General features: G+C 43.0%; 54 protein-coding genes (2 of these 54 running past the window's edge). 28 read left to right on the top strand and 26 right to left on the bottom strand.

Annotation, left to right across the window (positions count from 1 at the left end; translation table 11 throughout):
- A protein-coding gene (gene cysK, locus KIH87_RS07455; protein ID WP_232360899.1) for a cysteine synthase A crosses the window boundary here: on the bottom strand, positions 1-335 show its 5' end (the start). 631 nt of this gene lie to the left of the window's left edge; the window shows 335 of its 966 coding nt (coding positions 1-335); the start codon lies at positions 333-335; the stop codon falls past the left edge of the window.
- Positions 336-785: 450 nt separating this feature from the next.
- Between cysK and KIH87_RS07460 the strand changes: the two genes are divergently transcribed.
- From KIH87_RS07460 to KIH87_RS07480, 5 genes are all read left to right on the top strand, one after another.
- Positions 786-1,622, top strand: coding sequence for an AAA family ATPase (locus KIH87_RS07460; protein ID WP_232360900.1), 837 nt, complete (start codon positions 786-788; stop codon positions 1,620-1,622).
- Complete coding sequence (locus KIH87_RS07465; RefSeq protein WP_232360901.1) at positions 1,622-2,794, top strand: vWA domain-containing protein; 1,173 nt, start codon at positions 1,622-1,624, stop codon at positions 2,792-2,794. Before KIH87_RS07460 ends, KIH87_RS07465 begins: the two co-directional genes overlap by 1 nt.
- Positions 2,795-2,875: 81 nt before the next feature.
- Entirely contained in the window at positions 2,876-3,922 is a 1,047-nt protein-coding gene (locus KIH87_RS07470; RefSeq protein ID WP_232360902.1) for an RDD family protein, read from the top strand.
- Positions 3,923-4,014: 92 nt separating this feature from the next.
- Positions 4,015-5,133, top strand: coding sequence for an AAA family ATPase (locus tag KIH87_RS07475; RefSeq protein WP_232360903.1), 1,119 nt, complete (start codon positions 4,015-4,017; stop codon positions 5,131-5,133).
- Entirely contained in the window at positions 5,127-5,723 is a 597-nt protein-coding gene (locus tag KIH87_RS07480; protein ID WP_232360904.1) for a DUF4276 family protein, read from the top strand. The genes KIH87_RS07475 and KIH87_RS07480 overlap by 7 nt, the downstream gene beginning before the upstream one ends.
- Before the next feature lie 90 nt (positions 5,724-5,813).
- Here KIH87_RS07480 and ychF read toward each other — a convergent pair whose 3' ends face one another.
- The 7 genes from ychF to lolB form a co-directional block, all read right to left on the bottom strand.
- Positions 5,814-6,905 carry a redox-regulated ATPase YchF gene (gene ychF / locus KIH87_RS07485; RefSeq protein WP_232360905.1) on the bottom strand — a complete coding sequence of 364 codons (1,092 nt, stop codon included), beginning with the start codon at positions 6,903-6,905 and terminating at the stop codon, positions 5,814-5,816.
- A gap of 31 nt (positions 6,906-6,936) precedes the next feature.
- Positions 6,937-7,521, bottom strand: coding sequence for an aminoacyl-tRNA hydrolase (pth, locus tag KIH87_RS07490; RefSeq protein ID WP_232360906.1), 585 nt, complete (start codon positions 7,519-7,521; stop codon positions 6,937-6,939).
- A gap of 5 nt (positions 7,522-7,526) precedes the next feature.
- Positions 7,527-8,147, bottom strand: a complete 621-nt coding sequence (locus KIH87_RS07495; RefSeq protein ID WP_232360907.1) for a 50S ribosomal protein L25/general stress protein Ctc — start codon at positions 8,145-8,147, stop codon at positions 7,527-7,529.
- 224 nt (positions 8,148-8,371) lie between these two features.
- A complete protein-coding gene (locus KIH87_RS07500) occupies positions 8,372-8,833 on the bottom strand; it encodes a hypothetical protein (RefSeq protein ID WP_232360908.1) in 462 nt (153 codons plus the stop codon).
- Positions 8,823-9,770 carry a ribose-phosphate pyrophosphokinase gene (locus KIH87_RS07505; protein WP_232360909.1) on the bottom strand — a complete coding sequence of 316 codons (948 nt, stop codon included), beginning with the start codon at positions 9,768-9,770 and terminating at the stop codon, positions 8,823-8,825. Before KIH87_RS07505 ends, KIH87_RS07500 begins: the two co-directional genes overlap by 11 nt.
- Positions 9,771-10,025: 255 nt before the next feature.
- On the bottom strand, positions 10,026-10,883 hold the full coding sequence (gene ispE / locus KIH87_RS07510) for a 4-(cytidine 5'-diphospho)-2-C-methyl-D-erythritol kinase (protein ID WP_232360910.1): 858 nt from the start codon (positions 10,881-10,883) through the stop codon (positions 10,026-10,028).
- The gene (gene lolB, locus KIH87_RS07515) at positions 10,868-11,548 is read right to left on the bottom strand and encodes a lipoprotein insertase outer membrane protein LolB (protein WP_232360911.1); all 681 of its coding nucleotides are present in this window, start codon (positions 11,546-11,548) and stop codon (positions 10,868-10,870) included. The genes ispE and lolB overlap by 16 nt, the downstream gene beginning before the upstream one ends.
- A 246-nt stretch (positions 11,549-11,794) precedes the next feature.
- On the opposite strand from lolB, the gene hemA reads away from it, so the two are divergent.
- The 7 genes from hemA (at position 11,795) to kdsA (ending at position 19,382) form a co-directional block, all read left to right on the top strand.
- Positions 11,795-13,051 carry a glutamyl-tRNA reductase gene (hemA, locus tag KIH87_RS07520; protein WP_232360912.1) on the top strand — a complete coding sequence of 419 codons (1,257 nt, stop codon included), beginning with the start codon at positions 11,795-11,797 and terminating at the stop codon, positions 13,049-13,051.
- A 14-nt stretch (positions 13,052-13,065) separates the two neighbouring features.
- Positions 13,066-14,154 (top strand): peptide chain release factor 1, encoded by a 1,089-nt coding sequence (prfA, locus tag KIH87_RS07525; protein WP_232360913.1) that lies wholly within the window; start codon positions 13,066-13,068, stop codon positions 14,152-14,154.
- A 68-nt stretch (positions 14,155-14,222) separates the two neighbouring features.
- A complete protein-coding gene (gene prmC, locus KIH87_RS07530) occupies positions 14,223-15,098 on the top strand; it encodes a peptide chain release factor N(5)-glutamine methyltransferase (RefSeq protein ID WP_232360914.1) in 876 nt (291 codons plus the stop codon).
- Between the two features lie 66 nt (positions 15,099-15,164).
- Positions 15,165-16,709: a DUF3369 domain-containing protein gene (locus KIH87_RS07535; protein WP_232360915.1), complete on the top strand. Its 1,545-nt coding sequence runs from the start codon at positions 15,165-15,167 to the stop codon at positions 16,707-16,709.
- 112 nt (positions 16,710-16,821) lie between these two features.
- Positions 16,822-17,199: a SirB2 family protein gene (locus KIH87_RS07540; protein WP_232360916.1), complete on the top strand. Its 378-nt coding sequence runs from the start codon at positions 16,822-16,824 to the stop codon at positions 17,197-17,199.
- Between the two features lie 361 nt (positions 17,200-17,560).
- On the top strand, positions 17,561-18,373 hold the full coding sequence (locus KIH87_RS07545; RefSeq protein WP_232360917.1) for a SirB1 family protein: 813 nt from the start codon (positions 17,561-17,563) through the stop codon (positions 18,371-18,373).
- A gap of 160 nt (positions 18,374-18,533) precedes the next feature.
- On the top strand, positions 18,534-19,382 hold the full coding sequence (gene kdsA / locus KIH87_RS07550) for a 3-deoxy-8-phosphooctulonate synthase (protein WP_232360918.1): 849 nt from the start codon (positions 18,534-18,536) through the stop codon (positions 19,380-19,382).
- 354 nt (positions 19,383-19,736) lie between these two features.
- On the opposite strand, the gene KIH87_RS07555 is transcribed toward kdsA, so the two are convergent.
- Positions 19,737-20,018, bottom strand: coding sequence for a hypothetical protein (locus tag KIH87_RS07555; RefSeq protein WP_232360919.1), 282 nt, complete (start codon positions 20,016-20,018; stop codon positions 19,737-19,739).
- Positions 20,019-20,222: 204 nt separating this feature from the next.
- Between KIH87_RS07555 and KIH87_RS07560 the strand changes: the two genes are divergently transcribed.
- The 4 genes from KIH87_RS07560 to rlmM all read left to right on the top strand — a co-directional run bounded on the left by KIH87_RS07560 (position 20,223) and on the right by rlmM (position 23,306).
- Entirely contained in the window at positions 20,223-21,122 is a 900-nt protein-coding gene (locus tag KIH87_RS07560) for a transcriptional regulator GcvA (protein ID WP_232360920.1), read from the top strand.
- 27 nt (positions 21,123-21,149) lie between these two features.
- Entirely contained in the window at positions 21,150-21,746 is a 597-nt protein-coding gene (locus KIH87_RS07565; protein ID WP_232360921.1) for an alpha/beta family hydrolase, read from the top strand.
- Positions 21,747-21,762: 16 nt separating this feature from the next.
- The gene (locus KIH87_RS07570) at positions 21,763-22,137 is read left to right on the top strand and encodes a DUF423 domain-containing protein (protein ID WP_232360922.1); all 375 of its coding nucleotides are present in this window, start codon (positions 21,763-21,765) and stop codon (positions 22,135-22,137) included.
- An 83-nt stretch (positions 22,138-22,220) separates the two neighbouring features.
- Entirely contained in the window at positions 22,221-23,306 is a 1,086-nt protein-coding gene (rlmM, locus tag KIH87_RS07575) for a 23S rRNA (cytidine(2498)-2'-O)-methyltransferase RlmM (RefSeq protein ID WP_232360923.1), read from the top strand.
- Positions 23,307-23,343: 37 nt separating this feature from the next.
- Here the strand turns inward: rlmM and KIH87_RS07580 are convergent, their stop codons facing one another.
- The 5 genes from KIH87_RS07580 to KIH87_RS07600 form a co-directional block, all read right to left on the bottom strand.
- On the bottom strand, positions 23,344-25,347 hold the full coding sequence (locus KIH87_RS07580) for a transglutaminase family protein (protein ID WP_232360924.1): 2,004 nt from the start codon (positions 25,345-25,347) through the stop codon (positions 23,344-23,346).
- A complete protein-coding gene (locus KIH87_RS07585) occupies positions 25,344-26,339 on the bottom strand; it encodes a DUF58 domain-containing protein (RefSeq protein WP_232360925.1) in 996 nt (331 codons plus the stop codon). The genes KIH87_RS07580 and KIH87_RS07585 overlap by 4 nt, the downstream gene beginning before the upstream one ends.
- Before the next feature lie 44 nt (positions 26,340-26,383).
- Positions 26,384-27,301, bottom strand: coding sequence for an AAA family ATPase (locus KIH87_RS07590; RefSeq protein ID WP_232360926.1), 918 nt, complete (start codon positions 27,299-27,301; stop codon positions 26,384-26,386).
- A 1,023-nt stretch (positions 27,302-28,324) separates the two neighbouring features.
- Positions 28,325-28,723 carry an H-NS family histone-like protein gene (locus KIH87_RS07595; RefSeq protein WP_232360927.1) on the bottom strand — a complete coding sequence of 133 codons (399 nt, stop codon included), beginning with the start codon at positions 28,721-28,723 and terminating at the stop codon, positions 28,325-28,327.
- A 119-nt stretch (positions 28,724-28,842) separates the two neighbouring features.
- Positions 28,843-30,477, bottom strand: a complete 1,635-nt coding sequence (locus tag KIH87_RS07600) for an electron transfer flavoprotein-ubiquinone oxidoreductase (protein WP_232360928.1) — start codon at positions 30,475-30,477, stop codon at positions 28,843-28,845.
- 413 nt (positions 30,478-30,890) lie between these two features.
- Here KIH87_RS07600 and KIH87_RS07605 point away from each other — a divergent pair, with 413 nt between their 5' ends.
- Both KIH87_RS07605 and KIH87_RS07610 read left to right on the top strand, forming a co-directional pair.
- Complete coding sequence (locus KIH87_RS07605) at positions 30,891-31,640, top strand: electron transfer flavoprotein subunit beta/FixA family protein (protein WP_232361447.1); 750 nt, start codon at positions 30,891-30,893, stop codon at positions 31,638-31,640.
- Positions 31,640-32,566, top strand: a complete 927-nt coding sequence (locus KIH87_RS07610) for an electron transfer flavoprotein subunit alpha/FixB family protein (protein WP_232360929.1) — start codon at positions 31,640-31,642, stop codon at positions 32,564-32,566. The genes KIH87_RS07605 and KIH87_RS07610 overlap by 1 nt, the downstream gene beginning before the upstream one ends.
- 118 nt (positions 32,567-32,684) lie before the next feature.
- Here KIH87_RS07610 and KIH87_RS07615 read toward each other — a convergent pair whose 3' ends face one another.
- Positions 32,685-34,040: a DEAD/DEAH box helicase gene (locus KIH87_RS07615; protein WP_232360930.1), complete on the bottom strand. Its 1,356-nt coding sequence runs from the start codon at positions 34,038-34,040 to the stop codon at positions 32,685-32,687.
- 177 nt (positions 34,041-34,217) lie between these two features.
- On the opposite strand from KIH87_RS07615, the gene KIH87_RS07620 reads away from it, so the two are divergent.
- Entirely contained in the window at positions 34,218-34,541 is a 324-nt protein-coding gene (locus KIH87_RS07620) for a TraR/DksA family transcriptional regulator (protein ID WP_232360931.1), read from the top strand.
- Positions 34,542-34,613: 72 nt separating this feature from the next.
- On the opposite strand, the gene KIH87_RS07625 is transcribed toward KIH87_RS07620, so the two are convergent.
- Both KIH87_RS07625 and KIH87_RS07630 read right to left on the bottom strand, forming a co-directional pair.
- Positions 34,614-35,270 carry a CoA transferase subunit B gene (locus KIH87_RS07625; protein ID WP_232360932.1) on the bottom strand — a complete coding sequence of 219 codons (657 nt, stop codon included), beginning with the start codon at positions 35,268-35,270 and terminating at the stop codon, positions 34,614-34,616.
- A gap of 2 nt (positions 35,271-35,272) precedes the next feature.
- Positions 35,273-35,983 carry a CoA transferase subunit A gene (locus KIH87_RS07630; protein ID WP_232360933.1) on the bottom strand — a complete coding sequence of 237 codons (711 nt, stop codon included), beginning with the start codon at positions 35,981-35,983 and terminating at the stop codon, positions 35,273-35,275.
- 107 nt (positions 35,984-36,090) lie between these two features.
- Here KIH87_RS07630 and KIH87_RS07635 point away from each other — a divergent pair, with 107 nt between their 5' ends.
- On the top strand, positions 36,091-36,984 hold the full coding sequence (locus tag KIH87_RS07635) for a LysR family transcriptional regulator (protein ID WP_232360934.1): 894 nt from the start codon (positions 36,091-36,093) through the stop codon (positions 36,982-36,984).
- 115 nt (positions 36,985-37,099) lie between these two features.
- Here the strand turns inward: KIH87_RS07635 and KIH87_RS07640 are convergent, their stop codons facing one another.
- Both KIH87_RS07640 and KIH87_RS07645 read right to left on the bottom strand, forming a co-directional pair.
- A complete protein-coding gene (locus tag KIH87_RS07640; RefSeq protein ID WP_232360935.1) occupies positions 37,100-37,861 on the bottom strand; it encodes a hypothetical protein in 762 nt (253 codons plus the stop codon).
- Positions 37,862-37,920: 59 nt separating this feature from the next.
- Positions 37,921-38,613: a sensor histidine kinase gene (locus tag KIH87_RS07645; RefSeq protein WP_232360936.1), complete on the bottom strand. Its 693-nt coding sequence runs from the start codon at positions 38,611-38,613 to the stop codon at positions 37,921-37,923.
- A gap of 236 nt (positions 38,614-38,849) precedes the next feature.
- On the opposite strand from KIH87_RS07645, the gene cysB reads away from it, so the two are divergent.
- Positions 38,850-39,824, top strand: coding sequence for an HTH-type transcriptional regulator CysB (gene cysB / locus KIH87_RS07650; protein WP_232360937.1), 975 nt, complete (start codon positions 38,850-38,852; stop codon positions 39,822-39,824).
- Between the two features lie 75 nt (positions 39,825-39,899).
- Here the strand turns inward: cysB and KIH87_RS07655 are convergent, their stop codons facing one another.
- From KIH87_RS07655 to pabB, 3 genes are all read right to left on the bottom strand, one after another.
- Entirely contained in the window at positions 39,900-41,273 is a 1,374-nt protein-coding gene (locus tag KIH87_RS07655; protein WP_232360938.1) for an L-serine ammonia-lyase, read from the bottom strand.
- A gap of 154 nt (positions 41,274-41,427) precedes the next feature.
- On the bottom strand, positions 41,428-42,003 hold the full coding sequence (locus tag KIH87_RS07660; RefSeq protein ID WP_232360939.1) for a CoA pyrophosphatase: 576 nt from the start codon (positions 42,001-42,003) through the stop codon (positions 41,428-41,430).
- 39 nt (positions 42,004-42,042) lie between these two features.
- A complete protein-coding gene (gene pabB, locus KIH87_RS07665; protein WP_232360940.1) occupies positions 42,043-43,449 on the bottom strand; it encodes an aminodeoxychorismate synthase component I in 1,407 nt (468 codons plus the stop codon).
- Positions 43,450-43,856: 407 nt separating this feature from the next.
- On the opposite strand from pabB, the gene KIH87_RS07670 reads away from it, so the two are divergent.
- From KIH87_RS07670 to KIH87_RS07685, 4 genes are all read left to right on the top strand, one after another.
- Positions 43,857-45,386, top strand: coding sequence for a fumarate hydratase (locus KIH87_RS07670; protein ID WP_232360941.1), 1,530 nt, complete (start codon positions 43,857-43,859; stop codon positions 45,384-45,386).
- Positions 45,387-45,523: 137 nt separating this feature from the next.
- Complete coding sequence (gene rmuC / locus KIH87_RS07675; RefSeq protein ID WP_232360942.1) at positions 45,524-46,996, top strand: DNA recombination protein RmuC; 1,473 nt, start codon at positions 45,524-45,526, stop codon at positions 46,994-46,996.
- 142 nt (positions 46,997-47,138) lie between these two features.
- Positions 47,139-47,696, top strand: coding sequence for a cyclic nucleotide-binding domain-containing protein (locus KIH87_RS07680; protein WP_232360943.1), 558 nt, complete (start codon positions 47,139-47,141; stop codon positions 47,694-47,696).
- Positions 47,693-48,388, top strand: coding sequence for a hypothetical protein (locus KIH87_RS07685; RefSeq protein WP_232360944.1), 696 nt, complete (start codon positions 47,693-47,695; stop codon positions 48,386-48,388). Before KIH87_RS07680 ends, KIH87_RS07685 begins: the two co-directional genes overlap by 4 nt.
- Before the next feature lie 24 nt (positions 48,389-48,412).
- On the opposite strand, the gene KIH87_RS07690 is transcribed toward KIH87_RS07685, so the two are convergent.
- From KIH87_RS07690 to KIH87_RS07705, 4 genes are all read right to left on the bottom strand, one after another.
- The gene (locus tag KIH87_RS07690; protein ID WP_232360945.1) at positions 48,413-49,336 is read right to left on the bottom strand and encodes a MaoC/PaaZ C-terminal domain-containing protein; all 924 of its coding nucleotides are present in this window, start codon (positions 49,334-49,336) and stop codon (positions 48,413-48,415) included.
- 75 nt (positions 49,337-49,411) lie between these two features.
- Positions 49,412-50,854, bottom strand: a complete 1,443-nt coding sequence (gene rimO, locus KIH87_RS07695) for a 30S ribosomal protein S12 methylthiotransferase RimO (RefSeq protein ID WP_232360946.1) — start codon at positions 50,852-50,854, stop codon at positions 49,412-49,414.
- Between the two features lie 118 nt (positions 50,855-50,972).
- The gene (locus tag KIH87_RS07700; RefSeq protein WP_232360947.1) at positions 50,973-51,716 is read right to left on the bottom strand and encodes an MBL fold metallo-hydrolase; all 744 of its coding nucleotides are present in this window, start codon (positions 51,714-51,716) and stop codon (positions 50,973-50,975) included.
- A gap of 122 nt (positions 51,717-51,838) precedes the next feature.
- Complete coding sequence (locus tag KIH87_RS07705) at positions 51,839-52,564, bottom strand: hypothetical protein (protein ID WP_232360948.1); 726 nt, start codon at positions 52,562-52,564, stop codon at positions 51,839-51,841.
- Positions 52,565-52,952: 388 nt separating this feature from the next.
- Between KIH87_RS07705 and KIH87_RS07710 the strand changes: the two genes are divergently transcribed.
- From KIH87_RS07710 to KIH87_RS07720, 3 genes are all read left to right on the top strand, one after another.
- Positions 52,953-55,301, top strand: a complete 2,349-nt coding sequence (locus KIH87_RS07710; RefSeq protein WP_232360949.1) for a response regulator — start codon at positions 52,953-52,955, stop codon at positions 55,299-55,301.
- A gap of 855 nt (positions 55,302-56,156) precedes the next feature.
- Complete coding sequence (locus tag KIH87_RS07715) at positions 56,157-57,077, top strand: ABC transporter substrate-binding protein (protein WP_232360950.1); 921 nt, start codon at positions 56,157-56,159, stop codon at positions 57,075-57,077.
- 222 nt (positions 57,078-57,299) lie between these two features.
- On the top strand, positions 57,300-57,671 hold the 5' portion of the coding sequence (locus KIH87_RS07720) for an ATP-binding protein (RefSeq protein WP_232360951.1). Its footprint extends 1,854 nt past the window's final position; the window shows 372 of its 2,226 coding nt (coding positions 1-372); its start codon is at positions 57,300-57,302; the stop codon falls past the right edge of the window.

Genomic DNA, 57,671 nt, shown 5'->3' on the forward strand with positions numbered 1-57,671 from the left:
AAAACCAGATTTGCACCAAGTGCTTTTAACAATTTACGACGCTCCAAGCTCATGCTGGCTGGCATAGTCAACGTTAGCTTATAACCTCTGGAAGCGGCTACGAAAGCTAAAGCGATACCCGTGTTACCAGAAGTTGGTTCTACCAACTCTTTACCTTCAGACAGGATGCCACGTTTTTCAGCGTCCCAGATCATGTTAGCGCCGATACGGCACTTAACGCTGAAACTAGGGTTTCTGGCTTCGATTTTTGCAAATACGTTGCCTTTGGCGACTCTGTTCAAGCGAACAAGAGGTGTATGGCCAATTGATTTTGAGTTGTCGTCGAATATATGCATCTTGGTTCCTTAATTGGAATAATAAGTGTTGTATAGAGGAAATCTCATATACAACCGCACTTAATTAACTGATCAATCTGATCTATTGCTCAAGGTCTGTTTCTCGTGTTTATGGCAACAAACTCATAATGACAGGAAACCCAGACCCATATTTACCTAAACATATAAAGCGCTATGTGCTCTCTCTGCTTTACTGCGTGGCGTGCGTTCAGTTTTTGCACGTTCGCTACAGTTGGCAACAAATAAAGCGAGTTATTAACCATATTTTGGCCTGCAAATACGCATTTATGTGTTTAGGCATCGATATGTTAGTCTAGAGTAGGGATATGGGCGCAAAACGAAAGTGCTTTTTGCTATAACTTATTTTGAATATGTTTTAGCGTTTGAGATATCTTTGTAAATCATCAACATTATAAAGCAGTTATTATCTGGAATTTAATTGGAGAGACTATGTCGTTCACTGGAACTGATAGCTATGTTGCCAGCAGAGAATTGCAACTTGCTGTTAATGCCGCCGTTACACTGGAAAGACCATTATTGATTAAAGGTGAACCAGGTACAGGTAAAACCATGTTGGCGCAGGAATTAGCGAAAGCATTGGATACCGACCTTTTACAGTGGCATATCAAATCGACGACCAAAGCTCAGCAAGGTTTGTACGAGTATGATGCAGTTTCTCGTTTGCGTGATTCTCAGCTTGGTGACGAGAAAGTTAAAGATATCAGCAATTACATTATCAAAGGCAAGTTATGGGAGGCGTTTACCGCTGAAAAACGTCCTATATTGCTTATTGATGAAATCGACAAGGCTGATATCGAATTCCCCAATGATTTATTGCAGGAATTGGATCGCATGGAGTTCTACGTGTATGAAACTCGCGAGACCATTTCTGCTAAACAACGCCCGATTGTTATTATTACTTCTAACAACGAGAAAGAACTGCCCGATGCCTTCTTGCGTCGTTGTTTCTTCCACTACATTAGCTTCCCTGACGAACAGGAAATGAAGCAAATTGTGGATTTGCATTTCCCTAATCTGAAACAGGAATTACTGAGTGAAGCCATGCAGTCTTTCTTTAATCTCAGAGACATTAACGGATTAAAGAAAAAGCCGTCTACTTCCGAATTGCTGGATTGGCTGAAGTTGCTGGTGGCGGAAGATATTCCGGTTGAAGTGTTGCGCGAAACTAATACCAAGAAAAGCATTCCACCACTTTATGGTGCGCTATTGAAGAATGAACAGGATATTCATCTGTTCGAAAAACTGGTGTTTATGGCGCGACGTTAATGCTCATTCCCTTTTTTATGAAAGTGCGGGAATACAAGGTTCCCGCCAGTATTCGTGAATTGTTGGATTTACTGGCAGCCATGAAGCATCAGGTTGTTTATGCCAGCCTGGAAGATTTCTATCACGTTTCTCGTTTGTGCCTGGTGAAAGACGAATCTAACTTCGACAAGTTTGATCGGGCATTCGCAGACTACTTTCAAGGTGTTCAGAGTATCGATTTGTTTTCTCATGACATTCCCGATGAATGGCTGCGTAAAGAGTTTGAGCGCTTGTTTACCGAGGAAGAGAAAAAGCAAATTCAGGCCCTGGGGGGGCTGGATAAGCTCATGGAAACCTTGAAGCAACGTTTGGAAGAACAGAAAGAACGTCATCAAGGTGGTAACAAATGGATTGGTACTGGCGGTACGTCGCCCTTTGGTGCTTATGGTTATAATCCGGAAGGGGTACGAATAGGACAGGATGGTAATCGTAATTTTTCTGCTGCCAAGGTGTGGGATGAACGTAAGTTCAAGAATTTGTCATCTGATGTAGAGCTCGGAACGCGAAATATTAAAGTCGCACTGCGCAAGTTACGGCAGTTTGCTCGTTCAGGTGCCGCAGAAGAGCTGGACTTGGACAAGACCATCGGCGCAACCGCCAGAAATGCCGGAATGTTGGATATTTGCATGGTGCCCGAGCGTCACAATGCTGTGAAGGTGCTGTTGTTTTTTGATATTGGCGGTTCAATGGACAGCCATGTGAAAGCGTGCGAAGAGCTCTTCTCAGCCTGTAATACCGAATTCAAGCATCTGGAATACTTCTATTTTCATAACTGTGTCTATGATTATGTATGGAAAGATAACGCTCGTCGCAAGCAGGACAAGATGCCGCTTTGGGACGTGATCCACAAATATGGCAGTGACTATAAGCTGATATTTGTTGGCGATGCCACAATGGGGCCTTACGAAATCACTTACCCCGGTGGTAGCGTTGAATACTGGAACGAAGAGCCTGGTTCTGTCTGGATGCAGCGTTTACTGGACCATTTTAAAAATGCCATCTGGCTAAACCCGCAAATTCAGCAGTATTGGAGTTATTATCCCTCAATCAGCATTCTCAGTAAGTTGATGGAAGGGCGCATGTTCCCGCTCACATTGCAGGGATTGAATGAAGGGATTAAGGAGCTTTCCTAGAGCGCTGAATTAGAGAGCTGAATTAGATTGCTGGTCAGGCTTGGTTCCGTCTTCTTTTGACATGTCGAGAGCAAAGGTTCTATGGAAGAGAAAAATAAAGCAAATAAGGAAAGTCCAAATAAGGGAAGTAACAACAAAGAAGATAAGAATATCGTTACGCCTTATGCCTTTGGGGTTGCCGAGCATTTATTGGGAACTCCTCTGGCAACACCAACCCGGCGATTGATAGCCATCATCATCGATATGTCACTGGTTGGTCTACTGACTTACTTCAATGAACATATTCTATTAGGCGTACTTGCCTGGTTTTGTTTTGTTTCCAGCAAACGTCCCCGTTTTCAAAACAAAGCAACCCGGCGCAAACTTTTGCGAGGCACAGGATATTTCCTCGCTTTTGCCTTTGTGCTTGGAACCATAGAAACCATTGTGCAAAACCTCGATGCCTTTTCGTCGGATAAACTCTCTCAAATCAAACAACAAGTGCAGCAGGAACTTGAGTCAGAAGAAAAAACTCAGCAAGCACAAACGACTGAATCAGTGGCAAAATCCGAGTCTGTGGTTGATGTAAAATCAATTGAACAGGCATTAAAAAAGCGCCTGGCAGAAAAGCAGATTAACCAGGAAGATAAGCAGACAGAGGCTGGAGCGGAGAATGCTGAGAATACGGGGAATGCTGAAAATACGGAGAGTAAGGATCTCACATTTTATCTGGACGGCGAGGGTATGAGGATCAGGCCAGTAGATACAGACGGCAACATCATTAAGACTGGTAACAGTTCTGATAATGAAAACAAAGATGCCAAGCAACCACCAAGCCTTTTAGACTGGATACAAGGCTTATTAGCCGATCTCGGTATAAGTTTTGGTTGGGCGGCGGCCTACTATAGCTTTACCACTGCTTGGTATCACGGACAAACACCGGGTAAAAGGCTGGTGGGTATTAAGGTCATCAAACTCGACGGTAGCGAGCTTACCTTATGGGAAGCCTTCGGACGTTACGGCGGCTACGGCGCAGGACTTGCCACCGGGTTACTGGGTTTTATCCAGATCTTCTGGGATGCCAACAGGCAAGCAATACAGGATAAGATTTCAGAGACTTTGGTGATAATAAGCCCAAAAGTGGAATGAGGGGACAAAATCAGATGGCGAATTCGCATATTAAATATGTTTTAATGCTTCTTATTATACTTCCCTATCTTTTGGAGTTTTGTTAAGCGCTTATGGCAGACAATAATCGGCATTTGGAACATCTTGTTGTAAAGGGATTTAAATCCATAAAGGATTTGGAACTAGATATGAAGCCAATCAACATACTTATTGGTGCAAATGGTTCCGGTAAATCAAACTTCATTTCCTTGTTTTCGTTTCTGCGCAATTTATCTGAAGGGAAGCTGCAAACCTATGTGGAAAAGCGTGGTTTTGCCAACAGTTTCTTCCATTTTGGCGCGAAAACGACACAGTTAATTACGATAGATATTGATGTTGGGTACAATGGTTATCATGTTGAGTTTGAGCATGGCGCGAGTAACGATTCATTGGTATTTACAAATGAATACTGCACGATTAAGAGCTCAAATAGACACTTTAAAATCAAAGGTAATAAAGGTGAAAGCGGCTTGCTACCGGGAAGTGAGGCCGATAGCAGTTATGTCAGAAAATATACAAGGGAATATATGGAGCAATGCCGTGTCTATCATTTTCATGACACCTCTGACAGTGCTGCGTTCAAGAATGCGGTAAGCGTCGATGCTTCGGATTATTTGTATTCTAATGCTGGAAACCTGGCTGCTTTCCTTTTAAGGCTTAAAAATTCGGATGACGATGAGTTTACAAAGAGTTATTTGGACATCGTCTCAGCGATTAGAACAGTAGCACCTTACTTTCATGATTTTTATCTTGAGCCTCGAGGTACTGAGGGGCAGGAAAAATTACTATTAAAATGGTTACATCGAGAACATGACGAACCATTTTCAGCGTTGCAACTATCTGATGGAACAGCTCGTTTTATCTGTATGGCGACACTTTTTCTACAGCCTGCATCGTTGCGTCCTCGGTCAATTATTTTGGATGAACCTGAATTAGGTTTACATCCAGCAGCCTTGGAAGTGCTTGCAGATTTAGTTAAATCTGTATCGTCTAGCAGTCAAGTGATCTGTTCAACTCAATCTGTGACATTTGCGAATCAATTCGAGGCCAAAGATTTCATTGTTGTGGATCAGGAACAAGGAGTATCCAAGTTTAAACGGGTGGATGAAGAGGCATTGAAGGACTGGCTGGAAGATTATGCGATGGGTGATATTTGGAATAAGAATCTGGTTGGAGGAAGACCTGAATGGTGAGGGTAGGGATATCTGTAGAAGGAGTAACGGAAGAACGATTTGTAACGTCAGTGTTATCACCTTATTTGGCTCAAAAAGAGGTTTTTATTACGGCCATTAATATGGGCGGAGATGTGAAGCTGGATCGTATTGCAAGCGAAGTTAGAAGACTTGCCAATAGTTTTGACTTTGTTACCACGCTTTATGATTTTTATGGATTTAAGAAAGTTTCTGCATCCGAAACCAAAGCCTCTTTAGAAGCGAAGATCCTTGAGAGAGTTCCTGATGGCGTAAAGTCAAAGTTAATCCCATATGTACAAATGTATGAATTTGAAGGATTGCTGTTTAGTTCACCTGAAGCAATGCAGAGTGTACTGCAAGAACCGGGTGTGAGGGGATGGGCTGAATCAGTATTGCAAGATTTTGATTATGATCCTGAGAAAATAAATAATTCAAGAGAGACTGCCCCCTCCAAGCGGCTCATCAGTAATACTAAATACCGTAAAACAACCCATGGGCCAGATATTGCCAAACAAACAAGCATTGACGTTATACGTCATAAGTGCGCTGGATTTAATGAATGGGTGGGTAAATTGGAAGTATTGAGCTAATACTAAAAAGAGCCTTTCGGCTCTTTTTTAAATTTGTCTTCGATAAATCTTCAGATAGCTATATGTTAAATCTAAAGCGTTAAATCTAAACTAAACGTTAAATCTAAAGTGGATAACGTCGCCGTCTTTGACTAAATAGTCTTTACCTTGCAGGTTCCATTTGCCAGCGTCTTTCGCACCTTGTTCGCCTTTACAGGCGATATAGTCGTTGTATCCGATGACTTCTGCGCGGATAAAGCCTTTTTCAAAGTCGGTGTGGATTTTACCGGCTGCCTGAGGGGCGGTTGAGCCGTCAGGGAAGGTCCAGGCGCGAACTTCTTTTACTCCAGCTGTGAAGTAGGTTTTCAGGTTAAGTAGGTCGTAACCTGCGCGAATAACGCGGTTTAAGCCTGGTTCTTCCAAGCCCATGTCAGCCATGAACTCGTCACGCTCTGCGTCATCCAGCTCGGCAATTTCGGATTCAATGGCGGCGCAAACGGCTACGACAACGGCCTTTTCTTCTTCCGCAATGGCGCGTACCTGATCCAGATAAGGGTTATTCTCAAAACCGTCTTCATTGACGTTGGCAATGTACATGGTCGGTTTTAAGGTCAGGAAGTTCATGTAAGCAATAGCGGCGGCTTCTTCTTTATCCAGCTCAACTGCTCGTAATGCTTTACCTTCGTTCAGGTAAGGAAGTAGTTTTTCCAGAACCGCTAATTCAAATTTGGCATCTTTATCGCCACCTTTGGCGCGTTTGCCAACACGGATAATGGCTTTTTCCGTGGTTTCCAAATCAGCAAGAGACAACTCAGTGTTAATAACGTCGATGTCATCTTTGGGATTCACTTTACCGGCAACGTGGACAATGTTGTCGTTTTCAAAACAACGAACAACGTGGCCAATGGCTTCGGTTTCACGGATGTTTGCCAGGAATTTATTACCCAAGCCTTCGCCTTTGGATGCGCCTGCCACCAAGCCCGCGATATCAACGAATTCCATTGTTGTTGGAATGACACGTTGAGGATTAACGATGGCAGACAATGCGTCCAGACGAGGGTCAGGAACAGGTACTACGCCCGTATTGGGTTCGATAGTACAAAATGGAAAGTTGGCTGCTTCGATACCTGCTTTGGTCAACGCATTAAATAGTGTGGATTTGCCTACGTTGGGTAGCCCCACAATTCCGCATTTGAATCCCATTTATTTGTTCCTGTTGGTTTTGGCTTGAGGTCTATTCGGCTTTAAAGCTGTGTAGACGATTCATTGCCGATTTTAAGTCTTGTTTCAATAACACTTCGGTACAACGTAACGCTTCGTCAATAGCTGCGTCGATTTTTTCTTGCTCTGCACTGGTTGCTTTGCCCAATACATGTCCGGTGACTTTGTTACGGTCTCCCGGATGACCGATGCCTATGCGTAGGCGATGAAAGTCTTTAGCATTTCCCATGCTGGCGACGATGTCGCGAATACCATTTTGAGTGGAGCTGCCGCCAGTTTTGAATTTGGCAATTCCGGGTGGTAAGTCGAGCTCGTCGAATGCGACTAATATCTGCTCAGGGGAAATACGATAGAATTTTGCGAGTGCTCCTACTGATTGACCGCTTTTGTTCATGTAAGTCGTGGGGATCAATAGGCGTACTTCTTGTCCGGCAATGATGCCGCGTCCCGTAAAGCCCTGAAATTTGCCTTCCAGTTTTAGGGGAATGTTGTGCCTGTCTGCCAGCCTTTCGACAAACCAGCTTCCGGCGTTGTGTCTGGTATGCTGATATTCGGGGCCTGGATTACCCAGGCCCACGATAAGTTGGATATCAGCCAAGCTGATTATTCCGCAGCTTCATCAGCAGCGTCGTCACTACCGCCTTTAGCGCCTTTAATGGTCACAACCGCTTGGTCGTGGTCTGCGCCTTTAGCCAGCTCAACCAAAGTAACGCCTGAAGGCAATTTCAGATCAGACATATGGATAGTTTGATCTTTTTCTACGTCAGCCAAATCAACTTCGATGAATTCTGGCAAGTCCGCAGGCAAGCAAGAAACTTCAACATCATTCAAATGGTGCTCAGCGTGACCGCCTTGCATTTTCACGCCTTTACAAGTGTCTTCGTTAATGAAGTGCAAAGGAACGTGAGTAGTAATTGCGTGAGAAGCATCTACACGTAGGAAGTCCATGTGTAATACTTTTGGCTTGTATGGGTGACGTTGCATGTCTTTTATCAAGGCTTCAACTTTTTCACCGCCAATATTCAAGGTCAAAACGTGAGAATAGAAAGCTTCAAATTCTTGAGCTTGAATAACTTTGTTGTGATCCAAAGTAAGTGATACCGCTTCTTTATCAGCGCCGTAAAGAACCGCAGGAACTTTTTCTGCATGACGTAGGCGGCGGCTCGCACCTTTCCCTATATCAGTACGGATTTCTGCGTCCAAAGTAAAAATTGCATTTGACATTATTTTCTCCAAATTTAATTGAGATAGCCTTTGCGACCAAGGCTATCGCGAGCCCTGTTTCTGATGGTTTGACGACATTTTCAATGTATTGATCAAATATCAGGCAAACATGAAATAGGGCAGTCCCTCTCAAAAAGGGCGGCGCATTCTACCACTTGAGAATAGTCCAGACAAGCTATGGAGCAGATAATTTCAGCCTTTTACAAGAACGCAAGATGGTTCTGTTACAGGCGATCGTCTTTGGGAGGTGTACGTCCGATAAGTTGAATATCGATAATTTCGATGGGCGTGCCGTGCATGGCAATAGTACGTACCATAGGCTTTAGCATGGCGCGTATTTCAACTCTTAGGCCGCTACGCTTAAATTCTTCGTCCAGATTAAGCGGATAATAGTGCTTGCCGTCATCTGAATAGAAAGCAAAAAAACCGCCTTCCAAGCCTTTATAAACAATCTCCCCAGTAGCATGAAGCTCAACAGAAGGGGGTGTTTCTGGTTTAGTGCCAGGTTTGATAGTGGACTCTTTCGTATTTGCCGTGCCTGGCTCTGATGATAGCTGAGTTTGCGAGCATCCGGTAGCGTTAAGCAAAAACAGCGCAGTTAAAAAGAGCAAGGGTGCAGTGGCACCTTTGCTCTTGATGAGTATGTTGCGGTTAAACAATGTTCCGGTTTCCGGATTAGTGTTCAAACATAGCTGAGATTGACTCTTCGTTGCTTAAGCGACGAATAGCTTCGGCCAGCATTTTTGACAAACTTAATTGCTTAACTTTGGTGACTTGTTGCATCTCTGCTGAAAGAGGGATGCTGTCAGTTACGATAATTTCATCAATGCAGGATTCCAGGATATTCTTTGGTGCATTGCCGGAGAATACCGGGTGTGTCGCGTAAGCCAATACGCTCTTCGCGCCGTTGGCTTTTAAGGCTTCCGCCGCTTTACCCAAGGTACCACCTGTATCAATCATGTCATCAACGATGATACAGTCGCGGCCATCAACGTCACCGATAATGTGCATTACCTGGGCTACATTAGCCTTTGGACGACGTTTATCGATAATGGCAAGGTCTGTGTCGTTCAACAACTTGGCAACCGCTCTTGCCCTTACTACACCACCAATATCAGGGGATACAACAACCGGATTTTTCAGTTTACGTTTGATCATGTCTTCCAGCAAAATCGGGCTACCAAAAGCGTTATCTACTGGTACGTCAAAGAAACCTTGAATCTGTTCGGCGTGCAGGTCGACTGTCATGACACGGTCAACACCCACATTGGAAAGGAAATCGGCAACAACTTTAGCGGTAATGGGAACACGAGCAGAGCGAACTCGGCGATCCTGACGGGCATACCCGAAATAGGGGATAACGGCCGTGATTCTGCCAGATGATGCTCGACGAAGTGCGTCAATCATTACAATAAGCTCCATGAGGTTATCATTGGTTGGAGCACATGTTGACTGGATGATGAAAACATCGGAACCTCGGACGTTTTCATGGATCTCAACGCTTATCTCACCATCACTAAAACGACCAACGCTGGCGTGGCCTAATTTGGTGTATAAACGATCGGCGACTTTCTGAGCTAGTTCGGGTACTGCGTTTCCGGCAAATAGCTTCATATCCGGCACTGTGTAAATCCTCGGAGTATGCTTTAGGAAACGGCTAGCGAGCTTTTTTAGGGGCGGGCGATTGTCAAAGCCTTACGGTTTGAAATCTGAGTGTCCCCGATTCGCTAACTAACTGTACCTAAATAAAGTTAACGTTCGGGGTTGTATGTTTTTGACTAAACTCATAGTAGTTGGCCAATTTTCACGCTTTAAACGTGACATACCCCAATGATTTGATTCTAAGTGAAATTATCGTTTAAATTTCCTGTCCCGTCGCTACTTTTTTAATAATTCTTGTAATTTTAAATGGACTGGCGAGATATTTACTCCGTTGGCAATAAAATATTGGCTATTGGCTGGCAGGAATTCTGCGGCTTTTCTAGCTTCTGCTTCATTGTTAAAACGGGAAAATAAACACGCCCCTGTACCTGTCATACGGGACGGCGCGTATTCTAACAATCTGTGTAATGTTTTTGCAATATCAGGATACAGAATACAAACCAAGGCTTCGCAGTCATTTTGGGTTTGGGAAAAAATATACTCTTCCTTGGTAATCTCAGGTGTGGCGCGGGGAAGGTCGGGATGATTAAAAACCAAACCCGTTGATACCTGTACACCAGGGTTAACAACCAAATAACAATTTTTTTCTAATTCAATGGGTTGTAGCTGTTCACCAACACCTTCAGCAAAAGCACTATAACCCTTAACAAAAACAGGGACATCAGCTCCCAGTTGCAAGCCTAATTCCTGTAACTCGGAATTATCTAATCCCAACTGCCAGTAATAGTTCAGAGCAATTAATGTGGTGGCTGCATCGGATGATCCACCTCCAAGCCCGCCACCTGTTGGCAGGACTTTGTGCAAGGTGATAGCGCAACCTTTTTTGCAGCCCGTGTGTTGCTGTAACAGTTTTGCCGCTTTATAGATTATGTTGTCCTGCAATGGTACTTCATTGTAGTTACTGGTGATGTCGATATTGCCATCATCTGTTGGCTGGAAAGTCAGTGTATCGCCATAATCCAGGATCTGAAAAATGCTTTGCAGGTCGTGATAACCATCATCACGACGTCTATTAATATGTAGAAAGAGATTAAGCTTGGCGGGAGCAGGCCAAGTGGTTAACTGAGGATCCATTTACTGATTCTTATCTTTATATTGTTGGGGTTGTGACTAAGTTTCAAATTATCAGGTAACCAAACCTTGTCTACCTGTTGAAAACTGTCGTAATGAATTTGCCAGCCATTTTCACGCTTTTGTTTTACCAATGAAGGCAAGCCTTGAGCCGATAGTTGATAGCTGAATTCATTATCTGGAATATAGCCTTTTACTAACTGTGGCAGCATTTTCACAGGGATATCCCAACCAGTAATTCGACGTAGTAAACGTTCAGGGTCGGTGTCCATATATGACTTGCCATCGAATTCCAACGTTGTGAAGCCATTGTCACTGGTCATTTCCAGCAAGGTAGATCCAATCAGGTTAGTGAGCACGATATGGGAACTGTCCGCCTTTTGTGACCAGTTTATATAAGCACTGAGTTTTTCATCCGGGGTTTTGATGGCTATGCGCCCTTGAAACTGCCAATGAGTAATACTGTTTAGCCATTGTTGGTGTTGAGTATTGTTTAAACTTTCAACCGGTTGTGTGGGAACCGTTGAACATGCGCTAACCAGAATTAATCCGATGACGACAATCGAGATTTTGACTTTGGCTGACAAGAGGCTTTCATTTAGTCTTCTTGAAATGCCGAGATTGTTGAGTATCAGCCCTTGCAATAACTGGCACAAAAAACGATTCATTAAATGATTCATTAAACAGAATTAGCGCATTTTTGTTCGAATTGGTGGGCAATAGTATATCAATTCTTCTTTATGCGTGAGGTAACTTTTAAAGGGCATAAGATTTTCGTACAATGCACGGCGCTCAATTCGGGCTACTTTATATTTTACCTGTTTTAATACTGTTTGAGCTTTATCAGGTAAGCCTGCGAATAGACGGATCAGGTTGGGTAGACGAATTGTTATGTGGAGATAAACCAAAATCTAATGTCGCTCGTCGTTTTCGGAATTAATCACAATACAGCACCTGTATCTTTGCGGGAAAAGGTTGCCTTTTCTCCGGATTCTCTGGTGGATGCATTACGTACTTTGCAGGATCACCCCGATGTGAGTGAGTCTGTTATTTTGTCTACTTGCAATCGCACAGAGGTATATGTGACCGCAGCGGAAATGTCGCCAGAGATGTTATGTGGCTGGTTGGCTGAATTTCACAGTCTGGATCAAGACAGTTTATGGCGGCATGGCTATGCTCATGTTGATTTGGACATGGTTAAGCATTTAATGCGAGTGGCAAGTGGACTGGATTCATTGGTGCTAGGTGAACCTCAAATTTTGGGGCAGCTAAAGCAGTCTTTTACCAGCGCCAGAAATGTTGGCACCGTCGATTCCATGTTCGAGCAGTTGTTCCAAAAGACTTTTGCAACAGCGAAAAGGGTTCGAACCGAAACAGAAATTGGCGCGAATGCGGTTTCTGTGGCCTTTACGGCGGTGCAGTTGGCTCAGCATATTTTCTCCTCTTTATCCGATAGCCATATTTTGTTGGTAGGGGCGGGCGAAACCATCGAGTTGGTTGCGACTCATCTTCATGAACACGGCGTGAAGAATATAACGGTTGCTAACCGTACCGTTGCCAACGGTAAAATATTGGCAGAGAGATTTTCAGGTCAGTTGATTACGCTGGGACAAATCCCGGCCACATTGTCCAAAATTGACATTGTTATCAGCTCTACCGCGAGCCAATTGCCTATTATAGGGAAAGGTTTGGTTGAGCGTGCATTACGTGAACGTCGTAGAAAGCCTATGTTGCTCATTGATTTGGCGGTTCCTCGAGATATCGAAGAAGAAGTTGCCGAATTGGATGATGCCTATTTATATAGTGTTGATGACTTGCAACAAATCGTGGAGCAAAATATTGCTTCACGAAAAGAAGCTGCAACGGAAGCGGAAAAATTGATAGCCGAGCAGGTTGAGCAATTTACTTTGTGGAATAACGCTCAGGGTTCGGTTGATATGCTGCGAAACTATCGTCAGCAAAGTGAGTTACAGAAAGTTAAATTATTGGAAAAAGCCCTTGCTCAATTGATCGATGGTCGCGAGCCGGAGCAGGTTGTCACCGAGTTGGCCAATAAGTTAACAAACAGCCTTATTCATGGGCCTACGGCTGCATTGAAAAAAGCAGCGGAAACTCAGGACAAAGACACATTAGCTCTGCTGCAAAATGCATTAGGGCTTAAGCACGAATAATTATCGGAACCGGAATGAAAGAATCAGTTGTTAGAAAATTGCAAGCCTTGGTAGAGCGATTTGAAGAATTACAGGCACTATTGAGTGAACCTGAGATTATTGCTGACCAAAACAAGTTCCGCGCCTTGTCGAAGGAATATTCACAACTGGAAGATGTGGTGAAAGGATTTAAAGATTACGAACAATGTCTGGATGATATTGAGACTGCCAAGGAAATGCTGGCAGAAGACGATGCAGAAATGCGTGAAATGGCCGAGATGGAAGTGAAAGAAGCCAAATCACGTATGGAAGAGCTTGAGCGAGAGCTGCAAATTTTGTTGTTGCCGAAAGATCCTAATGACGACATGAGCTGCTTTTTGGAAATTCGTGCTGGTGCCGGTGGTGACGAAGCGGCGATTTTCGCTGGCGATTTGTTCCGCATGTACAGTCGTTACGCTGAAAAGATGCGCTGGCGTATGGAAGTGGTCAGTTCCCACGACGGGGAACATGGCGGTTATAAAGAAGTGATCGCGAATGTGGTTGGTGATGGTGCTTACGGCGTATTGAAGTTTGAATCCGGTGGTCATCGAGTGCAGCGTGTTCCTGAAACCGAATCTCAAGGACGAATTCATACCTCGGCGTGTACCGTGGCGGTTTTGCCAGAAGTGCCAGAATCTCAAGCCATTGAAATTAATCCGGCTGATTTGAGGGTGGACACTTTCCGTGCCAGTGGCGCGGGTGGTCAGCACGTTAACAAAACCGATTCTGCTATTCGTTTGACTCACTTACCAACCGGTATTGTGGTGGAATGTCAGGATGAACGTTCTCAACATAAGAACCGTGCCAAGGCCATGTCAGTGTTACAGGCTCGCTTGAACAATATTGAGCAGGAAAAACGTCAGGCTGAAGAGGCTTCGGCTCGTAAACTGTTGGTAGGAAGTGGCGATCGTTCAGAGCGCATTCGTACCTACAACTACCCTCAAGGACGTGTGACTGATCATCGCATTAACCTGACCCTGTATCGCTTGGATGAATTTATTGAGGGCGACGTGGATTTGTTGCTGGAACCTATTCGTCAAGAGTATCAAGCCGATCAGTTGGCTTCTTTGTCGGAAGATGTGTAACCATTAGCATTTATTCTGGTTGCAGGTATGACTGAAAAGCCTTCGATGACAGGATATGCTCTTTGTGAATGAAACTTGTGAATGAAATGAATATTGCCCAGTGTTTAGCCTGGGCAAAACAAGTGCTATCGGAAGGTGAATCACCATCGATTGACGCAAAAGTGCTGCTATGTGATGTGCTAAAGCGTGACACTACATTTCTCATTACTTATCCCGAATATCAGCTTTCTGCTGAACAATTCCAACGCTTTCAAGCTATGGTGGCTCGGCGAGTAGAAGGCGAGCCTGTTGCCTATATTATCGGTACACAGGATTTCTGGACGCTCACCTTGAAAGTGAATGAACATACCTTGATCCCAAGGCCCGAAACCGAGTTATTGGTTGAGACGGTTTTGTCCCTGGTTACAAGTCATCCTCAGAATGAACAACAACATCCGTTAAGGATTTTGGATTTAGGTACTGGCACTGGAGCGATTGCGCTGGCTTTGGCTTCGGAATTACCAAAGGCACAAGTTGAAGCGGTTGACCGCATTCCAGAAGCGGTTGAGCTTGCCAAAGAGAACGCTTCTAATTTAGCCATCAGCAACATCAAGATCAGTCAAAGTGATTGGTTTGATAATATCACTGATGAGCCTTTTCATTTTATTGTCACCAACCCGCCCTATGTTGAAGCTGACAGCCCTTGGTTAGTGCAAGGTGATGTGCGTTTTGAACCTGCCAGTGCATTGACCTCTGGTGACGACGGTCTTGATGATATTAGGTATATAATCGAACAATCAAAGGGTAGATTACTACTCTCTGGCTGGCTGCTGATTGAGCATGGTTACACCCAGAGCGAAGCTATTCAGAAACTTTTTCAACAAGCTGGATACCTTAATATTACTGCTGTTGAAGACTATTCTGGTCATCCTAGAATTTGCTATGCCCAAAAGTGTGTTGCATAAAAACCACGAACAAGTTAGTTTTGAATTTGTATAACTTATGAGGTGAGCCACTTTAGAGGTGGGGGTATGTCTGACGATTTTCTTTTTGCTGATGATGTAGAAGAAGAAACGCTGCCAGAACGTGCTTCATGGAAGGTGCTTATCGTCGATGATGAGCCAGAAATACACGCAGTAACTAAACTGGCATTAAATGATTTTATTTTTCAAGATCGCGATATCGAATTTATCAGCGCCCATAGTGGCGAGGATGCTAAGCGGGTATTGCGTGAACATAATGATATCGCGGTTATTTTGCTGGATGTTGTTATGGAAACTGACGATGCGGGATTACGCGTCGCAAAATTTATTCGCGATGAAATAAATAACTATTTCACCCGTATTATTCTGCGTACCGGTCAGCCGGGGCAGGCGCCTGAGCTTGATGTCATTCTTAATTACGACATCAACGACTATAAATCTAAAACAGAATTAACATCACAAAAGCTGTTCACTTCGGTGATTTCGGCTTTGCGTTCTTATCGCGATATTATCAACCTGGAAAACAGTCGTAGAGGATTGGAAAGTATTCTGACGGCGTCTTCAAACCTGTTCAACCTTCGTACTTTAGATGGTTTTATGAATGGGTTGGTACAGCAATTAACATCCTTAATTGGTGGTGCTGCACAAGAGGTGTCCTATATTTCGGCTCCGTCTGCCAGCAGTGGGTTGGATGAGTTGGCTGATTATGTGTTGTATAAGGGCAAATGTGGTGATGACAAGGTTTCCGTTAATTCTGTATTGAATTCAGTTAATGACGAGCAATTGCAAGCGTGTCGCTCGGCTCTAGCCAACAAAAGTGTGGTGATTCAGGATGATTTTCTGGTGGCTTATTGCCACAGCAATCATCAACGAGGTTCTTTGTTATTGCTGACTGGATTGCCACGTCCTTTGGACGATTATGATCGTAATTTGATTGAGCTTTTTGCCAGCAATGTGCAGGTCGCTTTTGAGCAAGTGCAGCTGACCAGTGAAGTTGAAGCCAATCAAAAAGAGATATTGGAGCAAGTGAGTAAAGCTTTGGTATGTCGTTTGAGCGGTGGACGCCATATTCAGCGTGTTACTTTGTTATGTGAGTTGTTGGCTCAAAAAGCAGGTTTATCTCAAGATGACATTGATGTGTTGTCGTTAGCGGTGCGCTTACACGATATTGGTTCTTTGGTTGTTCCTGTTAACCTATTGAGTAAATCGGGGGAACTGGCTCCTGAAGAGATGGATTTGGTGCGTCAGCATGTTAGTGAAGATATTGCTGTAATTAAAGATGCGGAGCATCCTGTTATCAAAACTGCGGCGATGCTGGCTCGTGAACAGTATGAATGCTGGGACGGTTCCGGGTATCCCAAATCGTTGAAACAGGAACAGATACATATTTTTAGCCGTATTCTGGCGATTGTGGATGAGTACGATTCTTTGCGCAATGAAAAGTGTAAGCCGAAATATCGACCGTTGCCGGAAGTGGTGCAGTATTTTCAGTCTGCAAAAGGGAGTTTGTTCGATCCGCAGTTAGTGGATCTGCTCTTGTCGGACATTGAGCATTTTGAAGATATTATATCTAAAAACCCGGATTCACATTAAAAACTCCTCTTTTCTACATAAAAATTGAAGGTAACGATAAAGTTACCTTTAATTTTTCTTTCAATATCAGTACATTTGCCCACGGTAATTTCGAACTATCATCGAGGATTTTATGTACTTTTTCGTTAAACACCTGCACATGTCAGCGGTTGCTATTAGTTTATCGCTATTTATTCTGCGCTTTTACTGGTTAAACCGTGACCCGGAAAAGCTACAAAGAAAGTGGGTGAAGGTGGCTCCACACATTGTTGATACTATCCTGCTACTAAGTGCGTTAACGCTTTGCTTTATCATTCAGCAGTATCCGTTCGTTGATGCCTGGTTAACGGAAAAAGTGATTGGCTTGGTGTTTTACATTTTGATGGGGTTATATGCGCTTAAACTGGGTCGTAATATGTTGATGCGTTGGTTAGGCTTTTTGGGCGCGATTGCCTGGTTAGTCTTTATCGCTAAAGTGGCGGTTTTAAAGCATCCTATTTTATTTGGGTAACGCTTATCTGGTTCTGCCATCTACTTGCCTGGGTGGCAGATCGACTATTAATCCCCTGAATCTTCAATCTATTATCTCCTTTGTATCCTTTTCTCTATCTACGTTTTATCTCGCGGTATTGTTATTTCTGAAAAGGTTACAAATTTATGAAACTTTTTACCCTTGTGAATTGTCTGTATTAGAGTGGTTTTATTCTCGACTTGGTATTTTTTTCTCCGATTGAGCAGCTTTTGATAAAGCTTCTATTTTTTGTTCCGATAAGGTAAAGACACGGTTGCTCGTATTGTTTTTATTTACCACATTGTGGATAGGTTGAAGTCAGTATTGAGTATAGATTGTTTGGGTTTTATGGGGCGTATTGGTGCAGACAATTCATCAGGCAATAAAACAGCAGAATTCATTTATGGCAGGCTTGTATCTGGCTGAGCATTTTCAGTCTGATATTGATATTGGTCGCCATATTGTTCAAATCGAAGAATTTATTCACGGTGCGAGTGCCGCAGTTCAGAAAGCCTCATCCACTGAAGCAAAAGTGCAACAATACCTTGATTATTTCTATACCGAGTTAGCGTTTTCCGGTGATGAAAATCAGGCGTTTTCACCCAACTATAATTTTGTTGATAAGGTGGTTGATTATCGAACCGGCATTCCGATGACACTGGCTGTGCTGTTGTGTCAGGTGGGGAATGCTGCGGGATTGAGAATGCGTGAAGTGGCATTTCCCGGCCATTATTTAGTGCGCGTTGAAGTTGCACAAGGGCGTTATTGGTTTATCGATCCTGTTGATGGCAAGCATCTGGACTGGCATCAGCTTTTAGCTTTGTATCGTAGTATGACTGGGCATGATGAAGCGGAAAATGTGCCTTCGGAAGCGCTTATTCCTGTGGAATGTGAGAATACTGTCGTTCGTATGCTGCACAATATTAAAGGTGCATTTATCAACAATAAGCAGTATCAGGAAGCTTTGGAATGCACAGAATTATTGTTGGAGCTTTGCCCTGATGATCCTTATGAGCGCAGAGATCGCGGCTTTTTATTGCACCAGTTGGATTGCCCTCATTTGGCGTTGGCGGATTATCACTATTTCATTAAACATTGCCCTCAGGATCCTATTACGGATTTACTCAAAATTCAGATTAGCACTATGGGGCAGTGCGATATGATTTGGCATTAGGCAATTGCATCGTTCAATACCTAAGTGCAATGAGCTATTAAGTGAAACGATAAAGCGGCTCTCGTCAATTTCGTGATTTAAATCACAATCAGTCCTGCGTTTATTCTGCAAATCCGTTATCATCTGCCCGTTTCGTAAACTTATGTAATTACGGTGGCAGATGAATAATTTGAAAAGCATCCCGTTGGCGGGATTTGAGATTAACAATCAAGCTCCATTTGTCTTGTTTGGTGGCATGAATGTATTGGAATCTCGCGACTTGGCGTTGCAAATTGCCGAGAAATACAAGGAAGTCACAACAAAACTGAATATTCCTTACGTATTTAAAGCGTCTTTCGATAAAGCAAACCGTTCTTCCGTTCATTCTTTTCGTGGCCCAGGCCTGGAAGAAGGTTTAAAGATATTTGAAGAAATCAAAAAGCAGTTTGATGTTCCTTTGATTACTGACGTTCATGAACCGCATCAGGCTGCGCCTGTTGCTGAGGTTGTTGACGTTATTCAGTTGCCCGCATTTCTGGCGCGTCAAACCGATTTGGTTGTCGCGATGGCGGAAACTAATGCCATTATTAATGTGAAAAAGCCGCAATTTTTAGCGCCTCATGAAATGCGTCATATCATCAAGAAGTTCATGGAAGCGGGTAACGATCGTATTGTGTTGTGTGAGCGAGGAAGTTGCTTTGGTTACAACAATCTGGTTGTTGATATGCTGGGCATGGATGAGATGAAGCAGTATGCGCCTGTCATTTTTGATGCGACTCATGCATTACAAAGACCGGGTGGTCGTTCTGATTCAGCGGATGGGCGTCGTGCTCAGGCGACTGAGTTAGCTCGCTCTGGCATGGCGTTAGGATTAGCCGGACTGTTTATTGAAGCGCACCCGGATCCTGACAATGCTAAATGTGATGGACCTTGTGCGTTACCGTTACAACAATTAGAAGCCTATCTGCAACAAATGAAACAACTGGATGAGCTGATTAAGAGCTTTACCCCGATTAATACCGCTTCTTAATACCTGTAAACCTGAACAGATGTTTCTCGGCATGTTTTGAGAGACATCTTTTTCCTGCCCGATTTCTAATCTTGCTTTATTTACGCCTTCATCGCAGAAATATTGTCTACATTCGATGCTTTATGTTTAACTGAGGTTTGTTAGCTTGCAATGCAATGAGAAAGTATTGTTTGAGCGTTTGGTGTGAATGTTTTGAAGATGGATTTGGAATGAAGATTGATTCGGAGTGCAATGTGATTTCGGAATATCCCCACATGGCAGGGAGTACCATGCGGGGTATTTCGTGTCAAAAAACTGAAACTTTTTAGGTAAGACGGTACTTTGATACTCGCTTACGAAGTTAAAAAGCTCAGGTTACTCTGAAATTAAAGTCAGATTTGGTTTTTGTTTAGTGCGATCAAATTTCGCCATTGCCAGAAACTGATTAACGTTTTGTTCCAGGCTCATTGTATTTAGTTCTTGTTTAACGATAACCGGTACTTCTGGAGTCGCGATATCATTAATTGCTAATTCGATGTTGCTTGCAACTGCTTGGTGCAATTCCTGAGTATTAAACAGGTTTTGTTCAGCTTGTACGTTGTTGCTGATAACTAAAGCGGTTAAACTTGCGATTAAAAGAGTTTTTACAGATTTCATAGTTCTCACCTAAAGTAAAATTAATGTTAAAAATGACACGTAATTTGTTAACCGAAGCACTAAGTTTTGTTGAATCACTTGAAAAACTTGGTGTTTCAGAAGACATGGTAAATATATAACGGATCTCGGGCTGTGAAAAACGAGAAAAAATATGGATTAACCATTAGAAAAACTAATTAAAGTTTTTGGGTGTTTGTAGTCGTTATGAGTTTTAAAAGATTGCCTCCTCTAAATGCACTTCGAGCGTTTGAAGCTGCAGCTCGTCATTTGAGCTTTACCCGCGCCGCAGAAGAGCTGTTCGTGACTCAGGCTGCCGTGAGCCATCAAATAAAAGGGTTGGAAGAATTTCTCGGAATGAAGTTATTTTTGAGAAAAAATCGTACCCTGCTGTTGACCGAAGAAGGCCAAAGTTATTTTCTGGAAATAAAAGATATTTTTGTGAGTTTGCAAGATGCCACAAACCGTTTATTAGCCATGGGGGCAAAAGGCTCAATAACGGTGGCACTTCCTCCCAGTATCGCCGTGCAGTGGATGGTTCCTCGCTTATCTGATTTTGCCCGCCAGCATCCTGATATTGATGTGCGAATTAAAGCGGTTGACTCGGAAGATGGTTTTTTAACAGATGACGTTGATTTAGCGATTTACTATGGTAAAGGACGTTGGCCGGGATTGATGGCCGAAAAATTGTATGCGGAATATCTGGTGCCAGTCTGTTCACCCAGCTTGTTGATGGGCAGTAAGCAGCTGGATACATTGGATGACTTAAAAAATCATATGTTGTTGCATGATACTTCCCGAGAATCCTGGAAATCCTTTATTCGTCACTTTAATGTGCTCGGCGTTAATGTGAATCAGGGGCCGATTTTCAGTCATACCATGTTAGTGCTCCAAGCTGCCGCGTTAGGGCAGGGAATTGCATTGGTTGATAATGCATTGGCGCGTCCTGATATTGCGATGGGACGCTTGGTCTGCCCCTTTGAAGAGCGTATGACAACCAAACAAGCCTATTACATAGTATGCCGAGAAGCACAATCTGAGTTGGGACGTATTCAGACCTTTAGAGATTGGGTGATGACTCAGGTGGGTGGCGACAACGCAGACTAATCAGACTTGGAATTTTCAGGATATTTCATGATAAAACCATTTGCTCAGCTAATTCTGGCTCATGGAGCTGGTGCGGGTAAAAGCAGTTCTTTTATGCAAGACATGGCGCGATTACTGGAAGAAAAAGGTATTGCGGTTCAGTTATTCGATTTCGATTATATGAAGGTGGCGACCGAAACAGGGAAGAAACGTCCGCCGGAAAAGATAGATAAGCTACAACAACAGTTTCATGCCCAAATAGCCCTGCGAGATATTTCTCTGCCGTTATTTATTGGTGGTAAGTCGATGGGCGGTCGAGTCGCCAGTATGATTTTTGCGGGCTTGGACGCCAAAGGATGTGTTTGCCTGGGGTATCCGTTTCATCCTCCCGGTAAAACCGACAAACTGCGCATTGAACATTTGCAGACCCTGACTAAACCTTTGTTGGTGGTGCAAGGTGAGAGGGATACTTTTGGTAATCAGACAGAAATCCCTGATTATCAGCTACCAGATTCTGTAGCGGTCGAGTTTCTTGGTGATGGCGATCACAGTTTTAAGCCCCGTAAAGCATCTGGATTATCTTTGGATGAAAATATGCAATTAGCGGCTGATAAGGTTGCAGCCTTTATTCAATCCCATTGTTAGGTTAGGAGAGAGCTTCTTGAATTATCTTATTTCTATTGCTGCACTTTGCGGTGGATTGTCGGTGGCTTTAGGGGCGTTTGCAGCTCATGGGTTAAAGGCCAAGCTGTCTGAGAGTATGCTGATGGTGTTTCAAACCGGCGTTCAGTATCAGTTTTATCACAGTTTGGCGATGTTGCTGGTGGTGATATTGTATCGACAGTTTGGACAGCCTTTGTTGCTTTGGTCTTATGGCTTCATGCTGGCAGGCATAGTGTGCTTTTCTGGCAGCTTGTATTTACTTGCTCTGACAGGAAATAAAATCTTCGGGCCCATTACCCCTATCGGCGGAGTGTTCTTTCTCATCGCTTGGGGCGTTCTGTGTACTGCCGGGTTTAAAATGGGAAATAGTTAATTGCGCATCTTTTTTGGGAATAGAGTAGAATGCGCCCGTTTTGAGTATTCCATTAATGAGTAAGCGAGTAAGGTTTAAGTTAGATGGCGGCCGTCCTTTTATATTGTAGAGCTGGTTTTGAAAACGATGCGGCAAATGAATTTATGCAACAAGCATCGGAAAGAGGCGTATTTGGTTACGTCAATGCCAAGAAAGGCAGTGGTTATGTAATCTTCGAGTGTTACCAGCAGGAACAGGCCGAACAGATCACCAACATTCTTCCCATAGAACATTTAATTTTTACTCGCCAATGGTTTGCTTCTATTTTGCATGTGCAAAATATGGATATTAAAGATCGCGTTGGTGAGATTATTCATGCATTGCAGCAACAGGATAATTTTCCTGTTTGTGGCAATTTACGTGTTGAACATCCCGATACCGATGCCGGTAAAGAGCTATCCAAATTTTGCCGTAAGTTTACCGTTCCTCTAAGACAGTCTTTGCGTCAGCATGGTTTCTTGGCTAAGCAAGAGCAGGATAACGAGAATGAATTGTTCGTATTCTTTACGGACAATCAAAACTGCTATGTGGGTGTTGCCAATAAAAATAACTGTTCCCCTTTACCTCTGGGCATACTGCGTTTAAAAGCGCCCTCTGATGCGCCGAGTCGCTCAGCGTTAAAGTTGGAAGAAGCATTTCAGGTGTTTATTCCTAAAATCAAGCATGAAGAGCGTTTACGTTCTGGCATGAATGCTGTGGATTTGGGCGCTTGTCCTGGTGGCTGGACGTATCAACTGGTTAAACGAGGCATGTTTGTTCAGGCTATTGATAATGGGGCGATTGATCAGTCCTTGATGGACACTGGTCAGGTTACTCATTTTATGGCGGATGGATTCAGTTATGAACCCAAGAAAAAGAATGTTTACTGGTTGGTGTGTGACATGGTGGAGAAGCCACAACGTGTCGCATTACTGATGGCTGACTGGGTGGCCAAGGAATGGTGCGTAGAAGCGATGTTCAACCTGAAGCTGCCAATGAAGCGCCGTTATGAGTCTGTTATGGAATGCATGGAGTTGATGCGAGATCATCTTAAAGAGAATGGTTGCCGTAAGTTCTCTTTGCGTGCCAAGCATTTATATCATGACCGTGAGGAAGTGACGGTTCATCTAAGGCGTCATAGAGTCAGCTAGAGAACCAGCTAGCGAGCCAGCTGATTTGGGGTGCTCTTTAGCCTCGCTTTTTAAAGCGCTTTTGAAACAAGGCTACATTGCGCTTGAACTGCTGTAGCTGTTCTGGCGATGCTTGCGCTTGTTGATAACGTAGCTTTATGAATTCTTCACTCAGCATATTGAACTGCTGGGCGTATTGCTCACTGCCGTATTGATTCACAACGTGAACAAAATCACTGGCAGCCATGCTTTTCGGCTTAACAATGCCATTTCTTCTCAGGGTTTCCAGCGCTTGTTGGTAAGCGTGTAGCAGTGGGTCATCAATTTTGGGAAACCATATTCGATAATGAAACAGGGCGAGTAAAATCCCAATAATTAGCATGACGCCCAGAGTTAATGCTGCTATTCGATAGGGTGACAGGTTTCCAATAATGGACTCAAACAAATTGAGTTGTTTTTTCTGATCGAATCCCAACAACCATCGACTCCACAAATAATCAGCATTTTCCATCCACATTCTTATCTGATTTAACCATTCAATATTTTTAAGCTTCGCTAATGCAAACGGCGTTTCTGATAAGAAGCTATCTTCGTAAGCAACAGCCGCTTCCAAGCCATACAATAATCTGTCTGGTGCAACTAATGAGGTAGGATCGTAACGCACCCAGCCTTTATCCTGTTGTAACACTTCTACCCAGGCATGAGCATCGTATTGGTATACGCTCATGTAATCCTGCCCGTGCATTTCGCCGCCTAAATAGCCTGTTACCATACGAGCTGGGATGCCTGCAAGGCGCATGATATAAGTCATAGCCCCAGCGTAATGGGCACAAAAACCAGCTTTATCGTCAAATAAAAACTGATCGATGGGGTTATGTGGCATGGCAAACGGGCGTAGTGTGTAGCGGTATTTACCAGTGAGAAAATGCTGGTTTACCGCGTTGATAAACTCCTGTTCACTTGAATGTCTGGCTCGAAGATTCAATACCCAGGATTGGGTTTTAGGGTTGCCTTCTTTTGGAAGTTGTAAATTCAGTTCGCGATCCATGCCCGTTATTTCATCTTTCAATTCAGCATTAAAGTAAGACTTTACTTGATACTTGAACTGGCTTTGCATGGGTTTGGTTCGTTGCAATTGATAGTCCCGACTTAGCCAGGTTTCCGCATCGCTGGATTGGGCAATATCCAATGCGTATAGCCAGGTTTGGTGAGTAGGTTCTGCGATGACTTCGTAATCAAAATAAGCGCCAGTTACATTAGGCTGGAATGATTGGCGTAGTTGCCAGTTAAAGGCTTTGGTGGTTTTTCGTTGTGGCGCAATGCTCCAGGTATGTCCGTCGAAGTGTTCTAATACAATTGCTCGCCAATATCGTTGTTGAGCAGTTGGTATAGCGCCGTTGAAGGTTGCCCTGAATGCCAATTCAGTTGATTGCGACAGGTCAGCGATATCACCGGGAGTCACCGTTTCACTTAAACCTGTTTCGGCATTTTTGGCACTGGGCATACGCCAAAGCGGATCGATTTTAGGAATGACCAAGAATAGCAGTATCGCAATGGGGGTTGCTTGTAAGCACTGTAATCCAATGCGATATGCTTGTTTATTGAGTCGAGTATTGGGCGAGATATGAAACGCCAGTGAGAGCAATAGCATAAATATGATCAGGCTATAGATCAGGCTATACAAAATGGATTGTTGAAAAATAAAGCCACACCCAACCAGAAAAAACACCGTACAGATGAGGCGAAAATAATCCTGGTGTTTGCGCATGGTCATTAATTTTAAGGCACTTGCCATCACCAGAAGGTTCACCATGCCGAGCAGTAAGCCTAAATGCCACCCAGAATAAACCAACACAATGGCGCTGAGTATCGCGAGCAGGTTAATGGTTCGAATCGTGGGGAGATGTTTTTGCAGATTGAAAAAAAGTGCAAATCGCATGACGGCAGAGCAAAACACCAATACCTGAATCCAAAGTAAAACAGGCTCGATAAGTGAAAGTGACGTTATCAATAAGGCGATAGATAGCAGGAAGTGGGACTCATTTTCAGTGCGTTGCATCATACTCGTCTCTCACTTCCCTTTTTTGAAGAATATAATGCCAGTGCTTTTAAGCATTCTTCTACGTGAGGAATACCTGAATCTGGGGATATTTTCACAGAGCCTAAATCAAGCCCGAAGCGCATATGTTGTTTATTGCATTCCAAAACCGACCAACAGAGTTTCCCCAAAGATTGTTCAATATTACTGCTGTCCATTTGGTGTATAGACAGCCACAGGGCTTTGCTTGATGTGCCACTAAACCGTTTACTCACTAACCCTTGTCCTTTGGCAACCTGCTTCCAGGCGATTTGATGCATGGGCTCTCCAGGCTGGTAAGGGCTTAAAGTATCAAAATCTTCTATACCCGATTCTTCGCTTGAAAGTTCCGCGAATTCGCCATCATCTTCTGCCATGACGGTATTTAACGGACATGGAATGGGTTTGGGATAGACCAGCACTTCGCCTTTAAACTGTAGGTGTGTCCAGCAACGATATAGTCCTAGTGGATAGAAACTCTCTAATGTAATGCGTGGAAGTTTATGTATTCCTCTGGGTAAGCCCGCAATTGAAATATGAGCCGGATTGGTAAGGTGCTGTGGGTCGATGCTGGTGTGGATCTTGTCACCATAAGGGCTTATATGAACCTTGCCATAGTAGGGGAGTTTGTCTTCTTGTTCACCCCGGTGACTAAACCAGAGGGGAATGGTTGCCTCTTCGCCTGAAAATATCGGATTAGTACGCCCAATTTGAACGCGAATTTTTGCAAAGTTACTGTAGCTGGCTGATAGGTTTATCAGGAATAACGCAACCAGAAAAAAACATAGCAGTAGCATTAGATTGTTACTGTAGTTACTGCCAAGTAAAAAAAGCGCTAAACACAGGATTAAAAATAGAAGGCCAAATTTAGCCGGGAAAATAAAAATGTTGGACATATCCAGCTGATATTGAGTTTGTGCTGGAATACGTTTATCCAACCAACCTAGTATTCGAGTTTGCCAAAAAGAGGGAGTCATGATGCTGGATATTCTGTTGCTATCGTTTCCTTCATTATTAAGACTTAAGCTGCCAGAGGATCGATTTGTTCCAGCAGTTGTTTGCTGAGACTAAATTCGTTTCCTATGTCAGACATTGAGCTTCGCATTCTATGTTCAGAAACGGCTGGCAGGATGGCTTGTATGTCTTCGGGAACCACGTAGTCACGGTCGTGAATATAAGCCCAGGCTTTAGCGGCATAAAGAATAGCTTTACTGGCTCTGGGTGACAAAGGGTTGGGGAATAAGTCTGACTCTCTGCTCATGGTGACTAATCTGAGTATGTAGTCCAGAATGGCATTGGAGGAATGAACCTGAATGATATTGTACTTAATGTTGTCGAGTTGTTCAGTAGTGACCACTTGTTGTAGTGCTTCCATACTGGCATTGATATCACCGGATAACATGAGTTTTTCTGATTGCCAATCAGGATAACCCAGATGGATGCGCATAAAGAAGCGATCCAGCTGTGACTCTGGTAAGGCATAGGTGCCTGATTGGTGCATGGGATTTTGGGTGGCAATGACAATAAAAGGAGAGGGTAGTTTATAACTGGCGCCGTCGATAGTAACTTGCTTTTCTTCCATTGCTTCCAGCAGCGCGCTTTGGGTTTTGGGATTGGAGCGATTAATTTCATCAGCCAATAATACTTGTGTGAACACGGGTCCTTGATGAAGTTGAAATTGTTGGTTCTTACTATCAAAAATATTGACGCCAAGAATGTCAGCAGGCAAAAGATCCGAAGTAAATTGTACACGATTAAAATGCAACCCCAGTACCTTCGCCAATGAATGAGATAGAGTTGTTTTTCCCATTCCCGGTAGATCTTCAATCAGTAAGTGTCCCTGACATAGCAAGCAAGTTAGAGCCATTTTGATTTGCTCTTGTTTACCAACAATAACCTGATTTACCTGCTTGATAATTTCCTGTACTTGAAGATTCATTAACTGACTCATATGTTGCTGGTGTTTTTATTACTGTAGCCGATCATTAAACAGATGGGCAGTTTTAAGCGTATGTATGCAAAAGAGTATTTATAAATATTTGTACAGGACTTAATGGCGTTAGGAAATTCGGTTAATTTTATGCTTATACTTAAAAATGGAATAAATTTGTGGTCATTTTATTAGCACCCTTGCAAATGGTTAACTAATTTCTTGCCTGTTTTTTTCAGCCAAAAATCAATGCGGTTAAAAAATATTCAGTTTTTGGAATTGGTAATGAGATCGTTGGAAAGCTTTTATCTAACTCAATAATCAGAGAACATTTTTAATGACCACTATATGTTGTTAATCATGAAGCTCTGATTATCAGTATTTTTGTCTATAAATTGATAATATTCGAATACGATTTTTGCATTTTAGGGGGGATTGTTCCCAGAGTGTGTTATTAGCGATTATGCACTTTTTAAATAAGATATAAACTACTTCAGTAGCGCATAATAAAAAGTTTTGATATGAGCTGTTTTAGTAATTTCTTCGTGAGATTTACTTGTAATAGATAGCTTATTTGTTGTCAATTATCCTCGAGTCCACTTGAAAATAATTCATCAAAATTCAATGCATTATATTGATTTTAGAGGGTTTCTTATGCGCCATTCAGGTTAAATAATCGTATATAATTACGAGTTTTTTTCGATATCCATTGCAGGTTTGTCTATCAATCACTCCTGAATCTTCAATTGCTCTTCCATAGTTGAGAGGCTGTGCAAAGCATTTACAGGCAACAGGGCAGAGTTTACAAGGTGATTTTTAGTGTTATTGCTTTAAATCGTGTTGGAGTATTTAACTATTACTATTGTTAGGAAACGTACGAAATAATATAAGGCGAGAGCTGTAAAAGAGAGATGTTGCAGCGTGTTAAAATTAACGAACATCAAAGATCATAGTCAATGGTATTACGTTAATGATGAGCTTTTAGAGTAGCTCATATGTCACAAGATACACGCTGCAATAAAACAATGTTAATTAGATTTTAAAATCGTCTAATTCAATGCCGTTACTTAGTGCTTCTGAGAATATTTTTGGCATTCTACCAATACCAGTCCAGAAGTGTGGCTCACCGTTTTCATCAACCAGTCGATATTTTACAGGACGCTTTTTACCAGACTTGCTGATTTTAGAAATAAGATCTGATTCGTTTAAATCAGTCAAGCTTAAGCCTGCGGCTTTAAGTTGCTCTTGAATTTGAGCAATTTTTTCTTGCTTTTCAGCTTGAACCTGTTTTTCTTCTTTTTCTCTTTCTTTTTTATTTTCAATAATTGAGTTCAATTTCGCTACTACTTCTTCTAATTCATCACTACCTAGATCCTTGACCGCACCTTGCAAACGTCTGCCGTGAGTCAAAATCTGTAAGAATTCAGACATGTTTTTTCCCCGAGTTAGAAAATTAAGTCACAATAAAAATTTATTCATTAATAAAATATAATTATATTAAAAATTATGCAATAAAAAAGCGGCTGTTGCCGCTTTTTTTAAATAAATATTTACATATTTGGATAATTTGGTCCGCCAGCACCTTCAGGTGTAACCCAACGGATATTTTGACTAGGATCTTTAATATCGCAAGTTTTACAATGTATACAGTTTTGCGCATTGATTTGGAATTGAGAATTACCTGAATCATCGCTCACAATTTCATATACACCTGCCGGACAATATCGTTGAGCAGGCTCATCATATTTCGACAAATTAACCTTAATTGGAATATTTTCATCTGCCAATTTTAAGTGGCATGGCTGATCTTCTTCATGGTTAGTATTGGATAGATAGACTGAAGAAAGCTTGTCAAAACTGAGCGTTCCATCGGGTTTTGGATAATCAATTTTACTCGCTTTATTTGCTTCTTGAAGCTGTGCATAGTCTTTGTGATTATCTTTTAATGTGAAGGGTAATTTGCCCTGACATATATTTTGATCGAAGGTATTGAAAGCCCCTCCAATGATAGAACCAAATTTATGTAATGCAGGGCCAAAATTACGTGAACTATGCAGTTCTTTATACAGCCATGAATTTCTAAAACGTTTTTCAAAATCAACTGAGGCTGAATCGTTTTTGATGGCTTCAAAAATACTTTCCGCTGCTAAAATGCCAGATTTCATTGCGGTATGATTGCCTTTAATTTTGGCAAAATTAAGAGTTCCAGCATTACAACCTACCAACATTCCGCCCGGGAATGTCATATTAGGTAAGGAATTGAACCCTCCTTTTGCAATCGCTCTTGCGCCGTAAGATACGCGCTTTCCACCTTGTAAATATTGTTTGAATACAGGGTGATGTTTCATGCGTTGGAATTCGTCAAATGGACTTAAGTGTGGGTTGGAGTAATTTAAGTCAATGATTAAGCCTACAAGCACCTGATTGTTTTCAGCATGATACAAATAGGCTCCGCCGCTGGCATCGGATAGCGGCCAACCTGCAGAGTGAACGACTAAACCTTCTTTATGTTGTTCAGCCGGTATATCCCAAATTTCTTTGAATCCGATAGCGTAATGTTGCGGAGAGGCGTCTTTATCCAATTCAAATTTACTGATTAATTCTTTGCCTAAATGTCCACGACAACCTTCTGCAAAAATCGTGTGTTTGGCTCTTAATTCCATGCCGGGTTCGAAAGAGTCTTTTTGCTCTCCATTGATATCCAAACCCATATCGCCAGTAATAACACCCGCAACTCGGCCGTCTTCATAAATAATTTCAGATGCCGGGAAACCAGGAAATACCTCTACGCCAAGCGCTTCAGCCTGTTCTGCCAGCCAGCGGCAGACGTTACCCATACTCACGATATAATTGCCTTCGTTGTGCATGGTTTTTGGCGTCATGAAGTTAGGTAAGCGAATGGCTTTTTCTTCGTCTCTCAACAAATAGATATGGTCTTCTGTGACTTTGGTTGAAATGGGAGCGCCTTTGGCTTGCCAATCGGGGAATAGTTCATCAAGAGCGCGTGTTTCCAATACCGCACCTGATAAAATGTGAGCGCCGACTTCAGAGCCTTTTTCGACCACACACACCATTAATTCAGTGTTGTTTTCTTGTGCCAATTGCATAATTCGGCATGCTGTGGCAAGACCCGCCGGACCTGCACCGACGATTACTACGTCAAATTCCATCGATTCTCGCTGCACTGAGATATCCTCCGATAAGTTAGCCTGTATCGCCTGTTTTAACTGTTGTTTTATTGATTAAACGGGCGAGTTTTTTGTTCTTTTTATTTAAAAAGGGATGTGCTCCCTAATTTTGTGGGTGTAATTGTGTTGGTCGAATGGGCATAGGTCAAGTTTTGGATTATGAGAATAAAGAGATTTATATACTCGAAAAACTCAATTATCTCGAAATTTGCGTCGTAAAGAAAATTTCCCTTGAAATTGCAGAATAACGCTCAATAGTTCAGCAAAATGCGCGTTTCAGGTTGACGTTTACGTAAACAGCAAGTAGATTGCTCACACTAAATTTAAAGTCAATGTCAACGTTCAAATGAAGCTAACCTGTTTTTACTCCTGATTGGAATGAAAAACAGGTGGTTGATATAGAGGTCATGATGAAAGTACTAGTTCCGGTTAAACGAGTCATAGACTACAACGTTAAGGTCAGAGTGAAGGCTGACAACACGGGTGTAGATTTGGCTAATACGAAAATGTCGATTAATCCTTTCTGTGAAATTGCTGTTGAAGAAGCAGTCAGAATGAAAGAGCAGGGCAAGGCAACGGAAGTTGTTGTTGTTTCTATTGGTGACAAGAGCTGCCAGGAACAAATTCGTACAGCATTGGCATTAGGTGCTGACCGCGGTATTCACATCGAAACAGAAGAGAATCTTGATTCTTTGCAAGTGGCCAAACTATTGGCAAAAGTGGTTGCAGAAGAAGCCCCTCAAATTACCATTTTAGGCAAGCAAGCCATTGATTCAGACAACAACCAAACCGGTCAAATGTTGTCTGCGTTAACCGGTATGCCGCAAGGTACTTTCGCATCTGAAGTCAAAGTTGAAGACAGCACTGTGCAAGTGACTCGTGAGGTTGATGGTGGTCTGCAAACGGTTGAGTTGAATCTTCCTGCGATTGTAACCACCGACTTGCGTTTGAATGAACCTCGCTATGCTTCTTTGCCTAACATCATGAAAGCCAAGAAAAAACCGATTGATGTTAAAGCCGCTGCCGATTTCGGTATTGAGCTGGCTTCCAAAGTGACAACTTTGAAAGTTGAAGCGCCTGCACAGCGTCAAGGTGGTGTGAAAGTGGCAGATGTTGCCGAGTTGGTTGCAAAATTGAAAAACGAAGCGAAGGTGATCTAATGGCTATTTTGGTTTATGCAGAACACGACAACCAGCACCTGAAAGCTGAGTCTTACAAATTGGTTAATGCTGCACAGCAAATGGGTGACGACATTCATATGTTGGTGGCTGGTGAAAACTGTGGCGCAGTTGCAGAGCAAGCGGCAAAAGTGACTGGCGTAGCGAAAGTATTAGTGGCTGATAATGCTGCCTATAAAGATCAATTAGCTGAGAACGTGGCTGATTTGGTTTTGGCCTTGGCTGATGGTTATAGCCACTTGTTGGCAGCTGCGACAACTACGGGCAAAAACTTCATGCCTCGCGTTGCGGCGTTGCTGGATGTTGCACAAATCTCTGACATTATCGCAGTGGAAAGTGCGGATACATTTAAGCGTCCTATTTATGCAGGTAATGCCATTGCGACTGTACAAAGTGCTGACGCTGTAAAAGTGATTACCGTTCGTGCCAGTGCCTTTGATGCCGCAACGGAAGAAGGCAGTGCTGAAGTTCAAGCGATTGATGTGGTTAAAAGTAGTGATTTGGTTAAGTTCGTTTCTCAAGCGTTGACCAAATCTGAGCGTCCAGAATTGACCGCTGCCAGTGTGATTATCTCTGGTGGTCGCGGTATGCAAAATGGTGAGAACTTCAAGTTGTTGGACGGTATCGCGGACAAATTAGGCGCTGCAATTGGTGCGTCTCGCGCCGCTGTTGATGCTGGCTTCGTACCTAACGATATGCAGGTTGGTCAAACCGGTAAAGTGGTTGCGCCTCAACTATACATTGCTGTTGGTATTTCTGGTGCTATTCAGCATTTGGCTGGTATGAAAGATTCCAAAGTGATTGTTGCTATCAACAAAGACGAAGAAGCGCCGATTTTCCAAATCGCTGATTATGGTCTGGTTGGTGACTTGTTCCAGATTCTACCTGAGTTGGAAGCTGCTTTATAAGCTGCTTTTAATTGCTTTTTATATTGAAAGGGCGCTGATATTTATCAGCGCCCTTTCTTTTTGCTTATTTTCTTTTTGCGTCCGTTCTTTTTGAGAGCCCTTTGTTGGCTATTGACGATTAATCTTCGATATCGTCATCGAAATCCTGTATTTCTTGATCAAGCGTAGGGCGCTTTTTCTTCTTTAAGAATGGTGCATCACCCACATCTTTTCCTTCCATTGTTTTAACCAGTACAGTCTTTCTTGGTTTTTTCTTAACGGCAGCCGAACCTGATTTCCCGTCACTCTGTTTGTTACCAGAAGGTCTCGGTTGGTTTTCTTTGAAACCTGAAAATTTAGCCGGTAATTCTTCTACTGTCTCAAAGTTAAACTCTTGTTGTAGCTGTTGTTTCAATAGAGTAAAGGTACGCCAGTCTTTCGGGCCTACCAGAGCAATTGCGGTGCCTTCGTTACCAGAACGACCTGTACGACCAATGCGGTGAATGTATTCATCGGCTGTTTTAGGTAAGTCAAAGTTGATCACCAACGATACCGTTGGAATGTCCAGTCCTCTGGATGCCACGTCAGTTGTGACTAATAACTGATGCTTGTTCAGAGAGAAATCCTGCATGATGGCAGCACGTTTGCTTTGAATCAGCTCACCACTGAGCGCCGTGCTGTTGATACCCCATTTTTGGCACAGTTCGCTTAAACGGGAGGTGTCTTCGCGCGTAGCGGTGAAGATAATCGCTTGCTTAAAGGACTCCTTGTTTAACAGGTGTTTAAGCAATAGCTCCTTGTGCTCAATGTGATCCGCAAAATAGAAGTGTTGCTTGATATCGGCGTTTGCCTGATCACTGGCATCAATGTTGATGTGCAATGGTTGTTTTTGTAACTCTGATGCCAAGTCGTTTACTAATACGCTGTGCATAGTTGCCGAGAACATCATGGTTTGGCGTTTACGATGATCAGCGGCCTGGTTGATCTGTTTCAGTTGCTCCTGAAAACCCAAATCCAACATTCGGTCAGCTTCATCCAGAATCAGCATTTCCAAGCCATTTAGAAATAAGCTCTTGCCCTGTAAATGGTCAGCCACGCGCCCTGGCGTGCCAACAACGAAAGCCGGGTTTTTGTTCATGGTTTTGGCTTGATCGTTGTAATTGTCTCCACCAACCAATAGCGCAGCTTTCAAAGGGGTATTCTTGATCAGTTGCAATAACTCGTTGAATACCTGCTTGGCAAGTTCGCGAGTGGGGGCTAGTACCAACACTCTTGCATCACGTTTACTTAATGCCTTTTGCGTTAAGGTTCTGTGAATAGCGGGGATCAAAAATGCCAGCGTTTTTCCTGAGCCCGTTTTGGATGAGGCCAGTAGATCCTTTCCTAATAAGGCGTGTGGAATGGCTTGTTGTTGAATGGGAGTTACCGTGGTGAACTCTTTTAATGCCAGGATTTTTTGAAGACGGTTGTCTAAGGGTAAATCAGAAAATAACACTATGGTGCTCGGAAACGATGAATGCGGTCATTATACGGATATACCAATCTTAGAGATATACATTGTGCGAATTAATAACACACTCTAATCATTTACAGGCAATTTGCGGTAGATCAAAACTCATTTTTACGACAGCGACTAGGCTTAGCAAAGATTTATAGAGGTCTGTAATTGCTTATGAATACAAATCAAACCCGTGAGATCTTATTGAGTAAACAACGTCGCTTACAGCGTAGGGTTTCCATGATTGATCTGGATTTTCGCAGGGAAAGGGACGATGACTTTGAGGAATTAGCCACTGAATCTGAAAATGATGAAGTGCTAAGTGCTTTGCAAAATGAAGCGATTGTGGAACTGGAGCAAATAACCAAAGCATTGCATTTACTGGATTGTGGTCGATATGGTAAATGCCTTGATTGTGGTCAGGATATTAGCAAAGAACGTTTACAGGTGTTGCCTTATACCACTCTTTGCTCAAAGTGCGCCAGTGACGATAGCTAAAAAAGAAAGCCATCAAAAGAAAGCCATCCTTGGCAACACCAAGGATGGCTTTTCTATTAATCAGACTAGAAATTAGAACTGCATTTCAGGGACGTCGCCTTCTACGACTAATTCACCTTCAGTTTTCGCTTTAATCTCTTCAACCGATACACCTGGCGCTCTTTCAATCAGATAAAACGCTTTGTTGCGTACTTCCAAAACAGCCAGGTCTGTGATGATACGAGTAATACAGTTAACACCTGTTAGTGGCAACGTACACTCTTTCAACAATTTCGACTCACCATCTTTGTTTGCATGAGTCATGGTAACAATGATGTTTTGCGCACCGGCTACCAAGTCCATTGCGCCACCCATACCTTTGACCAGCTTGCCCGGGATCATCCAGGAAGCGATGTTGCCGTTTACGTCTACTTCAAATGCACCCAGTACAGTGACATCAACGTGACCACCACGGATCATGGCAAAGCTGTCGGCAGAGTTGAAGATCGAAGCGCCAACGGCTGCGGTAACTGTTTCTTTACCAGCGTTAATCATGTCAGCGTCAACCTGTTCTTCAGTCGGGTAAGGGCCCATACCTAACAAGCCGTTTTCCGATTGCAACATAACGTGAATATCGTCAGGGACGTAGTTAGCTGCCAGAGTAGGAATACCAATGCCGAGATTGACATAATCACCATCTTTGAATTCTCTCGCTACACGCATAGCGATTTGGTCTCTTGATAATGCCATGATTAGTTTCCTCCTGCCGGACGGGTTACTCGACGCTCGATACGCTTCTCGAAAGTGCCTTGAATAACGCGATCAATGAAAATACCCGGAGTATGAATTTCGGTAGGTTTCAACTCACCAGGCTCAACAATTTCTTCAACTTCCAGAACGGTGATTTTGCCAGCAGTGGCTGCCATAGGGTTGAAGTTCATTGCTGTGTCGCGATAAATACAGTTGCCTAGTCTGTCTGCTTTCCAAGCCTTAACGATAGCGAAGTCGCCTACAATACCTTCTTCAAGAATGTATTTACGACCATTGAATTCACGCACTTCTTTGCCTTCAGCGACTGGTGTACCGTAACCCGTTGCAGTATAGAAACCGGGGATACCTGCACCGCCAGCACGCATTCTTTCAGCAAGCGTACCTTGAGGAGTCAATTCAACTTCCAATTCGCCAGACATCAGCTGCTTTTCAAATTCAGCATTTTCACCGACATAAGAAGATACCATTTTCTTGATTTGGCGATCTTCAAGTAAGATGCCCAAGCCAAAACCATCAACACCACAGTTGTTGGAAACGATGGTTAAGCCTTTTACACCCATCTTTTTGATTTGAGCGATTAATCCTTCAGGAATACCGCATAGGCCGAATCCGCCTGCAATGATGGTCATGTCGTCAGTCAGACCAGCCATGGCTTCTTCGTAACTGGTGACCACTTTATTGAAACCTGCCATTTTTACTCCGCAGTTTATGAATTTGTTATCATTATTGGAAACAGTTGTTAATATGTAAAATTAAATAAATTTCTTAATTAATAAATAAATTTTATTAAATTGCGCTGATGAATATCTCATTAAAACAAGTTAAAGCCTTTGTGAAAGTAGCACAATGTCGCAACTATGCCGAAGCGGCTGAGCGATTACATGTTTCGCAGCCTGCCTTATCGATTGCTATTCGCAACTTGGAACAAACCATTGGGGGGGCTTTGTTCAGCCGTTCAACACGTAAAGTGGAACTCACACCTGAAGGACAGGAGTTTTTTCCGGTTGCCAAACGGTTATTGCAAGATTGGGAAGAAGCCTGCTCCGATTTGAATAACCTGTTTAGTTTGCAAAAAGGGAAACTCACTATTGCCGTTATGCCGTCGTTTGCAGACACCATGCTGCCTAAGGTGTTACTGGCGTTTCATGATTCTTATCCCAACATCAGTATTTCAGTACAAGACGTTGTTATGGAATCAGCAATGAATGCAGTCAGAGAATCTCGTGCAGAGCTGGGTATTACTTTCGAAAGCGATACCCTTGATGGTTTGGACTTCTTGCCTTTGTTTGATAATGACTGTGTTTTGATCTGTCAGCCTGAACACGAGCTAGCGTTGCAAAACGAAGTGGATTGGGACCAAATCAGTGCATTTCCCTTTGTTGCTATGAACTGGGGCTCAACGATGCGACGCTGGATCGATGAAGCTTCAGTTGAGCACAATCTAACCTTGAATATAACAGCCGAAGCCGGGCAGTTAGTAACGTTAGGGCAATTCGTTGCAGTTGGTATGGGGATCTCGGTCGTGCCAGCCTTGTGCCGTATTCAAATGGAAAACAAAGGTTTGGTGTGTCGACCTATTCGCAACAGTGGTTTGATTAAACAGGTTGGCATTGTTCGGCGTCAGCGGGGCAGTTTGTCTGTGGCGGCGAATGCGTTTATGGAGTTATTACTGGCTGAGAAGTTTGATATTTAACTTTAGTATAGAGATAGAAAGAGATGGGAAAACTTGGGGAAGTAAGCCGTCGGGCGGGGTGCGTAAGTTGCCCGACAGCTCAACATTACTCGGTATTTTTATTACTTTGGCTGTTTTACCATTTTTTCTTGGGTGCAAACAAGACATCCAATTCGTCTTTTTCTTTTTCAAGACGTCTGGCGGCATCTTCTGCGTTTGAATTACGCAGGTTCTCCTGGATCTGATTCAGTAACTGCTCAAGGTGAGCTTTCTTGGTTTTGGTGTACTCGTCTTGAGCAGGAAAGTTGCTCAAGGCGATAATGGCTTTTTCCAAATATTGGCGAGCAGAACCCATCATTTGTGATTTAATTGCGGAGTCGGCTCTACGATAAAGCGTGTCTACGTTGACTCGCAACTGCATTCTATCCAGTCGTTTGTCTTCGGCAATAAAGGTTTGTGTGTCCACTTTACCTTTGCTGTGCTCAGAACGGAGCAGGGCGCGAAGTTTCTTGAGGCTTTGAATACAAAGAATGATTTGCTTATCGTTATCCGGGAGAGTGATGTTTTCGTCAACTTCTGCGGGACTGGGCGTAATATTGTTAATTCTTTCACTGGATTCTTTAACTCGCTGCTTAATATCTGCGGCTTTGGGGTTAAGTTCCAGAATGATCTTCAACGCATTGTATATGCGTTTATGCATGATGAGTGCGAGGTTAGGGGAAACAGGAATTTGACCGGAAGCCAATAAGACGTTTTCTGTCTCATCGACAATAGATTTTTGCTTGGCAATCTCGGTACGTCGCTCGGCTTCAACTTTTTCTTTGTGTTGCTGAATGGCGTTGATCATTATTGCCAACACTATCAACGTAACAATTAAAATAATAACTATTGTAAACATTCGTTTTGAGTATCCCGTCTTTTATTATTTGCGTTCTTACCTGGACGTGTAGTGAAATCTTACGGTAATTTCAGCGTAAATACACTACCCCCAAGCGAACCACCATTCGCCAAATGAACGCTTCCCTTTTTATCGCCATTTATGTGAGCTTCTGCAATCATTCTAGCAAAAAAAAGTCCTAAACCTGTTCGACCACTACTAATATTGAAGTCGCGCATGTTAGTTTCATTGTTCTTTAGCATAATATCGGGATAACCCGGACCATCATCTTCAATAGTAATCACAAAATAGTCATCTTTCTCGTTTGCGTGTATCAATATTTCATTATTACCGTATCGCATTGCATTAATAAGTACATCATTGAGCATAACATTAATGAGATCCGCATCCAGATACCAAGACATATCGTCTTCTGGCTTTTCAACGGTCAACTTGATGTTTTTGTGGCTGATGTAGTTTTGATTCGCTGCAAAAAGTTCATCCAGAATATCTTCGACAAAGTGTTCCTGAATGTTTAACGGTAGCTGATCCAGCTTGACTCTATACAAGGAAAGTAGCTGTGCTAACCCGGTATTTAGCCTTGATGCTTCATATTGAACCGTAGCAATTTGATCGCCTTGCTTTGTTCCGACGGGAAAATATTCGCCCATGTTTTCAATGGATTGCATGAGCAGAAGCAACGAGTTCTTCATGTCGTGTACCGCCGAAGCGAGCACGGCAGAAAAATCTATACGGTTGTTGCGATCTGTCATGGTTACAAGGTTTTTGCTATTTCGAGTTCTATTAACCTGGTTATCTTATTGCGACTCTTAAGATGGGTCAAACATAATCATTTTTATGTCGTTTTACGCCATAACTTATTATTTCAAAAGGCGAAAAATTGGGAAATGTGGAATTTTTTTTAAAAACTTATGGAATTAATTCTTCCGTAGGTATATATAATTTGCATAATAAAATTTAAAGAAAGAAGAGTTAGGTTGGTCAAATCATGAAGTTACAGCAGCTACGATACATAGTAGAAGTACTCAACAACAACCTGAATGTCTCCGCGACGGCTGAAAGTTTGTACACCAGCCAGCCAGGCATTTCAAAGCAGGTAAGAATGCTTGAAGATGAGTTGGGAGTGCAGATCTTTGGTCGTAGTGGCAAGCACTTAACTCACGTTACTGATGCGGGTAAAGACATTATTAACATTGCCCGGGAAATTTTGGCCAAGGTTGAAAGTATCAAAGCCGTTTCTCGTGAACATACCCTGCCAGATCAAGGCAAACTGAATATTGCCACTACTCATACCCAGGCTCGTTATGCGTTGCCTGCGGTAATCAAAGGCTTCATGCAAAAATATCCTAATGTATCTTTGCACATGCATCAGGGTACGCCGTCACAGATCAGTGATTTGGTTGCCAAAGGTGAGGCTGATTTCGCTATCGCAACTGAAGCTCTCCATCTATATAACGATTTGGTGATGTTACCTTGCTACCATTGGAATCGCAGTATTATCGTAAATCGCGATCATCCATTGGCACGCAAAGAAAGCATTACCATTGAAGATATTGCTCAATATCCGTTGGTCACTTATGTGTTTGGCTTTACGGGGCGCTCTGAGTTGGACGAGGCTTTTTCTCGCGCAGGGCTAGAGCCTAAAATCGTCTTCACAGCCACTGACGCTGACGTTATCAAGACTTATGTTCGCTTAGGTGTGGGCATTGGTGTTATCGCGACAATGGCGATTGACGAGCGTCTGGATGAAGATTTGGTGAAAATTGAAGCGAGCCATCTATTTGATTACAGCACAACCAAGATTGGTTTCCGTAAAGGTTCGTTTTTGCGTAGCTATATGTATGATTTCATCGAGCGTTTTGCCCCACATTTGACCAAGGATGTGATCGAGCGCGCCATGACGCAGAAGAATAATGATGAAATTGAGAAGATGTTCCGAGGCTTAACACTGCCTTTGCAATAGTCCGCAACAGCTCAGGCTAAATAAAAATGATGTGCTCAGGCTTTTAAGCAAGAAGCACATCATTTAATTAGCGTTTTAACACTCAATAATATTCACAGCCAAACCGCCTCGAGCGGTTTCTTTGTATTTGGACTTCATGTCATTACCTGTGTCCCACATGGTTTTAATGACTTTATCCAGCGTGACTTTTTGCACACCTGTACCGCGTAATGCCAAGCGAGAGGCGTTAATCGCCTTGATTGCACCCATGGCATTACGTTCAATACAGGGAACCTGAACTAAACCGCCGACCGGATCACAGGTTAATCCCAAATTGTGCTCCATGCCGATTTCCGCAGCATTTTCTACTGAATCAGGAGAACCTCCCAGGATTTCGGTTAATGCACCTGCTGCCATTGAACAGGCGACGCCGACTTCTCCCTGACAGCCTACTTCCGCGCCAGAAATAGACGCATTTTTCTTGTAAAGGATGCCGATGGCTGCGGCGCAGAGTAAAAAGCGCGCGGCTGTTTCTCGATCGACAGGACGAACAAATTTGTCGTAGTAACTGAGCACTGCTGGAATAATGCCCGCTGCTCCATTGGTGGGTGCGGTGACTACACGTCCGCCAGCGGCATTTTCTTCATTAACCGCCAATGCAAACATATTCACCCAGTCCATGGTTTGCATGGGATCTTGCGTTTTTTCATTACATAAACGGCGATATAAACCGGGTGCTCGGCGGGTGACTTTAAGCCCGCCTGGCAAAATACCTTCCGTTGTAATGCCGCGCTCTATACAAGCTTGCATCACTTGCCAGATAGACCAGAGCTTATCCAGCACTTGTTCTTTGGACTGAAAGACCTGCTCGTTTTTCATCATTAGTGTGCTGATGCTGAATCCATTCTCTTTGCATTTACCAATAAGCTCTGCGGCGCTTTCAAAAGAATAGGGAACATCTTGCTCTGCGTGCTTTAACGCGGTTATTTTTTCTTGCTCGAAATCTTCCGCTTTAATAATAAAGCCGCCACCAATGGAGTAATAAGATTGGCAGGCCACTTCTTTCCCGGCTGAGAATGCACGTAAGGTCATGCCATTGCTATGCAAAGGTAAGCATTTGCGACGATGAAAGACGATGGCATTTTCACGAGGAAATTGAATTGCCTGAGTGCCGTTTAGCATTAGTTGTTCGGTATTCGCCACTGTAGCAAGCATTTGATCGACTTGATCGGCGTCTACGGTTTCTGGAGTTTCACCCAGTAAGCCTAGAATAACGGCTTTTCCAGTACCGTGCCCTTTGCCGGTTTGTCCCAGTGAACCAAAGAGTTCTACAGTGACACTATTCACTTGCTCAAAAAGCTCTTTGCGTTTGAGTACATTAATAAAATCATGAGCTGCCCGCATGGGGCCGACAGTATGGGAGCTGGAAGGGCCAATCCCGATACTGAACATATCAAAAACACTTATCATTGAAGTCGCAGGGTAGGTTACTTTAATCGTTTAATTGCTATTGTGGCTCGACAATGAGCAACGGGGAAGGCTGACCAGCGAAGCGACATAGTCTCTTACTGTAAAGATTTGTTTCTAAAGTGGTTTTCAGAGTAATGAAAGTTGCGCTTTGGGGTTATAAATTTTCAGTCAAATGGTTCGACAGAATTCTCACAAATGCCGCTGTCGCTCCCCAAATATAAGTATCTTCCCAGGGAATGAAGTAAATGGAGTAATCGACACCATTGCGATGCACGGGTTCTGCAATGTGGTTGCGCTTGTCGACCAAGTAAGACAACGGAACTTCAAATACCTGCTCAACTTCATTCCGGTCGAGCTCCAGATCAAAATAAGGCTCGATTAAGCCAACATAGGGCGTGACCTCGTACCCTGAAACGGTGCGAAACGACTGCAAATTGCCAATAATCTTGGTGTACTGACGTGACAAACCGATTTCTTCTTCGGTTTCTCTTAAGGCCGTTTCTTTCAGGCAGCTATCGTAATCTTCGTGGCGTCCACCCGGAAAACAGATTTGTCCGGCATGGTGTTTTAAGTGAGAAGCACGCTTGGTGAACAGCACAGTTAACTCGTCCCGACAGACAACCGGGCAGAGCACTGCGGCTTTTTTTCCTGCTCGTCTGAGCGGAAAATCTTGTTCATCTTCAATTCTACGCAGGTGGTGAAACCGTTGTAAAAACTGCGCTTCGTTCATCAAAGTGTTGTACCTCTAGACATTCATGTTTGTACTAAATCATGGCTTCTGCTGTGTTGCCAGTAACGGCAGTATTTTAGCCACTTTGTCTAATGTTTCCTGATATTCCAGTTCTGGTTTAGAGTCAGCTACAATGCCGCCGCCAGCCCAACAATATATGTTATTGTTTTCCAACAACAAGGTGCGTATGCAGATGTTGCTGTCCATATCTTGATTGATACCCAAGTAACCAATACTGCCACAATAAATATGACGATGATTCGGTTCCAACTCCTCAATAATTTGCATCGCCCTTATTTTGGGAGCTCCAGTAATGGAACCGCCGGGAAATGCATCTTGTAGCAGTTGTAAGGGCGAACAATCTGATTTCAACTTCCCGGTGACTGTGCTAACTAAATGATGAACCGCAGGAAAGCTTTCTATATCAAACAGTTTAGGCACGTTTACGCTTCCTGGCTGACAATTTTTACTCAAATCATTTCTCAGTAAATCGACAATCATCAGATTTTCAGCACGATCTTTAGGAGAGCTTTGCAATTCTTTTGCCATCTCTAAATCGTTTTGGGCTTCAGGCATTCTCGGACGCGTGCCCTTTATGGGCTTGGTCTCGACAATGTTGTCTTTTACTGCAAGAAAACGCTCGGGCGAAATGCTTAAAATTGCACCATGTTGGGTATTCACATAGGCCGAAAATGGTGCACTGTTGGCATTGCGTAGCATTTCATAGGCCATCCATTCATCACCGGAATATTCACTGGCAAAACGTTGTGCCATGTTAATCTGGTAGCAATCGCCCGCTAGCAAGTATTCATGAATACGGTTCAGGCAGGATATGTATTCTTCTTTACTTAGATTGCTGTGCCATTCTTTCTGCAATGTAAATGGTTCAGCGTGCTCTTCCTGTTGCTCGATATTAAACAGCGATTCCAGATAGGTTTTGCTTGGGTGAGGGTAGTTGGGGTGATAACAGAAATAAAACCCATTATTTGCTTTATCCTTAATAACCGACCAACTGTAAATGCCTACTTGCAATCCCGGCGTGTGATATTCATTGGCTGATACATTATCGACCTTTTCCAGTCCTTTGCCCCAGTCGTAACCAAAGTAGCCCATAGCGCCCACAATGAATGGTAGGTGAGTATCGGGATTCGATGTGTTTTCAAATAACCTGTTTTGAACCGCAGTGATTGTGTCTATAACGCTTAATGCTTCAACATCAGGCAACGGGAATTTGGAGTCCAACTGGCAATGTTCTTGTTCAATGGTAATAGTCGCAATGGGTTCTGCGACAAAAATATCAAAGCGTGCGTCCTGATGTTGGCTCTGGGTTGAATCCAGTAAAATTGCCCCCGTTAATTGCCTAAAAGGCTTAAATAATTGGGTGATATCGACATCAATGTTTGTTTTGATGCCGGATGCAAGTTGTTGTATCTGAATCTTATGCATTAATTTTCTTAAATCGATCTAAAGCGGCACTTTTTGTTTTTCTTGTTAAGTCACTCGTTGAATCACTTGCTCTGTATGGTTTAAGTCTGGCCTGCGTGCCGGAAATAAAGCATGGTGCGACTGTGATTTGAACAAGGAAAAAGTGCGTTTGTCATGGAGCATGAAAGGCAAGCAGGTTATCATATTGTGCTATTACTTAGAAACACGCAGTGGAGATAGGAATTCGTTTTGCGTAAAGGTTTCTCGGCGAGTGAGTTGTTGAGCTATCTTTCAGGATTAACTAAAGAGCAAATTCCTATCTCAAATTCAGGGTTAAAGCTCTTTTCTATCTATTTCTACCTAAGTGATAGACAGTCTGAGTTTTAAGCCGAATGTTAGGCAATCATGATATTTTTTACGAGGCACACATGACCGTTATTCGTCAACAGGACTTTATTGACAGCATCGAAGATGCTTTGCAATTCATCTCCTATTATCACCCTCTTGATTACGTTAAAGCTGTGGAAAAGGCTTATGAGAAGGAGCAAAGTCAGGCGGCTAAAGACGCAATGGCGCAAATTCTCATTAACTCTCGCATGTCTGCCGAAGGTAAACGTCCTATTTGTCAGGACACGGGTATCGTTACCTGCTTCGTGAAAGTGGGAATGGGCGTGCAATGGGATAAAACCGATATGACGGTACAGGAAATGGTGGACGAAGGCACTCGCCGCGCATACACCAACCCTGACAACCCGCTTCGTGCATCCATTGTTGCGGATCCTGCGGGTAGCCGTACCAACACCAAAGACAATACGCCAGCCGTTGTGCATATTGATCTGGTTCCTGGTGACGAGATTGAAGTGATGATCGCTGCGAAAGGCGGCGGTTCAGAGAACAAATCCAAAATGGTCATGCTTAACCCAAGCGATTCGATTGCAGATTGGGTTGTTAAAACCTTGCCAAGTATGGGCGCTGGATGGTGTCCGCCAGGCATGTTAGGTATTGGTATTGGTGGTACAGCAGAGAAAGCTGCGGTATTGGCAAAAGAAAGTTTGATGGATCCTGTTGATATTCAGGAATTAATGGATCGCGGCGCGGAAACCACAGAAGAAAAACTGCGTTTGGAAATCTTCGACAAGGTCAACAAACTGGGTATTGGCGCTCAAGGTTTGGGCGGCTTAACTACGGTTGTTGATATTAAAATTAAATCCGTTCCAACTCATGCTGCATCCAAACCGGTTGTGATGATCCCGAACTGTGCGGCAACGCGCCATGTTCATTTCCATTTGGATGGTAGCGGCCCTGCTGAATTGAAAGCGCCCAAGTTGGAAGATTGGCCAGAAGTGACTTGGGAAGTGGGTGAGAATACTCGTCGTGTGAATGTTGATACCTTGACCCCAGCAGACATTCAAGAATGGAAAATGGGCGAAACTGTTCTGTTGTCAGGCACAATTCTGACTGGGCGTGATGCGGCTCATAAACGCATTCAAACCATGCTGGAAAGCGGTGAAGGATTGCCAGAAGGCGTCGATTTCACCAATAAACTCATTTACTACGTAGGCCCGGTTGATGCAGTCGGTGACGAAGTGGTTGGCCCCGCTGGCCCTACAACAGCAACTCGTATGGATAAATTCACTGATATGATGCTGGAGCAAACCGGCCTTATCGGCATGATCGGTAAAGCTGAGCGTGGCCCTGCGGCGGTAGAAAGCATCGCGAAGCACAAGTCTGTTTACCTAATGGCGATTGGTGGTGCGGCGTATCTGGTTTCTAAAGCCATCAAGAAAGCGCGTGTTGTTGCGTTTGAAGACTTGGGAATGGAAGCGATTTATGAGTTTGAAGTGGAAGATATGCCCGTCACCGTAGCGGTAGATAGCACGGGTGCTAACGCGCATGAAACTGGCCCTGCGATTTGGAAAGCGAAAATCGAAGAGTTAGACAAGGCGCTGAGCAAATAGTCCAAGCATTATTTTCAACTCATTGAAAATCAAATAAAAACAATCAGGTCATTGATTGAAAAAGCGAGTTTGTTAGACAATAACGGCTCGCTTTTGTTTTGAACATCATACTGAACTAACCAGGAACGAAAACCTTCATGTCTGAACTTGTCATTGTGATCATTGCCGTTATTGCCTTAGCCAGTGGACTTGCTATTGGCATGCTGATACAGCGCCAAAAGCAATCTCAGCTATTACAAGGGGAAGCGGAGAAGTTACAGCAAACTCACTTGAATATGGCATCTATTGAAAAGGAACGCTCTTTTCTACAGCAACAGGTACAGGCAATGAAAATGGATATGGAGCGTATTCAGGATGAAATATCCGATATGCGCCATCGAAACACGGAGTTGGAGAAAGATAACGCTCGGTTTCAAGAACAGGCTTCGCAAGTGCCAGTCCTTAAAGAACAAAGTGCTCATTGGCAGCAACGCTATGAGAATAGCCAACAGGCTGTGGCTGAGTTAGACAGCCAACTGCAAGCCGCACTTGCGAAGCATGCACAGGAAAATAAAGCCAACGAAGAAAAGCTGGAATTGCTAAAGCAGGCAGAAGTTCAGCTACAAACGCAATTTGAGAACCTGGCGAACAAGATTTTCCAACAGAAATCCGAGAAGTTTGCGGAAACCAACAAAGCTGGAATGGACGCCTTGCTCACGCCATTAAAAGAGCAGATAGAAAGCTTCAAAAAGCAGGTGTCGGATCAGCATATCCGTGATGGTCAGGAAAGAGCGTCACTTAAAACCGAAATTTTGAATTTGCGTGAACTGAATCAGAAGATCACGCATGAAGCCGCCGCATTAACCAAAGCCTTGAAAGGCGACAACAAACAGCAAGGTAACTGGGGTGAAGTGGTATTAGAGCGCATTTTAGCGGAATCCGGTTTGCGTGAAGGCCATGAATTCGATACGCAGGGGCAGTTTAAAGATGAGCATGGCAAAGCCTTTAAACCGGATGTGGTTGTGCATTTGCCTCATGATAAAGACGTTATTATCGACTCCAAAGTGTCGTTGAGTGCTTATGAGCAATACTTCAATACCGAAGATGCAGAGTTAAAGAAAAGCTTCCTCAAGGAACATGTCAGCTCCATTCGCACCCATATTAAAGAGTTGAGTAAAAAGGATTATCAGAAGTTATCAGGCATCAAAACATTGGATTATGTGTTGATGTTTGTACCAGTGGAGCCGGCTTATTTGCTGGCGATCGACCAAGAGCCGGATTTGATTAAATTGGCAATGGACTCGAATATTATGCTGGTTAGCCCAACTAACCTGATGGTGGCGTTACGCACTATCAATAATATTTGGCAGTATGAATATCAGAATCAAAATGCGCAGCAAATCGCAGAGAAAGCCGCGGCTTTGTACGACAAGTTTCATGGATTTGTCTCAGATATGGAAAAACTGGGGGACAATTTGGGAACCGTGCAGAAGCGTTATGATGAGGCTTGTAAGAAGTTGTATTCAGGAAGAGGCAATCTGGTTCGTCGTGCCGAAGAGTTTCGAAATCTGGGTGTTCAAACATCCAAAAAACTGGATAAAAACTTGTTAGAACAAGCAGATGATGAGTAGCGCTTTTTCTTGCCATAGAGTACAACAGGATGGAAATCCGCTATACAAATCATAAATTTGCGTCTATTGTCGCTTTTGTACCCATTTGAGTTTGAAAGGAAGTGATTCGGCTGGTTGAAATGCTGATCCAGAGTATGTCCAGATGAACAAAATTAAGCTGATGGAAATATTAGCCAGAATTCCCTTGTTTGCAGGGCTATCGCCTGCTGAACGGGAAGTTTTGCTCAAGATGACTCGAAACATAAAGCGTATTAAGGAAGAAAAGATACTTATCAAGGAAGGGGCTCATGAGCCTTTTTTCTACATCATTTTAGCGGGCAACGCTGAAGTTCTTCATAAAGGAAAGATTATCGGTAATCTTCATCCAGGTCAGTTTATCGGTGAAGTGGGATTTATCTGTAAAGAACCCCGATCAGCCACTGTGATAGCCAAGGAAAATATGGTGGTAATGCTGATTAATTCCGATGATTTCCGCAAGCTGCCCTCCCGTGTTCGTGAATCCATTAAAGACAAGATTATCTCCGGCCTGGTTGAGCGCGTGACCAAAATGAATACCAACACGATCCGCTATGAAGACCAAATCGACGAGCTCAAAGTGAAAGTGAAGAATTATGAGGAAGATCCTCGTTTGCAAGGGCGAGGCAGTGTGTTTGATAAGCAAGCGGACGTAGCAACCAAAGAAGGCAAGGATATCCGATGACGGTATTTTCCTCACACTTAACCAAGCGATATTCTATCGCTGCTTTCTCTGTTATTGCCGCTGGTGGCCTTTGGGGATGCGCTTCTGCTCCCAAGCCTGAAATTAGAGTGACCGATTCTTATCAATTTAATTTTTCCTCAAAATCGGGAAGTAGTCTTTGGCAGAAAACCTTGAATAAGGGATTGTGTCAGGTACAGGTGAGTGCCCAGTTTGACAAGGTGTACACCCAAAGTGCCCGTGAAGCCGTTATTGAAGCAGAAAGCACGCAAGATGCTCCAGATAGCATGAGCATTCCATACCTTCGTTTGTCATTGATGAATGATGAAGCTCACAACAAACCGCATAACGAACAACAAAAGCACTTTTCGTTAACTGCTCAATACGATGCCGACAGCTCACAAGTACGGTTTTATTTGTCGCATGCAAACGGTGGCGGTGAATATCTGCCTTATACTACTCGTTTGCAACAAGGGTTTTCTATTCTTATGCAGCCTTTTGCTAAAGGCGATATTGGTTTGAATGTGACGGATGCCGCTGTATTGAACTCTTCCGCTAACCAGGCAGGGTATAATGCACAAGAGCCAGTCAAGTACCATGCTTACCCTGAGTTTTTAGCGCAAAAGGTGCTGCTTGAAGTGTTTGCTTCTGATGTCGAGGTTACGCTTTTGGATGTTATAACCGGATGTGAGTAGGCGTTTTGGGTTATAACTACAAAGTTACAGGCTGATATCACCCGCCATCAGTAGTTTATTGTTTGCATCTCGTAATTCTATCTGGCGAACACCTTCTTTCTCGCCGCTGTTTTCACTATTGCTCTCGTCACTAACTAATACACTCACTTTCTGATTATTCAACTTGGCTGGGCTGACAAATCTAACGTGGATGCTTTTAACTGGTGCTTGAAAATGCTGCTGTACGGTTTCAATACTGCGGGTAAACATACCAAAACCATGCAGCACTTTTTGCTTGAAAGGCGAGAATCTGGCAATGAATCCAATCCAGTGAATAGGGTTAAAATCACCTGTTAGTAAGGCAAAGTTCCAACCATCGTTTGGTTCGACCGTCCATTGACCAATTTTCTCAAAATCAATCACTTCAGACTCTTTGCTGGTTTTAGGCTTTTTACTTCTACCCAAAATAAACACAGTATGAAACGATGCGGTATAGCAGTGGGGAATATTGGCAGTGCCTATGATCAGTTGCTGATGAATTCGGGCTTTACCGTCGTCTTCGCTAACCTCAAGCATTTTGCAGGTAATATGCAAAGGCTCGCCCAGTGGAATAGGGTGAATAACCTCAAGACCGACTCCCTGATTAATAATGCCCAGCAATGGGTAGCGCAATTGTTTTAGCTGTTGTGCGCAAACTGAAAGTGCAAACTGGGAGAACAAATGAGCGGGGAGATGTTGAGTATTCTGTTCAAATCGCAGATTGTCTGATGTTTCGATACCAAAGGTGCACCACTGTTGATATTGCGAGACCAATTCTTCGCTTGGTGAAGGCAAAACAACATGAACATCGTCAATTTGGGCAGGGTTGGTTTTAGGGCGGTTAACCGGAAATATTGAAGAAAGCAAAATGCCACTAAGAGTTTTTAACATTGCCCCTTGATGGCTGATCATACGAAAAGGAATTTTCATTGCTTTCCTCAAGTGGTTGGTTAAGCGATCTTTTTAGGATCGTTAATTTACTCGCTTTCTATTACCTGCTTTTTATTACTCGCCGTCGACTACTCGGGTTCCCCACAAATCGTACTCGTCGGCGTGTTCAATCAATACTTCTACAAAGTCACCCGGGTTCACTTCCATATCACCATTTAGGTAAACCATACCGTCGATTTCGGGGGCGTCAGCGTAGGTTCTGCCAATCGCGCCTTCGTCATCCACTTCGTCGATAAGCACCATCATAATGCAGCCAATACGCTTCTGTAGCTTCGCCGCGCTAATCGCCTGCTGTTTTTCCATAAAGCGCTCATAGCGTTCTTGCTTGATCTCTTCTGGAACCGGGTCAGGAAGGTCATTTGCTTTAGCGCCTTCAACATCGGAGTATTTAAAGCAGCCAACACGGTCTAATTGCGCTTCATCCAGAAAATCTAATAATTCCTGGAATTCTTCTTCGGTTTCACCCGGGAAACCAACAATAAAGGTGGAACGGATAACCAGCTCAGGGCACATCTCTTTCCACTTTTTAATGCGTTCAAGTGTGCGTTCTGTCGCCGCAGGGCGCTTCATTAATTTAAGAATTCGATGGTTGGCATGTTGAAATGGAATATCCAGATACGGCAGGATTTTCCCTTGAGCCATCAACGGAATGACGTTATCAACAGAAGGGTAGGGATAAACATAATGCAAGCGCACCCAGATCCCTAAATGACTCAGTTGTTCGCAAAGGCTAACCATGTCGGTTTTTACCGGCATGCCATCCCAAAAACCGGTACGATGTTTTACATCCACGCCATAGGCGCTGGTATCCTGAGAAATCACCAATAATTCATTCACGCCAGCATCACGTAAGCGTTGTGCTTCACTTAAAATGTCACCTACCGGACGGCTAACCAAATCGCCGCGCATGGCTGGAATAATGCAGAAAGTACAGCGGTGGTTACAGCCTTCCGATATTTTCAGATAGGCATAATGACGCGGCGTGAGTTTGACACCATGCTCAGGCACCAGATGTTCAAAAGGATTGTGTACAGGGCGAGGTAGATTATCGTGTACTTGTTGCACTACGGCTTCATAGGCATGAGGGCCGGTAATGGCAAGTACATTGGGGTGAACTTCACGGATTTCATCTTCTTTCACACCCAAACAGCCAGTAACAATCACCTTACCGTTTTCAGCAAGGGCTTCACCAATGGTATCCAGCGATTCTTGAACCGCGCTGTCGATAAAGCCACAGGTATTCACAATCACCAGATCCGCATCTTGGTATGTGGGCACAACATCATAACCTTCAGTGCGAAGCTGAGTTAGAATGCGCTCAGAATCCACCAGGTTTTTAGGGCAGCCCAAAGAAACAAAACCCACTTTGGCATTGTGAGATACTTCGCCAGAAACGTCCTGTGATTCGCTTTCCTGACGTGACGCCTGCTGCTCCAGCACCTTTTTGGGAGTATCTAACGTGGTGGTTTTGTTAGGATTAAACTGTTCAACTGTCATGCTGCGCCTTATTTTACTTGCGGTGAATTCTTGTACATGTACGCTGCATACGTACTGTATACGTAATAGCGCGCGCGGATTATACAGGAACTCAAAGCCATGATAAACACGACTTGGTTTAGGTAAACAGCTTTTTCAGTTTTGCTTTGGTTGCACGCCAATGCGTTGCAGGTACTGTGGGGGCCAGACTGACCAGGTTTAAATATTCCTGATGGCTAACGGTAACTTCTCCACCATGCGCGAGCATGACACTGGAAGGCCTTAACTGTTCAACTCTCTCAAGTGATTTTCGATATCTATTGGGGTAGAAAACCGGAAACGGTGGAATAAATTTTCCTCTGACTTTTACCGCCAAATCTGCCACGTAAACCTTACGAGTGGGGACATGAAAAAGCGATATGTCTCTGTCGGTATGCCCCTGAGTTTCAATAATCTGCCAATCTTCAAAACCGGGAATAACATCATTGTTTTTAAGTAAATGATCTGCGTTTAACTTGCGGGAATACCAAATCAATTTCTTTTTCTTTTTGAGTCGGTTGGCGACCCACAGCGTTAGCAAAATATCGCTCATGTACATCAACCAGCCGTCGATGCCGCTATACCATTCACCCTCTGCAAAGCCGGAAATAATCTTACAACCAAAGCGTTTCTTCAGAGCATTGGCAGCTCCAGCATGATCGGGATGCATATGTGACACAACCACAGCCCTAAGCTGCTCAATAGGGCGGTTTAACTCTTGGGTAATAAAGCGTTCGATGCGCTTAATGTCAGCTCTACAACAACCATCCAACAGTAAAACCTTGTCGTCATAAACGGCGAAATAGATGGACTGAATGTATCCCTGGATTTGGTGTATTTCCACTTAACGGTCTTTTGAGTTTGCGATTAAACACCTAGTCTAAGCGCATTGCTATTGGTGTGGCAATGGTTCAGCGCTGTCTGCAAAAACATTCACCAATATTCAAGAGACACTGCGGTCACTAGCTAATTCATCACCACTTCCAACGGGCAATATTCATCCGGGGTATTGCCATCGCAGCCGGTATATGAGCAGTAATCTTCGGTGGTTTTAACCGGGGTGGGGAACTGGCTTTGGTTGGCGATACAAGTGTTAATGTCTACGCCGGTGCAGTATTCATAATGGGTGGCGCGTGAGATCACATGAATATTGCGCTCAAAGGCTTCCATTTTGGCCTTTTCTTCTCGGCAGAAGATTTTCTTGCTGAGATTACTGTATTTCTTATCTTGCTCTGTCCATTTTCCGGGCGTGCCAATGACAGCCAGAATAATCGGACTGGTTTTGGGAAGAACCGCTGCGCCACATGAAGCAAAAGCGGCTGAGGTTGAGTTCCAGTCTCCTTCGCCAGTGCATTGCAGACCGGTATCAATACCTTGCTCCAAATGAATTCCCAGAGGCGTTTGGTTTAGCAGTTTACTGTTATAGCGTTTTGCCAGTGTGCCTGCTGCTTGCATTTGTGTTGCTTCCATTCCGTCGGCACTTGGGCAGTTATTGCAGCTCCATAAAATCAACGATTCCCAGCTTTCATCCATATTAAACAGTGCTTTGCATTCTGCTTTTGTGGGATTGTTTGCTACCTGTCTGGCTTTATCTGAGCAAGTGGGTAGGGCATTGGTTGTTGCTTCCTCACTGTAACTGTTTAAAGAGAAGAATAAGGCGCTAAATGTCAGAAAGTTAAGAACAGATCGCATTGCAGGAAATACCTCTAGATAAGTGTGCATAACTGCAAGTCACCTACAGAAATTGATCGCAGACTCGACGTGGATCCGTCCTTGGAGTCTCCACAGCCGCTTCCCTGCGGCTGAGGGGCTGCTCACCACTTCTGTAGGTGACTGATTATTTGGGGCAGTTATTTGGGCTAACGTACAGCATAAACGGGTTGATTTAATTTTATTTATACACTAGGCATTTTGAGCGCTAATGTCGAGTAATTAAATTACCTATTTGTAATGAGATAAGAGAAGTCTGGTGCTTGGATACAGCAATAATTGAGAATGGCTAATAATTAACAGGATGCTATTTGTTCGCTTGACTATAATTTGGTTAATAGCCCTATTAATAGTGTGAATGCTTAAGTCAATGCGATCCTCTCCTGTTACTCAAAGAACAATCATTGCTACCATCGTTGCTAGCTTTGTGGTTCATATTGGCGCTTTCATTCTTAGTAAAGGGCCTTTACAAGAGTGGCGCTTTGAACACTTACCTTTTCATAGCGCGATTGAATTCTCTGGTACATTGATTGCGTTATTGGTCGCTTACTATTTGGTTATTTTGCACCGACGTAATGAAGGAACCAGTTTTAATCTCATTATTGCTGGAGCCTTGACGGCGATGGGGGTCATGGATGGCGTTCATGCCTTGGCTGAGCCGGGGCAGCTATTTGTGTGGTTGCATTCAGTTGCTACTTTCTTCGGTGGTTTGCTGTTTAGCATGATTTTATTGCCGAAACGTTTTGTCTACAGGCTCAATATGTTTTGGCCTATATGGACTGGCTTGATTTCCCTGTTCGTGTGTTTCCTATCTGTTATTTTTTCTTCCTCATTACCTAAATTGGTTGGGCCTGAAGGCTTTACTCCCTTGGCTATAATGCTGAATTTTGTGGGGGGAGTGTTGTTACTGATGGCTGCTGTGAAGTTATTACTTTGCTATCGCGAGTCAAAAAATCCGGATGATCTGTTATTTGTTTTACATTGTTTTATGTTTGGCCTTGCTGCAATCATGTTTCAGCAGTCCTTACTTTGGGATGTGTCATGGTGGGGATGGCATGCGTTACGTTTTGCAGCCTATGCTGTGGCGTTGCTGATTGCGTTAAAAAATGAGGTGTTGGCTCAGGATCACGCATTACGTTTGAATCAGGAACTGGATCAGGAAGTGAAGGAAAAGCGCACACTGTTGGATCAGGTTAATGAAAGTCTGGAGCAAGTTCAGAACCAGCAAAATATAATTCTCAATAATATCAACGATGCCATTGTGATTACTGACCGTAAAGGTCGCATAGAAGTGTTTACCGAACCGGCAACAAGAATGTTTGGTTATCAAGCCAATGATGTTTTAGGGCACAATGTTGCGTTATTGATGGATGGTGAAATTGCATCTGGGCATGATCGTTTAATGGCTGGTTATACACCTGGTCAAGCATCGAAAGTGATAGGTCGTAATAGAGAAGTGTTAGCTCAGACTCGAGAAGGAAGAAAGTTTCCAATTGAGCTATCGCTGACTGAATTTTACGTTAATGGGAATATGCATTTTATTGGCATGATCCGCGACATTACCACTCGTAAAAAATACGAAAAACAATTGAGAGAGGCGAAAGACGCGGCGGAACAGGCTAATCTGGCTAAGAGTGCTTTTTTAGCTAATACAAGTCATGAAATCAGAACGCCGATGAATGGTATCTATGGATCTTTGCAGCTGTTAAAGAATGAGCCTTTAAGCCAATTTGGACAAGAGCTTGTAGCGACAGCATTAAGGTCTACCAGGCATATGCTTCATACCGTCAATGATATTTTGGATATCTCGGATATTGAAGCGGGTAACGTAAAACTGCAAAAGGTAGATTTCAATGTAAAAGAGATTGTGGATGATACATTGAAATCGTTACGCCAGGATGCCAAAAAGAAAGCTATTGTATTGAATTTTATCAATAAGCTCGCCAAAGAAAGACGCTTTGGTGATCCGGCTCGTTTACGTCAGATAGTGGAAAATCTGCTAACTAACTCACTCAAATTTACTAAAAAAGGAAGTGTTGATTTAACGTTATCTGAGTTTAAAACTCAGTCTGAAAATGGCATTGAGATTAGAGTTAAGGATACCGGGATTGGTATGGATAAAGAAACCGCAGGTAATTTGTTTACTCTGTTTAGCCGAAGGCTCAATGGTTCCAATGATCCATATAAAGGCGTTGCGTTAGGAATGGCAATCACTAAAGCGCTGGTTGATATAATGGACGGCCATATTTGGGTTGAAAGCGAACCTGGTGTGGGAAGTGAAATTATTATTCATATTCCGTTGCCTGAATCAAAGGGCGAATTCGCACCACATGTAAAGTCAGAAGTAGCAAGTACAAACCTGACAAACAAACGTATTTTAATTGTTGATGATAATGAAATTAATCAAGCGATAGCTCAGGCTATGTTACAAGTTAGAGGGGCTCATGTTGAGCTCGCTGAGAATGGGGAGATTGCTGTTAATTATGTTTCTCAATATCGACCAGATTTAATTCTGATGGATATACAGATGCCTGTAATGGATGGTATTACTGCTTGTGCGAAAATCAAAGCTGAATACCCTGATCTTCCAATTGTTGCCCTTACTGCAAATGTAATGAAAGAGGACTTGCTGGAGTACGAAAGAGTAGGATTCGATGATTGTATTAGTAAACCTATCGATCAGGAAGTTCTGCATAGATGTATTAATAATCTGGTGTGAGTGCAGTTAGTTTGCTCAAAATGCCTTGGTTTAATGTGTAGAACAGGGAGCCTGAAATAACGTTTTTTGCTTCGTAGTTCATATTTTCTATTTATCAAATACTCTCCAATTAATATTTTTCATGTTATTGTTTTTTTTAATGATTTTTTATTTCAAAATTTCGTTTTGTTATTTTGTTAAACGTTTTTATGTTTATTTATTATTAGTCTAACTTACTTTTTTCCTAATCGATCTTTTTGTCTTTTGTGAAGCCCTTTGTTTAATTGGGTTAAGGCTGTGATTTATATTTTGTATGAAAAAATATATTTAATTGTAATGCAGGGAGGGCATGATGTTTTATCTAAAAATGTGAATGGGCTATATAGTCAATTAATGAAAAAGCAGTTACCTGAAAGCGAGCGTATTGCTGAATGCTAAATTTCTGTGGCTGACTTGCCGTTAATCACAATTATTTAGGTGATTATTAAGAGTCTTTTCCTTGGAGGCGTTTACTTGTTCAGGTTGCTTGAGTCGACCGTTGGGGGGATTTTAGTCTTCCTGTATTCTGACTTACGACTACACTATATTGATTAGGCTTTTCCCTCGTTTCCCCCAAGACTCTATCTTGGCATTGAGATATATTTCCCTTTTTCTTGTTAATTAATGTTATAAATATGGTGATTGGGGTTTCCTTTAGGATTATGGATGGTATCTTGCAGAGAGGATGCTATCTAAAAAATGGGTCGTAGACAGATCTAACATGGTGGAATTTAACCAGAAAGGGAAAATAATAACGACTAATCAATAATTGGTTCTCATATGCACTTCAATATTGACATTAAGTCATTGTTTTATAATTTTTTTATAGCAGTAACATTGTTGCTTTCCGGGGCTTTGCTCGGTTGTTCTGAACGCCCTCAACTTAATAAAATCGTCTTGGCTACAACTCCCTGGATTGGCTATTACCCTCTGTACTTTGCTGAACAAATAGGCCTTGATGAAGAGCTGGGTATTGACCTTCGGCTAATCGAAAACCTGTCTATTGCTGATTTTCGTCGGACTGTGGTGAAAAATCATATTGATGGTTTTGCCAGCTCCATGTCTGAAGTGACTCAGATAAATCAAATCCTGGAGCAACCTATGGATTTGGTTTTATTTCCCGATTATTCAAATGGAGGTGATGTTATTGTTGCCAATAAACAAATTGAATCATTGGCGGATTTGCAAGGCCAGCCCGTTGGTTTTGAATGGCAGGCTTTAAGTCATTATGTTGTTCAAATAGCTTTTGACTCTGTTGGTATTTCTCAGCCTAAAGTTGAGCATGTTGAAGCCGAGCAGGTGAATGCAGAATCTATGCTGTCATCGGGGGCTATTCAAGCCTATGTCACTTATCCACCAATTTCGACTCAATTGTTAAAATCTGAAAATGTACATGTGATCTTTAATAGCAGCAGCACACCTTACAAAATAATTGATGTGATTATGTTAAAAGGGGACAGGGATCCTGTCCTCAAGAAAGATTTGCGTCGTCTCTGGGAAGCGGTGATGAAGAAAATCAACAATAATCCTGAGCCTTTTCTCGCCTTTATTGCAGAACAATTAGGTGTTGATGTTGAGCTGGCAAAGAAAGAAATTTCAGGCGTTGAATTTTTGGATTGGCGGCAACAAGCTCATTTGCATGAAGAACCTGAAAAAGTGAAAAAGTTGCTTAAACTTGCGTGTGAGATTACCCCTGCTACAGCGTTAAGATGTTTAAAAGATTTGGATTTGATTCATTTTGTTGACCCTCAACTATAATCTACGTGATGCTCTTCACATAAAAGAGCAATGTTAGTAGCTAAAAGAGTGCCGGATAGATAGAATCCATCAGGTAATATAAATGTCCATAATTGTGTTGTGTATGCCGATGTGGTCTGAAGCCGAGGTTTAAGCGATGTCGCTTGAGTATAACAGTACTGTCTTTGGTATCATCTTCTTGTCTTGCGTGTTCGCTCATCTCATGTGTCAGCAGGAGCAATAATGAAGTGGTCTATTTCCACCAAGGTTTTGCTTCCCATGGGCGTGTTGTTCATGCTGTTTTTTCTTGCCCAAAGCTATTTAATCAATCGGTCGACTCAAGGCATTCTCCTTGAAACTTCTCGTAATCGAGCTCAAGAAATGGCCGATGCAGCTGTATTAGCCTTGGAAGCTGACTTAGGGCGCAGTAATTTCACTCGTGTTGCGACAAACCTGGCGAGTTCAGAGGAAGTTGAGTTCGTTATTTTTGTTGATAAGCAGTCAAACCAGATTATAGCTTCCAGTAGTTTTAAATACCGCAAAGATATTATTGATTTACCCGGAGAACTTCGTGAAAGAGTGCAAAGTGCGTTGAGAACACGAAAATCGCAGTTT

The organism is Paraneptunicella aestuarii (genome assembly GCF_019900845.1).
GTDB lineage: Bacteria > Pseudomonadota > Gammaproteobacteria > Enterobacterales > Alteromonadaceae > Paraneptunicella > Paraneptunicella aestuarii.

Excerpts from the sequence above, each read along its gene's own strand:
- KIH87_RS07620 (WP_232360931.1), top strand. The coding sequence starts at position 34,218 with ATGAATACAAATCAAACCCGTGAGATCTTATTGAGTAAACAACGTCGC.
- rmuC (WP_232360942.1), top strand. The coding sequence starts at position 45,524 with ATGTCTGAACTTGTCATTGTGATCATTGCCGTTATTGCCTTAGCCAGT.
- KIH87_RS07630 (WP_232360933.1), bottom strand. The coding sequence starts at position 35,983 with ATGGCAGGTTTCAATAAAGTGGTCACCAGTTACGAAGAAGCCATGGCT.
- hemA (WP_232360912.1), top strand. The coding sequence starts at position 11,795 with ATGTCGCTCGTCGTTTTCGGAATTAATCACAATACAGCACCTGTATCT.
- KIH87_RS07645 (WP_232360936.1), bottom strand. The coding sequence starts at position 38,613 with ATGACAGATCGCAACAACCGTATAGATTTTTCTGCCGTGCTCGCTTCG.
- KIH87_RS07470 (WP_232360902.1), top strand. The coding sequence starts at position 2,876 with ATGGAAGAGAAAAATAAAGCAAATAAGGAAAGTCCAAATAAGGGAAGT.
- rimO (WP_232360946.1), bottom strand. The coding sequence starts at position 50,854 with ATGACAGTTGAACAGTTTAATCCTAACAAAACCACCACGTTAGATACT.
- KIH87_RS07595 (WP_232360927.1), bottom strand. The coding sequence starts at position 28,723 with ATGTCTGAATTCTTACAGATTTTGACTCACGGCAGACGTTTGCAAGGT.
- KIH87_RS07660 (WP_232360939.1), bottom strand. The coding sequence starts at position 42,003 with ATGAACGAAGCGCAGTTTTTACAACGGTTTCACCACCTGCGTAGAATT.
- KIH87_RS07635 (WP_232360934.1), top strand. The coding sequence starts at position 36,091 with ATGAATATCTCATTAAAACAAGTTAAAGCCTTTGTGAAAGTAGCACAA.
- KIH87_RS07565 (WP_232360921.1), top strand. The coding sequence starts at position 21,150 with ATGATAAAACCATTTGCTCAGCTAATTCTGGCTCATGGAGCTGGTGCG.
- rlmM (WP_232360923.1), top strand. The coding sequence starts at position 22,221 with ATGGCGGCCGTCCTTTTATATTGTAGAGCTGGTTTTGAAAACGATGCG.
- KIH87_RS07640 (WP_232360935.1), bottom strand. The coding sequence starts at position 37,861 with ATGTTTACAATAGTTATTATTTTAATTGTTACGTTGATAGTGTTGGCA.
- kdsA (WP_232360918.1), top strand. The coding sequence starts at position 18,534 with ATGAATAATTTGAAAAGCATCCCGTTGGCGGGATTTGAGATTAACAAT.
- KIH87_RS07495 (WP_232360907.1), bottom strand. The coding sequence starts at position 8,147 with ATGTCAAATGCAATTTTTACTTTGGACGCAGAAATCCGTACTGATATA.
- KIH87_RS07480 (WP_232360904.1), top strand. The coding sequence starts at position 5,127 with ATGGTGAGGGTAGGGATATCTGTAGAAGGAGTAACGGAAGAACGATTT.
- KIH87_RS07535 (WP_232360915.1), top strand. The coding sequence starts at position 15,165 with ATGTCTGACGATTTTCTTTTTGCTGATGATGTAGAAGAAGAAACGCTG.
- KIH87_RS07610 (WP_232360929.1), top strand. The coding sequence starts at position 31,640 with ATGGCTATTTTGGTTTATGCAGAACACGACAACCAGCACCTGAAAGCT.
- KIH87_RS07710 (WP_232360949.1), top strand. The coding sequence starts at position 52,953 with ATGCGATCCTCTCCTGTTACTCAAAGAACAATCATTGCTACCATCGTT.
- KIH87_RS07655 (WP_232360938.1), bottom strand. The coding sequence starts at position 41,273 with ATGATAAGTGTTTTTGATATGTTCAGTATCGGGATTGGCCCTTCCAGC.
- prfA (WP_232360913.1), top strand. The coding sequence starts at position 13,066 with ATGAAAGAATCAGTTGTTAGAAAATTGCAAGCCTTGGTAGAGCGATTT.
- KIH87_RS07585 (WP_232360925.1), bottom strand. The coding sequence starts at position 26,339 with ATGACTCCCTCTTTTTGGCAAACTCGAATACTAGGTTGGTTGGATAAA.
- KIH87_RS07685 (WP_232360944.1), top strand. The coding sequence starts at position 47,693 with ATGACGGTATTTTCCTCACACTTAACCAAGCGATATTCTATCGCTGCT.
- KIH87_RS07625 (WP_232360932.1), bottom strand. The coding sequence starts at position 35,270 with ATGGCATTATCAAGAGACCAAATCGCTATGCGTGTAGCGAGAGAATTC.
- KIH87_RS07680 (WP_232360943.1), top strand. The coding sequence starts at position 47,139 with ATGAACAAAATTAAGCTGATGGAAATATTAGCCAGAATTCCCTTGTTT.
- KIH87_RS07555 (WP_232360919.1), bottom strand. The coding sequence starts at position 20,018 with ATGAAATCTGTAAAAACTCTTTTAATCGCAAGTTTAACCGCTTTAGTT.
- KIH87_RS07540 (WP_232360916.1), top strand. The coding sequence starts at position 16,822 with ATGTACTTTTTCGTTAAACACCTGCACATGTCAGCGGTTGCTATTAGT.
- ispE (WP_232360910.1), bottom strand. The coding sequence starts at position 10,883 with ATGGATCCTCAGTTAACCACTTGGCCTGCTCCCGCCAAGCTTAATCTC.
- KIH87_RS07560 (WP_232360920.1), top strand. The coding sequence starts at position 20,223 with ATGAGTTTTAAAAGATTGCCTCCTCTAAATGCACTTCGAGCGTTTGAA.
- ychF (WP_232360905.1), bottom strand. The coding sequence starts at position 6,905 with ATGGGATTCAAATGCGGAATTGTGGGGCTACCCAACGTAGGCAAATCC.
- prmC (WP_232360914.1), top strand. The coding sequence starts at position 14,223 with ATGAAACTTGTGAATGAAATGAATATTGCCCAGTGTTTAGCCTGGGCA.
- KIH87_RS07580 (WP_232360924.1), bottom strand. The coding sequence starts at position 25,347 with ATGATGCAACGCACTGAAAATGAGTCCCACTTCCTGCTATCTATCGCC.
- KIH87_RS07605 (WP_232361447.1), top strand. The coding sequence starts at position 30,891 with ATGAAAGTACTAGTTCCGGTTAAACGAGTCATAGACTACAACGTTAAG.
- KIH87_RS07670 (WP_232360941.1), top strand. The coding sequence starts at position 43,857 with ATGACCGTTATTCGTCAACAGGACTTTATTGACAGCATCGAAGATGCT.
- pabB (WP_232360940.1), bottom strand. The coding sequence starts at position 43,449 with ATGCATAAGATTCAGATACAACAACTTGCATCCGGCATCAAAACAAAC.
- KIH87_RS07475 (WP_232360903.1), top strand. The coding sequence starts at position 4,015 with ATGGCAGACAATAATCGGCATTTGGAACATCTTGTTGTAAAGGGATTT.
- KIH87_RS07590 (WP_232360926.1), bottom strand. The coding sequence starts at position 27,301 with ATGAATCTTCAAGTACAGGAAATTATCAAGCAGGTAAATCAGGTTATT.
- lolB (WP_232360911.1), bottom strand. The coding sequence starts at position 11,548 with ATGAATCGTTTTTTGTGCCAGTTATTGCAAGGGCTGATACTCAACAAT.
- KIH87_RS07690 (WP_232360945.1), bottom strand. The coding sequence starts at position 49,336 with ATGAAAATTCCTTTTCGTATGATCAGCCATCAAGGGGCAATGTTAAAA.
- KIH87_RS07460 (WP_232360900.1), top strand. The coding sequence starts at position 786 with ATGTCGTTCACTGGAACTGATAGCTATGTTGCCAGCAGAGAATTGCAA.
- KIH87_RS07465 (WP_232360901.1), top strand. The coding sequence starts at position 1,622 with ATGCTCATTCCCTTTTTTATGAAAGTGCGGGAATACAAGGTTCCCGCC.
- cysB (WP_232360937.1), top strand. The coding sequence starts at position 38,850 with ATGAAGTTACAGCAGCTACGATACATAGTAGAAGTACTCAACAACAAC.
- KIH87_RS07705 (WP_232360948.1), bottom strand. The coding sequence starts at position 52,564 with ATGCGATCTGTTCTTAACTTTCTGACATTTAGCGCCTTATTCTTCTCT.